Annotated in this window: 46 protein-coding genes and 1 tRNA gene; 23 read left to right on the top strand and 24 right to left on the bottom strand. The window is 60.0% G+C overall.

Annotated features, from left to right (window positions below; all coding sequences use genetic code 11):
• The 7 genes from LHF31_RS14440 to LHF31_RS14410 all read left to right on the top strand — a co-directional run.
• Positions 1–356, top strand: a 356-nt coding sequence (locus tag LHF31_RS14440) for a hypothetical protein (RefSeq protein ID WP_303774469.1), incomplete at its 5' end; no start/stop codon positions are given.
• A gap of 85 nt (positions 357–441) precedes the next feature.
• Positions 442–660 carry a hypothetical protein gene (locus tag LHF31_RS14435; RefSeq protein WP_303774468.1) on the top strand — a complete coding sequence of 73 codons (219 nt, stop codon included), beginning with the start codon at positions 442–444 and terminating at the stop codon, positions 658–660.
• 6 nt (positions 661–666) lie between these two features.
• Positions 667–1,155 carry a hypothetical protein gene (locus tag LHF31_RS14430; RefSeq protein WP_303774466.1) on the top strand — a complete coding sequence of 163 codons (489 nt, stop codon included), beginning with the start codon at positions 667–669 and terminating at the stop codon, positions 1,153–1,155.
• Between the two features lie 12 nt (positions 1,156–1,167).
• Positions 1,168–3,096, top strand: a complete 1,929-nt coding sequence (locus LHF31_RS14425; RefSeq protein WP_303774464.1) for a DUF5671 domain-containing protein — start codon at positions 1,168–1,170, stop codon at positions 3,094–3,096.
• A gap of 19 nt (positions 3,097–3,115) precedes the next feature.
• On the top strand, positions 3,116–3,523 hold the full coding sequence (locus tag LHF31_RS14420; RefSeq protein WP_303774462.1) for a VOC family protein: 408 nt from the start codon (positions 3,116–3,118) through the stop codon (positions 3,521–3,523).
• A complete protein-coding gene (locus LHF31_RS14415) occupies positions 3,520–4,443 on the top strand; it encodes a nucleoside hydrolase (protein ID WP_303774460.1) in 924 nt (307 codons plus the stop codon). The genes LHF31_RS14420 and LHF31_RS14415 overlap by 4 nt, the downstream gene beginning before the upstream one ends.
• 81 nt (positions 4,444–4,524) lie before the next feature.
• A complete protein-coding gene (locus tag LHF31_RS14410; RefSeq protein ID WP_303774458.1) occupies positions 4,525–5,181 on the top strand; it encodes a CBS and ACT domain-containing protein in 657 nt (218 codons plus the stop codon).
• Between the two features lie 58 nt (positions 5,182–5,239).
• Here LHF31_RS14410 and LHF31_RS14405 read toward each other — a convergent pair whose 3' ends face one another.
• Positions 5,240–6,418, bottom strand: a complete 1,179-nt coding sequence (locus LHF31_RS14405) for a cytochrome P450 (protein ID WP_303774456.1) — start codon at positions 6,416–6,418, stop codon at positions 5,240–5,242.
• Positions 6,419–6,577: 159 nt separating this feature from the next.
• Between LHF31_RS14405 and def the strand changes: the two genes are divergently transcribed.
• From def to LHF31_RS14380, 5 genes are all read left to right on the top strand, one after another.
• On the top strand, positions 6,578–7,093 hold the full coding sequence (gene def / locus LHF31_RS14400) for a peptide deformylase (RefSeq protein ID WP_303774455.1): 516 nt from the start codon (positions 6,578–6,580) through the stop codon (positions 7,091–7,093).
• A 10-nt stretch (positions 7,094–7,103) separates the two neighbouring features.
• Positions 7,104–8,327: a DNA replication/repair protein RecF gene (locus LHF31_RS14395; RefSeq protein ID WP_303774453.1), complete on the top strand. Its 1,224-nt coding sequence runs from the start codon at positions 7,104–7,106 to the stop codon at positions 8,325–8,327.
• 76 nt (positions 8,328–8,403) lie between these two features.
• Positions 8,404–10,164: a sensor domain-containing diguanylate cyclase gene (locus tag LHF31_RS14390; protein WP_303774451.1), complete on the top strand. Its 1,761-nt coding sequence runs from the start codon at positions 8,404–8,406 to the stop codon at positions 10,162–10,164.
• 115 nt (positions 10,165–10,279) lie between these two features.
• Positions 10,280–10,723, top strand: coding sequence for a hypothetical protein (locus LHF31_RS14385; RefSeq protein WP_303774449.1), 444 nt, complete (start codon positions 10,280–10,282; stop codon positions 10,721–10,723).
• Between the two features lie 42 nt (positions 10,724–10,765).
• Positions 10,766–11,404, top strand: coding sequence for a hypothetical protein (locus LHF31_RS14380; protein WP_298010552.1), 639 nt, complete (start codon positions 10,766–10,768; stop codon positions 11,402–11,404).
• Between the two features lie 149 nt (positions 11,405–11,553).
• On the opposite strand, the gene heR is transcribed toward LHF31_RS14380, so the two are convergent.
• From heR to LHF31_RS14335, 9 genes are all read right to left on the bottom strand, one after another.
• A complete protein-coding gene (heR, locus tag LHF31_RS14375) occupies positions 11,554–12,348 on the bottom strand; it encodes a heliorhodopsin HeR (RefSeq protein ID WP_298010555.1) in 795 nt (264 codons plus the stop codon).
• 169 nt (positions 12,349–12,517) lie between these two features.
• Positions 12,518–13,918 (bottom strand): oligosaccharide flippase family protein, encoded by a 1,401-nt coding sequence (locus LHF31_RS14370; RefSeq protein ID WP_298010558.1) that lies wholly within the window; start codon positions 13,916–13,918, stop codon positions 12,518–12,520.
• Positions 13,891–14,868, bottom strand: coding sequence for an SDR family NAD(P)-dependent oxidoreductase (locus LHF31_RS14365; protein WP_303774446.1), 978 nt, complete (start codon positions 14,866–14,868; stop codon positions 13,891–13,893). The genes LHF31_RS14370 and LHF31_RS14365 overlap by 28 nt, the downstream gene beginning before the upstream one ends.
• Complete coding sequence (locus LHF31_RS14360; RefSeq protein WP_298007909.1) at positions 14,868–16,184, bottom strand: nucleotide sugar dehydrogenase; 1,317 nt, start codon at positions 16,182–16,184, stop codon at positions 14,868–14,870. Before LHF31_RS14360 ends, LHF31_RS14365 begins: the two co-directional genes overlap by 1 nt.
• A gap of 19 nt (positions 16,185–16,203) precedes the next feature.
• On the bottom strand, positions 16,204–16,863 hold the full coding sequence (locus LHF31_RS14355; RefSeq protein ID WP_298007911.1) for a uracil-DNA glycosylase: 660 nt from the start codon (positions 16,861–16,863) through the stop codon (positions 16,204–16,206).
• Complete coding sequence (rimI, locus tag LHF31_RS14350; protein ID WP_298007913.1) at positions 16,842–17,393, bottom strand: ribosomal protein S18-alanine N-acetyltransferase; 552 nt, start codon at positions 17,391–17,393, stop codon at positions 16,842–16,844. The genes LHF31_RS14355 and rimI overlap by 22 nt, the downstream gene beginning before the upstream one ends.
• A complete protein-coding gene (gene tsaB, locus LHF31_RS14345; protein ID WP_303774443.1) occupies positions 17,390–18,064 on the bottom strand; it encodes a tRNA (adenosine(37)-N6)-threonylcarbamoyltransferase complex dimerization subunit type 1 TsaB in 675 nt (224 codons plus the stop codon). The genes rimI and tsaB overlap by 4 nt, the downstream gene beginning before the upstream one ends.
• Positions 18,061–18,555 (bottom strand): tRNA (adenosine(37)-N6)-threonylcarbamoyltransferase complex ATPase subunit type 1 TsaE, encoded by a 495-nt coding sequence (tsaE, locus tag LHF31_RS14340; protein ID WP_298004423.1) that lies wholly within the window; start codon positions 18,553–18,555, stop codon positions 18,061–18,063. The genes tsaB and tsaE overlap by 4 nt, the downstream gene beginning before the upstream one ends.
• A gap of 117 nt (positions 18,556–18,672) precedes the next feature.
• Positions 18,673–18,763 (bottom strand) — tRNA-Ser (locus LHF31_RS14335).
• A gap of 187 nt (positions 18,764–18,950) precedes the next feature.
• Here LHF31_RS14335 and hutU point away from each other — a divergent pair.
• The 3 genes from hutU to LHF31_RS14320 are packed head-to-tail and all read left to right on the top strand — an operon-like array spanning position 18,951 to position 21,804.
• A complete protein-coding gene (hutU, locus tag LHF31_RS14330) occupies positions 18,951–20,603 on the top strand; it encodes a urocanate hydratase (RefSeq protein WP_369685051.1) in 1,653 nt (550 codons plus the stop codon).
• Between the two features lie 5 nt (positions 20,604–20,608).
• Entirely contained in the window at positions 20,609–20,977 is a 369-nt protein-coding gene (locus tag LHF31_RS14325) for a hypothetical protein (RefSeq protein WP_298007108.1), read from the top strand.
• Positions 20,974–21,804 (top strand): hypothetical protein, encoded by an 831-nt coding sequence (locus LHF31_RS14320; protein ID WP_298007111.1) that lies wholly within the window; start codon positions 20,974–20,976, stop codon positions 21,802–21,804. Before LHF31_RS14325 ends, LHF31_RS14320 begins: the two co-directional genes overlap by 4 nt.
• Positions 21,805–21,865: 61 nt before the next feature.
• Here the strand turns inward: LHF31_RS14320 and LHF31_RS14315 are convergent, their stop codons facing one another.
• From LHF31_RS14315 to LHF31_RS14290, 6 genes are all read right to left on the bottom strand, one after another.
• The gene (locus tag LHF31_RS14315) at positions 21,866–23,695 is read right to left on the bottom strand and encodes an ABC transporter ATP-binding protein (RefSeq protein WP_298007114.1); all 1,830 of its coding nucleotides are present in this window, start codon (positions 23,693–23,695) and stop codon (positions 21,866–21,868) included.
• Between the two features lie 2 nt (positions 23,696–23,697).
• Complete coding sequence (locus LHF31_RS14310) at positions 23,698–25,494, bottom strand: ABC transporter ATP-binding protein (protein ID WP_298007119.1); 1,797 nt, start codon at positions 25,492–25,494, stop codon at positions 23,698–23,700.
• 178 nt (positions 25,495–25,672) lie between these two features.
• A complete protein-coding gene (locus tag LHF31_RS14305) occupies positions 25,673–26,188 on the bottom strand; it encodes a nitroreductase family protein (protein WP_298007122.1) in 516 nt (171 codons plus the stop codon).
• Positions 26,189–26,213: 25 nt separating this feature from the next.
• Complete coding sequence (locus tag LHF31_RS14300) at positions 26,214–28,460, bottom strand: ComEC/Rec2 family competence protein (protein WP_298007125.1); 2,247 nt, start codon at positions 28,458–28,460, stop codon at positions 26,214–26,216.
• A gap of 6 nt (positions 28,461–28,466) precedes the next feature.
• On the bottom strand, positions 28,467–29,414 hold the full coding sequence (locus LHF31_RS14295; RefSeq protein ID WP_303774439.1) for a uroporphyrinogen decarboxylase family protein: 948 nt from the start codon (positions 29,412–29,414) through the stop codon (positions 28,467–28,469).
• A gap of 3 nt (positions 29,415–29,417) precedes the next feature.
• A complete protein-coding gene (locus LHF31_RS14290) occupies positions 29,418–30,380 on the bottom strand; it encodes a M23 family metallopeptidase (protein ID WP_303774437.1) in 963 nt (320 codons plus the stop codon).
• 165 nt (positions 30,381–30,545) lie between these two features.
• Between LHF31_RS14290 and amrS the strand changes: the two genes are divergently transcribed.
• Both amrS and LHF31_RS14280 read left to right on the top strand, forming a co-directional pair.
• Entirely contained in the window at positions 30,546–31,658 is a 1,113-nt protein-coding gene (gene amrS / locus LHF31_RS14285) for an AmmeMemoRadiSam system radical SAM enzyme (protein WP_298004898.1), read from the top strand.
• 206 nt (positions 31,659–31,864) lie between these two features.
• The gene (locus LHF31_RS14280) at positions 31,865–32,638 is read left to right on the top strand and encodes a DUF2202 domain-containing protein (RefSeq protein ID WP_303774434.1); all 774 of its coding nucleotides are present in this window, start codon (positions 31,865–31,867) and stop codon (positions 32,636–32,638) included.
• A gap of 209 nt (positions 32,639–32,847) precedes the next feature.
• On the opposite strand, the gene LHF31_RS14275 is transcribed toward LHF31_RS14280, so the two are convergent.
• From LHF31_RS14275 to LHF31_RS14265, 3 genes are all read right to left on the bottom strand, one after another.
• The gene (locus tag LHF31_RS14275; RefSeq protein WP_298005960.1) at positions 32,848–33,957 is read right to left on the bottom strand and encodes an NAD/NADP-dependent octopine/nopaline dehydrogenase family protein; all 1,110 of its coding nucleotides are present in this window, start codon (positions 33,955–33,957) and stop codon (positions 32,848–32,850) included.
• Positions 33,958–34,029: 72 nt separating this feature from the next.
• Positions 34,030–35,670 (bottom strand): cobalamin B12-binding domain-containing protein, encoded by a 1,641-nt coding sequence (locus LHF31_RS14270; RefSeq protein ID WP_298005963.1) that lies wholly within the window; start codon positions 35,668–35,670, stop codon positions 34,030–34,032.
• A gap of 341 nt (positions 35,671–36,011) precedes the next feature.
• Positions 36,012–36,632 carry a sugar transferase gene (locus LHF31_RS14265; protein WP_298005966.1) on the bottom strand — a complete coding sequence of 207 codons (621 nt, stop codon included), beginning with the start codon at positions 36,630–36,632 and terminating at the stop codon, positions 36,012–36,014.
• A gap of 97 nt (positions 36,633–36,729) precedes the next feature.
• On the opposite strand from LHF31_RS14265, the gene LHF31_RS14260 reads away from it, so the two are divergent.
• From LHF31_RS14260 to LHF31_RS14250, 3 genes are read left to right on the top strand one after another with little or no spacing between them, the layout of a single operon-like run.
• A complete protein-coding gene (locus LHF31_RS14260) occupies positions 36,730–36,978 on the top strand; it encodes a SelT/SelW/SelH family protein (RefSeq protein ID WP_298006000.1) in 249 nt (82 codons plus the stop codon).
• Positions 36,975–37,961: a tryptophan--tRNA ligase gene (trpS, locus tag LHF31_RS14255; protein ID WP_298005968.1), complete on the top strand. Its 987-nt coding sequence runs from the start codon at positions 36,975–36,977 to the stop codon at positions 37,959–37,961. The genes LHF31_RS14260 and trpS overlap by 4 nt, the downstream gene beginning before the upstream one ends.
• 22 nt (positions 37,962–37,983) lie before the next feature.
• Positions 37,984–39,666 (top strand): glutamine--tRNA ligase/YqeY domain fusion protein, encoded by a 1,683-nt coding sequence (locus LHF31_RS14250; RefSeq protein ID WP_298005971.1) that lies wholly within the window; start codon positions 37,984–37,986, stop codon positions 39,664–39,666.
• A gap of 42 nt (positions 39,667–39,708) precedes the next feature.
• On the opposite strand, the gene LHF31_RS14245 is transcribed toward LHF31_RS14250, so the two are convergent.
• The 4 genes from LHF31_RS14245 to LHF31_RS14230 are packed head-to-tail and all read right to left on the bottom strand — an operon-like array spanning position 39,709 to position 45,062.
• Positions 39,709–40,875 (bottom strand): HlyD family secretion protein, encoded by a 1,167-nt coding sequence (locus LHF31_RS14245; protein WP_298005974.1) that lies wholly within the window; start codon positions 40,873–40,875, stop codon positions 39,709–39,711.
• 22 nt (positions 40,876–40,897) lie between these two features.
• Positions 40,898–43,306 carry an ABC transporter permease gene (locus LHF31_RS14240; protein WP_298005979.1) on the bottom strand — a complete coding sequence of 803 codons (2,409 nt, stop codon included), beginning with the start codon at positions 43,304–43,306 and terminating at the stop codon, positions 40,898–40,900.
• Positions 43,303–44,352 (bottom strand): ABC transporter ATP-binding protein, encoded by a 1,050-nt coding sequence (locus LHF31_RS14235; RefSeq protein WP_298005982.1) that lies wholly within the window; start codon positions 44,350–44,352, stop codon positions 43,303–43,305. Before LHF31_RS14235 ends, LHF31_RS14240 begins: the two co-directional genes overlap by 4 nt.
• On the bottom strand, positions 44,349–45,062 hold the full coding sequence (locus LHF31_RS14230) for an ABC transporter ATP-binding protein (RefSeq protein ID WP_303774430.1): 714 nt from the start codon (positions 45,060–45,062) through the stop codon (positions 44,349–44,351). Before LHF31_RS14230 ends, LHF31_RS14235 begins: the two co-directional genes overlap by 4 nt.
• A 119-nt stretch (positions 45,063–45,181) precedes the next feature.
• On the opposite strand from LHF31_RS14230, the gene LHF31_RS14225 reads away from it, so the two are divergent.
• Together LHF31_RS14225 and LHF31_RS14220 are read left to right on the top strand one after the other, a co-directional pair.
• Positions 45,182–45,826 (top strand): TetR/AcrR family transcriptional regulator, encoded by a 645-nt coding sequence (locus tag LHF31_RS14225; RefSeq protein WP_298005988.1) that lies wholly within the window; start codon positions 45,182–45,184, stop codon positions 45,824–45,826.
• A gap of 116 nt (positions 45,827–45,942) precedes the next feature.
• Entirely contained in the window at positions 45,943–46,884 is a 942-nt protein-coding gene (locus LHF31_RS14220) for a sensor domain-containing diguanylate cyclase (RefSeq protein WP_298005991.1), read from the top strand.
• Positions 46,885–47,066: 182 nt separating this feature from the next.
• Here the strand turns inward: LHF31_RS14220 and LHF31_RS14215 are convergent, their stop codons facing one another.
• Positions 47,067–47,222: a hypothetical protein gene (locus LHF31_RS14215; RefSeq protein WP_298005994.1), complete on the bottom strand. Its 156-nt coding sequence runs from the start codon at positions 47,220–47,222 to the stop codon at positions 47,067–47,069.
• 199 nt (positions 47,223–47,421) lie between these two features.
• On the opposite strand from LHF31_RS14215, the gene LHF31_RS14210 reads away from it, so the two are divergent.
• Positions 47,422–48,960 (top strand): hypothetical protein, encoded by a 1,539-nt coding sequence (locus LHF31_RS14210; protein ID WP_298005997.1) that lies wholly within the window; start codon positions 47,422–47,424, stop codon positions 48,958–48,960.
• The last annotated feature ends 130 nt before the right edge of the window (positions 48,961–49,090 follow it).

Below are 49,090 nucleotides of genomic sequence, written 5' to 3'. Positions count from 1 at the left end.
CTGCCCGTGTCGCTTTCCCCGGTTTCTGCATTGATGTCGAACCTTACCCGGTGACGCTGGTGAATTATGATACGGCCATCCGTAATTCCTGTATGGGCACCGCCTCCGGTAGCGATACGGTCAACTTCGCCGGTAAGGGCACGCCCTCTAATCCGCAACCCGGGGATATGCGCAATATTACCTTTACCATTTCGCTTGTCCCCTATGACGGGAACGCATATGTGTGGTTACCCAAGATTCCGCCGCTAAAATTGCCCATGGCAAACCCCAACGGAAGTATGCCTTATATTTTCCGCTGGCAACAGGCTTCACACCCGGATGCCGGTGCAAATGAGTACGCCAGCAGGTGCTTTTGATCTGCGCGCCTTCTCACTTGTAATTCTGCCAGAATCTCGTAGAATGGAAGCAATCCGAGTTGTTTGGGTTCAGGAGGAAAACGGGATGGATGCGCGCAACCTGCTGATTCTGGTTTTGATTACCGGCATGACCATGATGGCTCTGCTGGCGCTGGAGTTTTTGCGCCGCCGCGCCCTGCGCTGGGAGGCGCATCTCTTCCTGGGGTTGCTGGCAATTTTCCTTCCGGTTGCCGGACCGTTTCTGGCACTCCTTCTTGCGCCGGGATGTTTTCTCTCCTCCCGGCAGGTTTCCATGCGGAGGTAATTTTTTATGCGTCAGGATCGTTTCCTCACCGCCATTCTGGCGGGAATTGGCATTTTAATGCTGCTCTCCCTGTCTCTGTACTTCCTTCGGCGTGTGGATTTAACCTACGGCGCGGAGGATACTCCTTCGGGGGTACTGCGCAACTACATCATTGCCCTGCAGAAACGCGATGTTGAGCGCGCCTATACCTATCTGGCGAATCAGGACAACAAGCCCACCCTCGCCGCGTTCCGCGCTCCTCTGGAGAGTTACCTGTACCGCGAATTGAGCACCACGGCTGTGCGCATTGTGGAAGAATCCCTGCAGGGCGATGAAGCCACGGTGACCGTACAACTGGTGCGGGGACAGAATCAGCCCTTCAACACGCCTTTCCGTGAGACGCAAACCGCCACGCTGGTGCGGCAGGGTGGGGCGTGGAAGATTTCGTCCGCCCCTTATCCTTACTGGGCGTATGAGTGGTATGCGCCCGAGCCGGTCAAGCCCGTCACGCCCTGAGAGGGGGACGCCATGCGTACCGTTCGCCGTTTATACTTCTACACGCTGGCGCTGGTAGGGGCGCACGCCCTCATCTGGGGGAGTGTCAGCCTGTTGCGCACTTTGCTGGAAGGCGGATGGCTGGGCGAAGCCGCCCTCACCGCCACGGGCATTGCCATGACGCTGGTGGGCTTGCCCGTCTTCCTGCTCCACTGGCTGACCCTGCAGCGCGATGCCCGCCGTGACCCCGAGGAACGCTACAGCCGCATCCGCGCGGTATTCCTGTATGTTTTCCTGTTCTGGACGCTTCTGCCGATTCTCTACGCCCTGCTGGCGCTGCTCAACCGCTGGACGGCGCAGTTCATGGGACTTTCGCCGCAGGGGGTGTGGTTTGGGGCTTCCCAGTCGGATGTGGACAATCTGGTGGCGCTGGTCATCAACGGGGTTGCCTTTGTCTTCTTTGCCCGCCTGCTGTTTGCCGAAATGCGAGAGGCGCCTGCCGAAAGTTTTCTGCCCGATGCGCGGCGCTTCTACCGGTATCTGTGGATGGTGCTGGGGCTGATCATCACCGTGCTGGCAGTGCAGGGACTGGTGCGCTACCTGCTCTCCCTGCTGGAAGGGGATGCGCTGATCGGGGGCTATCTGCTGGCGAACAGTGTGGCGCTGGCGCTGGTGGGAGCGCCGATCTGGCTGTACTTCCTCTGGCAGATTGACGGCACGCTGGATGACCCGCGCGAGCGCGATTCCATCCTGCGGCTGGTCATGCTCTACCTCATCACCTTTGCGGGGGTGACCGGCACACTGGTGGCGGGAAGCCGGGTGCTCTCTGCCCTGCTGGCGTGGATGCTGGGGCATCCTCAGACGCTGGCGGGCTTCATGGCAGACGAGGGCAGCGCTCTGGCTCTGCTCGTGCCGCTGGCGGTGATGTGGGCGTACTACGGCAACCGCCTCAATACCGAGATGACCCGCATCCCGCTCCAACCGCTGCGCGAGGGCTTGCAGCGCTTCTACCGCTCCTTGCTCTCTGCGCTGGGGCTGGCGGTGACCCTGCTGGGGCTGGTCAGCCTCATCACTGACCTGTTCTCGCGCCTGTTACAGGGCGATCTCCTGCTGACGGGCGCCGACCGTCTGGCGTCCAGTCTGGCAGGGCTGATCATCGGCTTGCCGCTGTGGCTCACTCCGTGGAACGATCTGCAGGGCGAAGCCTTCCTGCTGGATGAGCGCGGTGACCGCGCCCGCCGTTCGGTCATCCGCCGCACCTACCTGTACGTGTTCATCTTCGCGCTAGTGGTGCTGATCATGCTGGCGGGCGGAAATCTGATTTACAACCTCATCACCCACCTGCTGGGTCAACCCGTGGACGATCTGGCGCTTCTGGCGCTCATGCGGGTGGGCATGCTGGGGGTGTTCGCTGCTCTGCTGGCGTATCATCTTGCCGTTCTGCGCGCCGATAGCCGCGCCGCATCGCAGGCGCTGGGCAAGATGCACGCGGGCTTCCTCACCCTCTTCATCGTGGATGGGGAAACCGTGCTGGCAGAACAGGTGATTGCCGCCCTTCATCAGCAGGCGCCGCGTTTGCCGGTGGTGGTGCATTCTCTGGCTAACGGCGTGCCTTCGGATGAGTACCTGCAGGCGCGTTTGCTGGTTCTGCCCGCCGGGCTGGCGCTGGAACCGCCGCCTGCCCTGCGCCTGTGGATGGAAGGCTACCGCGGAAAGCGCCTGCTGTTGCCCACCCTGCCCTCAGGTTGGACATGGGGGGCGTCTCTGCCGGGTGACCTGCGGGAGCGTGTCCGTCAGGTGGTCAATGCCATCCTCTCGCTGGCAGAGGGCGAAGAAGCCCCGCGCGCGGGCGTCTCTGTCAGTCCATGGGCGGTGGCGGGCTACGTGCTGGGTGGGTTGTTTGCCGCGCAGATGCTGGTTGTGCTCATCACCCTGTTTGTGAGCAGTCTGTACGGCGATTAGATTGAACCGGAGCACAGCCATGCCCCAACATCTGGCTCATCTGGCTTTGCTGGTGCGCGACTACGACGAAGCCATCGCCTTCTTTACGGAGAAGATGGGCTTTGTTCTGGTGGAGGATACCCCCTTGACCCCCGAAAAGCGCTGGGTGCGGGTGTGTCCGCCCGGCGGGCAGACCTGCCTGTTGCTGGCGCGCGCCGCCACCCCCGAACAGCAAGCCTTCATCGGCAAACAGGGGGGCGGACGGGTGTTCCTCTTCCTGCACACCGATGACTTCTGGCGCGATTACCGCGCCATGCAGGCGCGCGGGGTGCATTTTGTGGAGGAGCCGCGTCATGAGCCGTATGGTACGGTTGCCGTCTTTGAAGACCTGTACGGCAACCGCTGGGATTTGATTCAACCTGCTGAAGAGGGGAATTCATCGGAATGAAGCAGAAAATCCATCTGGATACCGACATCGGCGGCGACATCGATGACCTGTGCGCGCTGGCGTATTGCCTCAGGCATCCCGACGCCGAGTTGATCGGCGTGACCACCGTGGCGGAACACGGTGGCAGGCGGGCGGGATATGTGCGGCATGTCCTGCATCTGGCAGGCAGGGAAGACATCCCCGTGGCGGCGGGGGTGGAAGCGGGCTGGCAGGGCTTCCGCTTTGAACAGCCTCTGCCCAATGAACAGGACTACTGGCGCCGAGCGATTTCCCCCTCTCCCACGCCTCTGGAACAAGCGCTTGACCTGCTGGAAGCCAGCATCCGTCAGGGGGCGCAGATTGTTGCCATTGGCGCCTACACCCATCTGGCAATGCTGGAAGAGCGCCAGCCGGGCATTCTGGCAACCGCACGCCTCACATTGATGGGCGGATTCGTGTTTCCCCCGCGGGCGGGCTTCCCGGCGTGGGACTTTACCGCCGACTGGAACGCACAGGTGGATTCGGTATCGGCGCGGGTGGTGTTCGAGCGGGCAAATCCCACCCTTGTCCCGCTGGCGGTGACGGCGGAGACAGCCCTGCGTTTTACGCACCTGCCCGCGCTGGAACGGGCGGGCGCGCTGGGAGAGTGTCTTGCCCATCAGGCGCGCGTGTTTGCCCACGCCGAGCAACTGGCAGAGCGCTACCAGCCCGACTGTCCCGCTTTGCCCGCCGATTTCATCAACTTCCAGCACGATCCGTTGGCGTGCGCCGCCGCGCTGGGCTGGTCGGGACTGACCTTTGCCGACCTGCGCCTGCGGGTGGAGATGGAGCAGGGCTGGGTGCGGCTGCACGAAGACCCGCACGGGAAGGTCTTTCGCGTGGCGGTAGGCGTGGATGGCGAGGCTTTCGCGGCGCACTGGCTGGAAACGGTGTGTAGATGAAGGCGCCACAGTCCTGTATAATTCAGGTACAATAAAAGTACATTTTTTACCCCGCCCAAAAGGGCAAGGAGGATCTTCCCCATGCTGGTAAAAGAACGCATGTCTCACCCCGTCCTGACCATCACCCCGGATGTGCCGGTGCAGGAAGCGCTGGCGCGCATGCGCAACGACAAGGTGCGCCGCTATCCGGTGGTGGATAAACGCGGCAAACTCATCGGCATCGTCACCGACAGCGATTTAATGAACGCCTCGCCCTCGGAAGCCACAACGCTGAGCGTTTGGGAAATCAATTACCTGCTCTCGCGCATCACCGTGGAGCGGGTGATGACCCGAAACCCCATTACCGTCAGCGAGGACACCACTGTGGAAGAAGCCGCGCGCATCATGGCAGACAACAAAATCGGCGGTCTGCCCGTCCTGCGCGACAACCGTCTGGTGGGCATCATCACCGAAACCGATTTGTTCAAAATCTTCCTCGAGATGCTCGGAGCGCGCACGGCTGGCGTGCGGGTGACCGTCGAAGTGCCCGATACCCCCGGCAAACTGCACGAAATCACCGGCGCCATTTATCAGTTGGGCGGCAACATTCAGGGCATGGGCGCGGTGCTGGGCGAAACCAGCGAGACCCGCACCCTCACCCTCAAGGTGACCGGTGTTTCGCTGGATGCGTTGAAGTCGGCGCTTGAACCGCTGGTGGAGAAGGTGATCGACATCCGCGAGGAAAAAGGCACGGTCTAGAAGGGTTTACGGAGCAACCTTTGCCGCAGGGAGAATTTCTCCCTGCGGCTTTTTTCGTTTACAGGGCAACGATGAAGCGGCGCAGTTCGTACCCTTCGATGGTCTCGTTGCGTCCCAGCGAGGGTTCGCGCTCGATGTGCACGCCGGGCAGGGCGAGGAAGCGGCTGAGGAACACCTCGGATTCGGTCAGCGCCAGATGTTCGCCGGCACAGCGGTGCGCGCCGAAGCCAAAACTCATCCCCGAGATGGACACCCCCCGTTCGGTCTCGCGTTCGGGGTTATACGCCAGCGGCTCGGCGCCCAGAGCGCGGGCATCGCGGTTGATTTCCATGATGTGCAGGTCAATCAGCGCACCGGCGGGGATGACCACCGTCTGCCCCTCGCTGAGGATTTCCAGATCCTGCTCGGCGCGGCGGTAGAGGTGCCCGACCACCGGCTCGAGGCGCAAAATCTCTTCCAGCATGGCGCGGCGGCGTTCGGAATCGCCCTGCAGGAAGGCTTCTTTCAAATCCGGGTGACGCAGGAAGTGATAGGCGGCGACACACAGGAATTCCTGCGTGGTGACCATGCCCGCCGCGCCGTAGGTGATGCACTCCACGAGGATTTCGCGGTCACGTCTGCCCTGCGCGATGAGGTGGGAGATGAGGTCTTCGCGGGGTTGCGCGCGGCGAACGCGGATGGCAGGGCGCACATCGCGCAGGTAAAAGGAAAGCACCAGCCATTGCACGTTCAGGTAGGCGGGCAGATGGCGCAGGTCCAGCCCGATGTCCAGATTGGCGTGCAGAATGCGGTCGAGGCGGCGGGTCATGCCGGGCAGAGGGCTTTCGGTCAGCCCGACGACTTCGGCAACCACGCTGGTTGCCATCATCCCTGCCATCTGGTTGAGATCGCCGCGGCGTTTCTGCTGAAATTCAGCCAGAATGGCGTCTGCGGTGCGCTCCATCAACGGGATGTAGCGCTGGCGCACGGTGGCGGGGGAGAAGAACTTTGCCGTCAACCGGCGCTGTTCGCGGTGGGGTTCGCCTTCCTGAAACAGGACGGGCTTTTCAATGCGGAACTGCGGGGGGATGCGCTCGAAGGTTTCGGCTTTAAAGCCCGCCTGCCGCACCGCGCCCTGCAAAACGGCGCGCGCCTCGGGGTAGCCGGTGATGTGCCACACGCCGTCCGAATCGCGGTACACCGGCAGGGTGCGGGCGGGGATGTACCAGCGGTTGGTGAGCGTTTCGAATGTATTCATAGATCCTCCAGAAAAGATACCGACCGGTTTGTTTTTTAAATCTTACAGGAGTTTCCCTGCCCTGTCCAGTGGATGTGCAGGGTTTGCGGCGGGCAGTGGAATTTCCGACGCTTTCGGGGTAAAATACCCTCAACGAATTTTTAAAGGCAGGTATGATGTATGGCTGTACGAACGATTGTCACAGTGCCCGATCCGGTACTGCGGCGTAAAGCGAAAAAGATCACCACATTCGACAAAGACTTACAGGTGCTGATTGACGACATGATCGAAACCATGCGCGCCGCCCCCGGCGTGGGTCTGGCGGCGCCGCAGGTGGGCATCTCGCAACGCCTGATTGTGGTGGAATACGGCGAGGGCGAAGAAGAGGACGAGAACGTCCCCAAGAAACTGTATGTGGTCATCAATCCCGAGATTGTGGAAGCCTCGCCGGAGATGGTGACGGGTGTGGAAGGCTGTCTCTCCATTCCCCGCCTGATCGGCGAAGTGGAGCGTCACGAGCGCGTGGTGGTGAAGGGCTTGAACCGCTACGGGAAGCCGGTCAAGTACAAACTTTCGGGCTGGGTGGCGCGCATCTTCCAGCACGAAATTGACCACCTCGACGGCGTGCTTTACACCGACCGTGCCACCACCGTGTGGGTGCCCAAGGAAGAAGAGGAAGTCGAAGATAACGTGTAGGCATGCGCCCATGCACCTGACCCATCTCTCGCTGACTCATTTTCGCCTGTTTGCCCGCCTGGATATGGATTTCCCCAGGCGGACATTATTGCTGGTGGGCGAGAATGCGCAGGGCAAAACCAGTTTGCTGGAAGCCATTTACTATCTGGCGACTTTCACCTCGCTCCATGCCTCGGCAGACCGGCAAATCGTCTCGTTTGCGGCGGCGCGCGAACCGCTGGCGGTGGCGCGGATTGTGGGCGATTTTGAGCGCGAAGGGCGCGCTCATCGTCTGGAAGTGCGCCTGATTCTGGAAGCCAACGGCGGCTTTCCCCCCTCGCGCTTCCGCAAAGAGATTTTGCTCGACGGAGTGAAGCGCACCGCGCAGGAAGCCACCGGCACCCTTATGGCGGTGATGTTCCTGCCCGATATGACCCGCATCCTCGACGGTGCCCCCGAAGAGCGCCGCCGCTATCTCAACCTTGCGCTGGCGCAAGCCGTGCCGGGCTACGCTCAGGCGCTCACCGATTACGCCCGCGCGCTGGAACAGCGCAACGCCCTGCTTAAACTGCTTCAGGAACGCAACGGCGACCCCGCTCAATTATCCTACTGGGATACCCTGCTGGCGGAGAAGGGCGCTTTCATTCTGCATGCCCGCATCGCGGCGATTGCCGAACTGGAGCGCCTTGCCGCGCGCATCCACAACCGCCTGACTGGCGGGATGGAAGTCCTGCAGTTTGTCTATCAGCCTGCTTATGACCCCCTGCCGCGCCCCGAAGGGCAATATGCCCTGCCCATCCTCACCCCCATGGATCGTAGCGGCTTCAGCCTTGCCGACCTGCGCGAGGGCTTCCTGCGGCGCCTTGCCGACCTGCGCTCTGAGGAAATTGCCCGCGGCGTCACCACCATCGGTCCCCATCGGGATGAACTGCGCTTCCTCTCCAACAACGTGGATCTGGGCGATTTCGGTTCGCGCGGGCAACTGCGCACTGCCCTGCTCTCGCTGAAGATGGCGGAAGCCCGCTGGATGAAAGAGCGCACTGGCGAGTTCCCCATCCTTCTGCTGGATGAGATTCTGGCAGAACTGGACGACCGCCGCCGCGCCGACCTCCTGAGTACGCTGGACGATTTTGAACAATCGGTGCTCACCACCACCGATTTAAAACTGTTTGCCCCTTCGTTCCTCTCCCGCTGTACCCTCTGGCATGTCTCGCAGGGGGTGGTGCAGGCAGAGCAACCTTCTACCTCTCCCTGATGGTTTGAGTCGATTGTGCTAGAATCAATCCATCACTTTCTGAGGGAATGCCCTTTGAGAGGGCTTTTTTCTTTTTATGGACTTTACCGACCCGTTTCTGGAGAGCAATTCGCTCTCGGCTGTGTTTTATAACCCGCGCGTGGGAGTTGCCATTCTCAACCCCGACCTGCGCTTTCTGTTCGTTAACGACCGCTTTGCCCACTTAATGGGGCTTTCTCCTTCGGAAATGCTTGAGCGTTCTGAGGGGGAGATGACCGTGGCAGGCGATTTGGAGAACTCGCTGGCGTTATTCCGTCAGTTGTTCAGCGGCGAAATCCTGCACTTTTCCCTGCTCAAACGCTACCAGTCCCAGGGCGGCAGAGTCTTTGTGGTGGAAGTCACTGCCACCCCGCTGAAAGACGGTGCGGGGAAGATCAGCGGCGCGTTGATGGTGATCGTACCGCTTTCGGCGCGCGATCTCCCATCTACCTCTCTTCACCCGGAGGACTGGTACCGCTCCGTGCTGAACGGCTCGCCCGATACCATCGCCATCACCGATTTGAACGGCGTGATCCTGTTTGCTTCGTCGGTTGCGGTAAAGATGTTTGGCTACCCCGACCCGCACTACGCGCTGGGCAAGTCTCTGCTGACCTTCATCGTGCCCGAAGACCGCGAGCGCGCACTGCAGGGGGTGCAAACCATTCTGGCAGGGGGAAACCCCGCCATGCAGGAATACCGTGGGGTGCGTGTGGATGGCTCCCTGTTTTTCTTTGAGGTGCATGGCAGTGTCTTAAGAGATGAACAGGGCGCCCCTCAGCAGATGATGTTTGTGCTGCGTGATGTGACTCAGCGTCGCCGTGCGGAAAACGACCGTCAGCAGCGCATCCGTGAACTGGAAGCCATCAACGCCACCATGGTGGATATGACCACCGAACTGGATTTGCAGCGTCTGCTGGAAGCCATTGTGGAGCGCGTCACGCGTTTGCTGGGGGCATTGGAAGGGGAGGTGGCGCTGTACGATCCCGCCAATCGCTCTTTGCGGGTGGTTGCGGCGTTTCCCAACGAGCACCGCCAGTACGGGGTCATTCCGCTGGGGCAGGGCATCATCGGAAAAGCCGCTCAGTCGAAAAAGACACTGCTGATCGAGGATGTTTCGCTCTGGGATGCCTCATCCAGCCCGGAACCTGCTCCGCGCACTCGGATTGCCGTTCCTCTGCTCCACAAGCACGAACTGCTGGGTGTGGTGATGGTGGGCGCCAACCCGCACGAACGTCGCTTTACCACCGACGATTTGCGCCTGATCGAGATGTTTGCCCAATCGGCGGCAATTGCCATTCAAAACGCCACCCTCTTCAGCGAAATTCAGCGTCTGGCGCGTCTGGATGCGCTCACGGGGGCGCTCAACCGCCGCAGTTTCTACGATGTGGCTCAGCGGGAAATGCTCCGCGCCGAACGCTACCGAAGTCCGCTCAGCCTGATCATGCTGGATGTGGATCACTTCAAGGGCGTCAACGACCGATTCGGTCATCTGGCAGGAGATGACGCGCTCAAAGCCGTGGTGCAGGCGTGCATGGCTCAGGTGCGTCAGGCGGACTGGGTGGGGCGGTTTGGCGGCGAGGAATTTGTGGTTTTGCTTCCCGAAACCAATCTGGAAGGGGCGCTGGCAACTGCCCAGCGGCTGTGTCGTTCGGTGGAAAGCCTGCGTTTTCCCGACAGGGATGAAGCCATGTCCATCACCATCAGCGTGGGGGTGGCGGAGCGCACCCCGAACATGACCCGCGTGGAACATCTGCTCAATGCCGCCGATGAAGCCCTCTACCGCGCCAAGAGCAAGGGGCGCAACTGCGTTTCGGTGTGAGCACAACACAACTGAAACGTTTCTTTCCCGCCGTTTGAGCGTATAATAAAAGAAGTCAAGCCCTTTTGCGGCTGTTCTTTTCCCCTTTTTTTCTCTTTTCCCCAGTGGAGTTTCCATGTCCAGTTTTGAAGATTTATTTTCAGGGGTGAATTTTAAGAACACCGTCACCCGCTACTGTCAGCAGATTGGCTGGAAGGTTGCCGAGGTGGATGATCGGCACGCCATGCTGAAGTTCACCATGGACTCGGGGCGTGAGCAGGTGCTGTGGATTTTGCGCTATGATAAGACGCTGGAGTTTTCCGTGCCCAGCATGGCGCAGTTCGACCGCGAAGAGGACATCCCGCACTTTCTGTCCACGGTGCTGATGCGGCGCAGTTCTCAGAAGAAAATCGGTTTCTGGTGCATTGAAGAAATCGGCGGGCGCTACATTTATTCCTGCATGCACAATGCCGAAATCCAGTTGATGGACATCCCCTACTTCCGCGACGTGGTGGTGTCGCTCATCTCGGAGTGCGACGAGTTCGAGGGCATTCTGCTGGACATGCTTAAACGCCAGTAAACCCCATTCGGATACTCCTCTGGGAGGTTTCAGGAGGATGGTATGAATGTCAAGCGTGATTCTGTACCCGGCGGCGGGTTTTACCTGCTCTGGCTGGTGAGTGGACTTGCCAGCATTTTGCTGGGATGGATCGTCAGTTGGGGGCTGCTTTTGCTGGCGCAGGCGGTGATCGGTGATTATATTTATGTCAACGGGGTGCGCCACATCACCGAGGATTATCTCTTCTCATGGATCTTCTTCCCGCTGATCGGACTGCTTCAGGGCGCAATGCAGGCGCTGATCCTCCGCGAGGTGCGACCCCGAACGGGCATGTGGGTGCTGGTCACTCCTGTGGGATGGATTGTGGCTTTCATCTTCCTGCGGGGGGTGGCGGAGGTGTTCTTCCCGCAAGGAGGCATCCCCGCCGATACCCTGCTTTCTCGCATGCTGATCTTCTCCACGTTGGGGTTGTGCATTGGAGTGGCACAGTGGCTGGTGCTGCGGCGCTGGGTGGATCGCTCCTGGGTGTGGATCCTCTTCAGCATGGTGGGGTGGGCGCTGTTGCCCATTTTCACCGGGCGGAGTTTTACCAGCGTGCTGGAACTGCTGCTGATCGCGTTGCCGCCCGGCGTTGTTTCCCTGCTGGCGTTGTGGTTGTTGTTCGACCGCTGGCAGGCTATACCCCAAGCCTCAACCCCGTGATGGGGGATTGCTCCGGCGCTCCCGAAGGGGCGGGCATCCCCACCGGGAATGGAAAAGAATGAATCAACCCCTCGCCGACTCGGCGAGGGGTTAAGGTTTTGGGAGAAGGCGTTGCCCGCTGAGGGCTGCGCCGCAGGAGTCGATTGCTCTTATACCGGCGCCAGCGTGCCGAACCAGATCAGCCATGCCAGCACGGTCTTGGCAACCAGGCTGAGGACGATGTACACGCGCTCGCCGAAGAGGTAATCGCGCCACCTGCCCACTTTTTTGTACTGCAACACCATGTTGACGGCAAAGATGTTGAACATGACGAACAGCGTGGGGACGATGGCATAGACGAATGCCGGGGGTTTGGCATCGCCCGAGTTGACCGCGCCGACAAAGTACAGGAAGATGACGATCCACGGCACAATGCCCGCCAGACTGCCGTAGATGAACGCCGTCCAGTCGGTTTTGGCGGTGTACTGATTGTGCTCTTCCATCAGGATGCCGAACAGGTTCATCATGGCATTGATGCCGAACATGACGATCAGCGTGCCCAGATCCCAGATGCCCACCAGCATGCCGATCAGCACCACCATCAGCGAGGAACTGAGCGCATACTCGTAGAAGCGGATGGGGTTTTTACCCTTCTTGAGGTTTTCCACGTAGCGGTTGTAGCCAAAAGTAGAGAGGTAGAAGTGCGCTACCGCCGAAATCAGCAGGAAGAGCGCCACGGCGGGACCAAAGGGCAGTTCGTAGAGCAACTGCGGGTTGGGTTTGAGCGAAAAGGTGGTCTGATCAAAGGTGAGGTAGTTGGTGAAGATGGGGTAGGTGCGGTCGTTGCTGACCACCCACATGAAGATGCCCTGAATGAGGTGCAGAAAGCCCATGATCAGGTTGAAGCGGCGCAGTCCGGCAAAGGTGACGGGTTTAACCGCCGTTGCAGTGGATGAGGTTTCCATAAAAATAGTCGTTTCCTTCCCTGTTTGTTGAATGATTCCATACAGAAGAATGCGTATGGTTAGATGAATTATCCAGCAAACCCGAAAGGATGTAAAAGATTTGTATAAGGTTTGTGCTTGTCTTGTGGAAGGCAGGCGGGTTTTGTGAAGAGCGTGGTCTGGCAGGGATTTATCCCGTCTGGGGGGATTCCCCCTGTGCGGCGGCAATCTTCAGGTGGGTCAATCCCAGCGCCACCATCCAGCCGGTGGAGAGGATGAAGTACCCCGAGAGGAACACCGCTTCCATCAGATACCCCGCGCCGGGCAGGAAGAGTACCGCCAGCGCCAGTTTTCCCAGCATTGCCCAGAAACTGATGCGCAGGGCGTGGTCTGCTTTGCCCTGCGAGAGCAGGAGCAGGCGGCTCCAGAAAAAGGTGTTGGCAACCCCGTAGCCCACCAGCAGAATCATCAGCACGGGCATGGCGGGCAGGTACTCGGCTTTGTACAGTTGAAAGGTGCGCCCGAACAGGGGAATGGGACTGAACAGCACGGCTTCGCCAAACAGTCCCAGCCCCACCCCGGCAAGCACGCTCCAGCCCCCGGCGATCATGCTGACGCGGCGCAGGAGATTTTTCAGGCGCGTCCACTCCCGCCCCGCCCAGGCGCGGGTGATTTCCGGGTAGGTGGTGCCGATGAAGGGATTGATGGGCATGATCAGCAGGTTGATCACCTGCAGGGCAATTTTGTAGTACCCGGCAATCTGCGGACCAAAGAAGAAGCCCACCAGCGGAACCTCGCTGTCGCGGGCAATCAGGTTGATCGTTCCGCTGAAGTTGGTGCTGATGCCAAAGCGCAGAAGTTCCTTCCACGGCGGCAGAAGGGCAAAGGACGCCCGCCACCATCCCGCGCCCAGCACCCGCTTTGCCCAGTACAGCGCCACCGCCACCGGACCCAGCCCCAGGATGACTTTGCCGAGCAGGTACGCCCACAGCACCTCCATCAATCCGCCGCCGGTCAGCGCGGCATGGACGATGATGCCCGCCACCAGCACGCTCTGCGCCAGATTGATGAGCGCTTGACTGCGGAAATGCCCCGTCACCTGCAGGACGCCGGTAGAAGTCTCGTTAACCACATTGGCGAGGATGGAGCCGCCATAGAGGAGGAAAAGCGGCGTGAGGCTGGCATCTTTGGCAAAGTAGCGCGCCCCGATGGGCGCCAGCAGGACCAGCGCGAGGAAGGCAAACACCGAGGCTGCCCCCTCGACCAGCGCGGCGGCTTTGACCACGGCAGAGGCGCGGGCTTTGTCGTGCTGTGCCAGCGCCTCGCCCATGTAGCGCACCACCACATCGTTCATGCGGAAGGAAAACAGGCGGTTGATGTCGGTGACAAAGCCGGTGAGGATGCCCAGCGTGCCGAATACGCTGGCGCCCAGCAGGTTGGCGGTGACGATGCCCAGCACCGCGGCAATGACGTTGCTGATGAACAGATACGCCGAGTTGCGCACCACCCGCCGGAGCAGGCGATCTTCGGTAAAGGCGCGCGCCCGCTCCCACAGGCGGGCGATCAATCGGTGAGAATGTCCTTCGCCCACGAACGCTCCGCCATGTACCAGTCCACCAGACGGCGCATACCCTCATCCAGCCCCACCTGCGGCTCCCAGCCCAGCAGGGCGCGGGCTTTGCTCACATCGGCTTGATTGGCAAGCATATCGGCGCGGTGTGCCGGGTGATGCACCACTTGCGCCTTTCGCCCGATGTACTGCTCCAGTCGGGCAATCATCTGGTTGATGGTGATGACCTCATGCCCGCCCAGATTGATGATCTCGTACCCCAGCGGCTTCAAGCCCAGAATGGTGCCGCGGGCGATGTCGTCCACGTAGGTAAAGCCGCGCGACTGCTCGCCATCGCCGTTGAGATGCACGGGGCGCCCTTCGGCAATCCACTGGGTGAAGCGGAACATGACCATGTCGGGGCGTCCTGCCGGTCCGTACACGGTGAAATAGCGGAAGATGGTCACGTCCAGCCCGTACAGGAAGTGGTAGGCGTGACACATGGCTTCGGCGCCTTTCTTGCTGGCGGAATAGGGCTGGAGCGGACGGTCGCTGGGGGCGTCTTCGGGGGTGGGCAGGGGGGCGTTTTCGCCGTAAATGCTGGATGTGGATGCCAGGATGAATTTGCTCACCCCATGACGGCGCGCCGCTTCCAGCAGATTGAGCGTGCCGGTGACGTTGGTCTCCACGAACACCCACGGGTCTTCCACCGAAGCGCGCACCCCCGCCCGCGCCGCCAGATTGATGATGCCGTCCAGCGGCGCACAGGCGCCCACCAGCGCATCCACGCCGCGGCGGTCGCTGATGTCCATGCCGTGGAAGGTAAAGTTCTCGTGGGGGAGCAGACGGTTGAGCCGGTAGTGCTTCAGGCGCACATCGTAGGCGGTGCAGAGATTGTCCACCCCAATCACCTCATCGCCCTGTTCCAGCAGCATTTCGCACACGCGGGCGGCGATGAACCCCGCCGCGCCGGTGACCAGATAGCGTGCCATTACAACCTCACCACCCTGGGATGGTTCTTGCCCGCCGCGCCCAGCGCGTTGCGCGTGTCCACGATCAACTGCGCCGCTTCCAGAATGGCGGGGTAGTCGTACACCTTGTGGTTGGTGACGATGACCACCGCATCCGCCCAGCGCACCGCCTCCATCAGGTCAGGCTCGGAGTGCATCTCCCAGCCGTCGTGGTGGAAGTGGGGAATGTAGGGGTCGTGGTAGCGCACCTCGGCGCCCTTTTGCTGGAGCAGGTGGATGACATCCAGCGCCGGGCTTTCGCGCATGTCGTCAATATCGGGTTTGTACGCCACCCCCAGAATGAGGATGCGACTGCCTTTGACCGGCTTGCCGCGGTCGTTGAGGGCATCCTGCACCTTGCCCACGGCAAAGCGCGGCATGTTGGTGTTGATTTCCGACGCCAGTTCGATGAAGCGCGCGTTGTAATTGAGCGCCTTCATCTTCCACGAGAGGTACAGCGGGTCAATGGGGATGCAGTGTCCGCCCAGACCGGGTCCGGGGGTGAACTTCATGAAGCCAAAGGGCTTGGTGGCGGCGGCGTCGATGACTTCCCACACATCCACGCCCAGCCGGTCGCACATGATGGCAAGTTCGTTGACCAGCCCGATGTTGATCATGCGGAAGGTGTTTTCCAGCAGTTTTGCCAGTTCGGCAACCTCGGTGGAGGAGACGCGCACCACCGTATCCAGCGCCTGTGCGTACCATGCCGCGGCAACGTCGGAGCAGTTTTCGGTGATGCCCCCTACCACCTTGGGGGTGTTCTTGGTGGTCCAGTCCTTGCGTCCGGGGTCCACCCGTTCCGGAGAGAAGGCGATGAAGATGTCCTCGCCCGCTTTCAGGTGAGAGGCGCCTGTCAGGCGCGGCAGGACCATCTCCCGGGTAGTGCCGGGGTAGGTGGACGATTCCAGCACTACCACCATGCCGGGGTGCACGTAGGGCGCCAGCCCCTCGGTGGCGGAGACGATGTACGACAGGTCGGGGTCGCCGGTCTTGCGCAGGGGGGTGGGCACGCAGATGCTCACCGCGTCGGCATCGCGGCAGACGGAAAAGTCGGTGGTGGCGTCCAGTTTCCCTGCCTGAACCAGCGCGGCGACTGTCTCGGAGGGCACATCCAGCACGTAACTTTCGCCGCGGCGGATTTTCTCCACCTTTTCGGCGATGGGGTCCACGCCGATCACCTGAAAGCCGGCTTCGGCAAAGACGGTTGCCAGGGGCAGTCCCACATAGCCCAGCCCCAGCACGGCGACCCGGGCTGTGCGGTTGCGGAATTTCTCCATCAATTGCTCTTTAATGCTCATGGAAAAGGAAATCCCCCTTCTAGAATAATGAGAGTTGGGTGGGTTGATCTTTCGCCGGGGAGTCCCCGGTTGTTTCTTCTTTTTCTTCCAAAACGGGCTTTTCTGCCGCCTGCCCGCGCTGTCGGGCGGTCTGCACATACTCGCTCAGGCGGGCAAAATCGCGCTCCACGCTGGCTTTGAGCGAAGGCTGGTGCAGGGCGGCGGCAGGGTGGTACATGGGCACAATCAGCCGACCGTTGCGCCAGAAAGATTGCCCGTGCACTTCGCTGATCTTCACCCCCGGCAGAAATTTCGCCATGGAGAAGCGTCCCAGGGTGACGATGACTCTGGGGTTGATGGCTTCAATCTGCCGGTCGAGGTAGTCGCTGCAGGCTTCCAGTTCTTCGGGCTGTGGGTCGCGGTTGCCCGGCGGACGGCATTTGACCACGTTGGTGATGAAGACATCCTTGCGGGCGATGCCGCATGTTTCCAGCAATTCGTCCAGAAATTTGCCCGCCGCGCCTACAAAAGGACGTCCCTGCTCGTTTTCGTAAAAGCCGGGTCCTTCGCCAATCATCATGATCTCTGCCTGTGCGGGACCTTCGCCGGGGACGGCTTTCTTGCGCGAGTAGTGCAGGGGACAGCGCTTGCACTCGCTGACCTGCCGGGCAATGGTACTCAGGATTTGATCGGGTTGCACCTCTCACCTCCGGTTGAATTTTGCTCTGAGGGATCCGCCAGGTGTTGCAGGGTCGTTTCATCCAGCGGGTTCAGGGTCATCAGCAAAGCATCTTCCTGATTGTCCTGATAATACTTCGGGCGGACGCCTTCCACCCGAAAGCCAAAGGATTCGTACAGTTTTTGCGCGGCGGTGTTGCTGCGGCGCACTTCCAGAAACGCCATACGCGCGCCCCGTTCAAATGCCTCCCGCAGACCTTTGTCCAGCAGGAGGCGGGCAATGCCCATCCGCCGGTAGTCGGGATGCACGGCAATGGTGGCAATGTGGACTTCATCGAGGATGATCCAGTTGACCATCATGCCGACGATACGGCGCGAGCCATCGGTGAAGTGCGCTTCGGCAACCCACGGCGAGGAGGCGGTGTTTTCGGTCACTTCAAAGCGGTAACTGCGCTCGGACCACGGCAGACTGAACGAGAGCACGTCAATGGCATGCACCTCGGGGATGTCCTCCACCTGCATCGGACGAACGCAAATCTCCGCCGGAATCACGACGGAATGACCTCCCCCACATGAAGGTAAATGGGCGCCAGGCTGACAGGGTCATCTACCCTGCCCGCCTGAAAGCGCTCCCAGGCAAGTTCTGCCAGAAACGAAGGGCGGCGGGTGGAGAGCGCCGGTGAAGCCAGCAGGAGATTGCCGCGTTTGCGCTGAAGCAGTTCGCGTTCTTCGGGGGTCAGTTCGCCTGCCACCAGGGTGGGTTCCTGAATCTGCTCCGCCAGTGCCGCCGCAGTGATGATTTGCGGCTCACCCTGCGCCTTCCAGCGCCCCTTCACGGCGCGGTACCACACCAGTGCCAGCCTGCCGCGCCCGGCTTGCAGAACCGCGGCAAGGGGAAATTCCTGCACCGGCAGGGCTTCGGCGAGGAAGTCCAGGGTGGGAATGCCGATGACAGGTTTACGCAGGGTAAGCGCCATGCCCTTGACCAGCGCCAGCCCAATGCGCAGGCTGGTGAACGAGCCCGGTCCCAGTGCGGCGGCAAAGCAGTCAATCTGCTCCATGCGTGCCCCCGATTGTTCCAGCAGGCGCTGGATGGCGGGGGCGGTCTCCACGGTGTGATGTCCGCGGGTCATCCAGGTCATCTCGCCCAGCACGCGCGCGCCGTCGTAGAGCGCCAGCCCGGTCCACTGGGTTGAAGTATCCACTGCCAGCAACAGGCTCATACCCTGACCACCTTCTGGCGAAATTCGTTCAGCAGGCTGTCGTAGCGCCCGCCGCGGCTCTGAAAGAGCAGATGCCGCTGTTCCTCTTCCACGTAGCGCAGTGAAATCCACAGACACTCAGCCGGAAGGACGGCTTGGATGTGCTCGGGCCACTCGATCACCAGCGCGCCGCATTCCAGCATGCGCTCAAAGTCCAGTTCTTCCGCCTCTTCCACGTGAGTCAGGCGGTAGGCGTCCAGATGAAACAGGCAGGCGCCGTCGGCACGGCGGTATTCGTTGACGAGGATGAAGGTGGGGCTGGAGACGGGGTCGAGTGAGCCCCATCCCTGCGCCATGCCCTGCACCAGCGTGGTTTTGCCACTGCCCAGGTCGCCCGAAAGGCAAACCAGGTCGCCCACATTTAAAAGCCTCCCCAGACGCCCGCCCAGACGGCGGGTCTGCTCGGCGCTCCGGCTGAAGAATTCAAAGGTGTGCGCGTCCAGAATCGGCATGGTCAAATTATAGCACGGGGAGCGGGGAATCTTGGTCGGACAATCTGTTCGTTCGTGAAGAGAAGCGGGGTTTGCGGGGACCGGGGAAACAAAAAAGGGCGCGCACGGCGCCCCAACTGGCGGAGAGGGTGGGATTCGAACCCACGGTGGCCCAAAGGACCACAACGGTTTTCGAGACCGCCCCGATCGGCCGCTCCGGCACCTCTCCGTTTGAGCACCCCCATTATACCAAAATTGAGGGGAGAAGAGGAAAACTGGCGGGAGTTTGGGGGCAATTTCTTTGCAAAGCGGGAACAGGACCCTCCCGCTCTTTGCAAGTGCGAGACAGCGCAACCTGTAGTCCCCTTCTCCTGTTTGCGGTTATAATGAAAACACAATCCCAGATGGAGGTGTGCATGTCATCCCCTCGAACCGTTCGTGCCCCACGCGGGACGCAGTTATCCTGTAAATCCTGGCTGACTGAAGCCGCTTACCGCATGATTCAAAACAACCTTGACCCCGAGGTTGCTGAAAAACCCGAAGATCTCATCGTTTACGGGGGACGGGGACAGGCCGCCCGCTCATGGGAAGCCTTTGACGCCATCCTTGAGAGCCTGCGCAACCTGGAAAACGACGAGACCCTGCTGGTGCAGTCGGGCAAGCCGGTTGCCATCTTCAAAACACACCCTGATGCTCCGCGGGTGCTGATTGCCAACAGCAATCTGGTGCCGCACTGGGCAACTCAGGAACACTTCGATCAACTGGCGGCAAAGGGACTGATCATGTACGGGCAGATGACCGCCGGTTCGTGGATTTACATCGGCACGCAGGGCATCCTGCAGGGTACGTATGAGACCCTCGGCTCGCTGGCACGCCAGCGCGGCTGGGGCAGTCTGCGTGGCAGATTCGTCCTCACCGCCGGACTGGGCGGCATGGGTGGCGCTCAGCCGCTTGCCATCACCATGAACGAGGGCGTGGGCTTGATTGTCGAGGTGGACCCCGCCCGCGCCAGACGCCGTCAGGAAATTGGTTATGTGGACGTGGTGGTGGATACCCTCGAGGAAGCCATGACGCTGGTGGAAGAAGCCAAAGCCCGCCACCAGCCCCGCTCCATCGGGCTGATTGGCAACGCCGCCGAAGTGTACCCCGAACTGGTCATCCGCGGGGTGGTGCCCGATGTGGTTACCGATCAGACCCCCGCACATGATGTGCTTTCCTACATCCCCGCAGGTTTGAGCGTGGAAGAAGCCGCCGATCTGCGCCGTCGGGACCCGCAGGAATACGAACGCCGTTCGCTGCAGTCCATGGCGCGGCACGTGCAAGCCATGCTGGAATTCCAGAAGCGCGGTAGTGAGGTGTTCGACTACGGCAACAACCTGCGTCAGCGCGCCTACGATCAGGGCGTCAGAGACGCCTTTGCCTTCCCCGGCTTTGTCCCTGCCTACATCCGCCCGCTCTTCTGCGAAGGCAAGGGCCCCTTCCGCTGGGTAGCCCTCTCCGGAGACCCCGAGGACATCTACCGCACCGATGAAGCCGTCATGGAACTCTTCCCTGAGGATGAACATCTGCACCGCTGGCTGAAGATGGCGCGCGAGAAAGTGCCTTTCCAGGGTTTACCGGCGCGCATCTGCTGGCTGGGATACGGCGAGCGCGCCCTTGCCGGGTTGAAGTTTAACGAGATGGTGGCAAAGGGCATTCTCAAAGCGCCCATCGTCATCGGGCGCGATCATCTGGATGCGGGCAGTGTGGCATCGCCCAACCGCGAGACCGAAGGCATGCGCGACGGCAGTGACGCCATCAGCGACTGGCCCATCCTCAACGCTCTCATCAATGCCGTGGGTGGGGCAACGTGGGTCTCCTTCCATCACGGCGGGGGTGTGGGCATTGGCTACAGTCAACATGCCGGCATGGTCATTGTCGCCGACGGCACTCCCGAAGCCGCCAGACGGCTGGAGCGCGTCCTCACCACCGACCCGGGAATGGGGGTGGTGCGCCACGCCGATGCCGGTTACCCCGAAGCCATCGCCGCCGCCAGACGGCACGGCATTAAAATCCCCATGCTGAAGTGATGCCCATGCGCACGGTCCGCTTTCTCTTCTTCCTGTTGAGTATCGCCGCCGGAATCGGGCTGGGGCTGGTGTATGGCTGGCTTATCAAGACGCCCGACCCCGGTCAACTCACCCCGCAGGTCCTGCGCGCCGATTTCAAAGCCGATTACGTACTCATGGTGGCGCAGGTGTATCAGCGCGACCAGAATCTGGCGCAGGCGGTACAGCGTCTCTCGCGGCTTGATCCGGCATCTCCTGCCCGCACCGTTGCCCAGGCGCTGCTCACCGCCCGCGATTTGCAGTACGACCCCGCCGACCTGCAGGTGATGAGCGATCTGTCGCGCGCCCTGCAGTCGCTGGAGACCCCTGCCGCAACGGGAGAACCTGCGCCATGAACGACAACGAATCCCGCGGCAACCTTTACCTGTTTACCGGTTTGATTCTGGGACTGGCGGTGGGACTGCTCATTTCGCTGGTGATCAGTCCGGTGGAGTTTGTGGACATTGATCCCTCTGCCATGGGCGAAGCCTACCGCAATGAGTACCGCCTGCTGATTGCACAGGCGTTCCAGAGCGATGGCAATCTTCAGCGGGCGCGGGAACGGCTGGCGCTTCTGCGTGAGGCAGACCCCGCCCGTTCGCTGGCAATGCAAGCCCAGCAACTGGTGGGCGAAGGTGCCTCTCCTGCCGATGCCCGCGCGCTGGCTCTGCTGGCGGCGGCGTTGACCAACCCGCAGGGCATCGCTTTCACCCCTCAGCCCTCGCCCACCCTTCCTCCGGGAGAGGAAGCCCAGACCACCCGGGAAGTGGGACAGGCGATCTTCACCCCCACGCCGCCACTGCCCACCCGCACCCCCGTGCCCACCTTCACCCCGCGTCCCACAGCAACGCCCATGCGTGCGCTGGATGCTCCCTTTGTGCTCGAGAGCCGTCAGGACGTATGCGATGGTTCTCTGCCTGCCGGACGGCTCGTCATCGAGGTCTTCGACCGCGACGGCAATCCCATGGCGGGTGTGCCGGTGCAGGTGGTGTGGGGACAAAACCAGACTTCACTGTTCTATACCGGTCTGGCGCCGGAAATCAGCCCCGGTTATGCCGATTTTCAGATGGAAGCGGGCGTGGTGTACACCTTACGGGTGGGTGCGGTCAGTGATACGCTCAATGACCTTTCCGTTCCTGCCTGTGGCGGTGGAGTGCGCGTCGTCTTCCGTGAAGGGCGCTAGAAAATCTTCTTTCCACACTCTGGACGACTCGGCAGGCTGATCCTGCGAGGCGCCCGGCGGTTTACCCCAGACGGAATTGCTTCTCATACAGTGTGCGGTACAGACCCGGCTGAGCAATCAACTCGCCGTGCGTGCCGCGCTGGACGATTTCCCCGTCCTGAATCACCAGAATCAGGTCGGCGTTGTGGATGGTGGACAGGCGGTGAGCGATGATCAGCGCGGTGCGCCCTTCCATCAGGCGCTCCAGCGCTTCCTGAATCAGCGCCTCGCTGACGGTGTCAATGTTGGCGGTGGCTTCGTCCAGAATGAGGATGCGCGGATTGGTGAGAATGGCGCGGGCGATGCAAATCAACTGGCGCTGTCCCACTGAGAGGTTGGCGGCGTTTTCCAGCACCGGCGTCTGGTAGCCCTCGGGCAGGTTGAGGATGAATTCGTGGGCATTTGCCAGCCGCGCCGCCTGTTCTACCTCGGCATCGCTGGCATCGGGCTTGCCAAAGCGGATGTTCTCGGCAATCGTCCCGGCAAAGAGGAACGAATCCTGCGGCACAATGCCAATTTGTCGGCGCAGACTGTCCTGCCGCACCCGCCGCACATCTATGCCGTCAATCAACACGGCGCCTTCGGTGACCTCGTAGAAGCGCGCCGTCAGGTTGGCAATGGTGGTCTTGCCCGCACCGGTCGGTCCCACCAGCGCCACCCGCTGACCGGGCTGGATGTGCAGGTTGACGCGGTGCAGGACTTCGGGCGTATCCGGACGGTAGCGGAAAGAGACATCCTGAAAGAGGATCTCGCCGCGGATGGGCGGCATTTCGACGGCGTCGGGAGCGTCGCGCACGTCGGGCTGAGTGTCCAGCAGATGGAGCACCTGCTCACCACCTGCCATGGCGGCTTGCAGGGTGGTGTACAGGCGCGCCAGTTCCTGAATGGGCTGGAAGAAGCGCGAAACGTAAGAAAGGAACGCCACCAGCAACCCCACGGTGACCGTCCCGTCCAGCGCCATCTGTCCGCCAAACCACAGCACCACCGCCGTTGCCAGAGTGCTGAGGAACTCGATGGCGGGCATGTAGAGGAACGAGAGCGACATGGCGCTGATGTTGGCGTCACGGTTGGCAACATTGACCTCGCGGAAGCGTTCCTGGGTGGCTTCCTCGCGGGCAAAGGCTTGAATCACCCGCATGCCGGCGATTTCTTCCGCCAGATTGCCCACCACTGCCGCCACCCGCGTGCGGGTTTCGCGGAAGGCAGACTGCGCCGCGCGGGCAAACCAGCGCGTTGCCAGCACCATCAACGGCAGAACCAGAAATGCCAGCAGTGCCAGGCGGGCGTTCATCGAAACCATGATGACGATGATGCCGGTCAGGATGAACAGGTCGCTGAAGAAGGCAATCCAGCCCTGCGAAAGCAGTTCGTTGATTACCGCCACATCGTTCATCACCCGCGAGACGGTCACCCCGACGATGTGGGTGTCGTGGTAACTCAGCGAGAGTTCCTGCAAATGGCGGAAGAGGCGGGCGCGCAGGTCACCCAGCACTCGCTGACCCACACGGGAGAGCAGGTACTGCTGTCCGGCTGAGGTGATGTACAGTCCCACATACGCCGCGCCGGTGAGCAGAGCCACCTGTCCCAGCCCCTGAGCGTTTCCCGAGGCAATGTGCACGTCAATGGCAATCTTGAGCAGGTAGGGAATCCACAGGGTCAAACCGGTAGCGCCCAGCATGGCGATGAACGCTACCAGCAGGATGCGCCAGTAGGGCTTGAGGAATGCCAGCAGGCGCACCACCACGCGGGGATTGAAGGCTTCGCCCTTGCGTTCGCCCGCCGCGCCGAAGGTGTCCAGCAGTGCGCCGGGACCCATCCCCATGCCTGTGCCGCCGCCGATGCCGAATCCCATGCTCAAGCCTTCCTTTCGTGGGTGGGTTTCAACTGCCGCCGGTAGATTTCCGCGTACAACGGCGAAGACGTCAGCAATTCCTCATGTTTGCCGCGCGCCACGATGCGTCCCCTGTCCAGCACCAGAATCTGGTCGGCGCGCATCACCGTGCTGAGCCGGTGGGCAATCACAAAGGTGGTGCGCCCCTGCATCAGCCGGTCGAGGGCTTGCTGGATGGCGAGTTCGGTCTCCGAATCCACGCTGGAAGTGGCGTCATCCAGAACCAGCAGGCGCGGATTGGTGAGAATGGCGCGGGCAATGGCAATGCGCTGTTTCTGCCCGCCGGAGAGGGTGATGCCGCGTTCGCCTACCAGCGTATCGTAACCGCGCGGCATCTGCATGATGAACTCGTGCGCCTGTGCGGCTTTAGCGGCTTCCACAATCTCCTCTTCGCTGGCATCGTCGCGCCCAAAGGCAATGTTCTCGCGGATGGTGGCGGCAAACAGGGTGGTTTCCTGCAGGACAATGCCGATTTGACTGCGCAGGGAACGCAGGGAGACACTGCGGATGTCCACCCCGTCAATGGTGATCTGTCCCTCGGTGGGGTCGTAAAAGCGTGGGATGAGATGAATGATGGTGGACTTGCCGGAGCCGGTCGGTCCCACCAGCGCCACAATTTCGCCGGGACGGGCTTCCAGAGAGATATCTTTGAGCACCTCGCGGCGTTTGCCATAGGAAAAACTGACCTTTTCGAAGCGTACATACCCCTGGAAGGGCGGCATGGCGGGCGCGCCGGGGGTTTCCTGCACCTCAGGGATGGCATCCAGAATCTCGAACACGCGCTCTGCCGCCGCGCCTGCCATGGCAATGGCAGGGATGAACATGCCCAGCAGGCGCATGGGGTTGAGCAACTGCCCCAGATAGGTGGTGAACGCCACCAGGGCGCCCAGAGTCAGTTCGCCGCGGATGACCATACTCCCGCCGTACCACAGAATGAACACCGAAGCCAGATTTGCCATCAACTGAAGCATGGATGTGCCGGTTGCCTGCACCCGTGAGGACTGGCGGGTGAGTTCGTACCATTTCTCATTTTCCCGCTCAAAGTCCTGAATTTCGCGCTCTTCCTGAGCAAAGGCTTTCACCACCCGCGCCCCGCGCAGGTTTTGCTCCACCCGCGTGGTCAGCACCGACAACTGCTTTTGAATCTGTGCCGAAAGAGGGCGGTAGCGCACGCCAAAATCAATGGCGCGCCATGCCAGCAGAGGCATGACCGCAATGGCAACCAGCGCCAGCGATGGGTTCATGAACAGCAGGATGATTGCCGTGCCCAGCATCATCACCACCGCGTCAATGATGCGCAGGGTGGCTCTGCCCGTTAAAAAGCGGATGCGATCCACATCCTGAATGGCGCGGGAGAGGATATCGCCTGCCTGACTGCGGTCGTGGTAGGAAAAGGACAGGACGGTGAGTTTTTTCTGGATTTCGGCGCGCAGGTCGGCGGCAACATTCTGTGAAGCCGTCTCGCTCCAGCGCCCCTGCAAAAAGGTGAACACCCCCCGCACCAGCGAAAGCCCCAGCAAACCCAGCACGCTCCAGCGCAGGAGGGGCAGGTTCCCGGCGCGAATACCCTGGTCAATGATGGTGCGAATCAACTGCGGGGTGACCAGATTGAGCAGGGTGATGCCCAGCATGCACAGGTAGGCGCCCAGCGAAAGATACCAGTAAGGGCGCAGGTACCCGTAGCAACGCCAGAACACTCCCGGACTTCCGCCGGTGCGTTCGCGTTTTAACTGAGCACGGAGCAGTTCAAGTGTGGTCATGGCGCAAAGACTCACCACTCCCGGCATAACCGGCGGGAGCCATTGGGAGGATCACATGTCAGGGCAGAGGGGAGCGTTTAACCACGCGCCGCCGGGACTGCCGGGCAGGGTCGAATGCAGGTAAAGGCGCCACCGGCACGGGAAAGGCGAACTTTCAGGGGTAAGTATAGCACAAAATTCACCATGTCTCCCAGTGCACGCGGTCTTCGCGGAAGCGCGTCTGGGGCGGTTTTTCCTCATCCGGGTAGCCCACCAGAATCACATTGAGCGGTACGGCAAAGGGAGGAATGTTCATGACCTTCTGAACGGCTTCTACCCGCGCACGGATGGGATACACCCCCACCCACACTGTGCCCAGCCCCAGCCCTGCCGCGGCAAGCAGAAGATTCTCGGTAGCGGCGGAACAGTCCTGCACCCAGTAGGAGCCGTCTGGTTCGGTTTGAGCCAGGTCGAGCCTGCCGCACACCACAATCGCCGCCGGGCAGGGGTATTTGCCGTAGGGCAGAACGTCCTGAAGCGCCGCCAGCCGCTCTGGCTGTGTGACGACGATGAAATCCCAGGGCTGTTTGTTCACCGCCGAGGGCGCCGCCATGGCAGCGCGCAAGAGGTCCAGCAGGGTTTCACGGGGAATCGGGTCGGGTTTGTACTTGCGAATACTGCGACGCTGATAGATGTGTTCCAGAATGTTGCCCATAGCCTTCCTCTTCAAGATGAAATTGTCAGGGGGAGCGCTCGAGATACGCCGTGCGTCCATCGCTGGACAGGTGCACAAAGCCGTCCGGCGGGGCAGAGATGGCTTGGAAACCCGCCTGCCGCCACAACTCCCCGACCATATTCGAGTTTACCACAATCAAATCGTTTTGCAGGTCTTCCGGGTGGAAGATTTGCGCCGGGGAAATTTCCCCCGTCAGCACAAGGCTCACCCGTTCGTGTTGAATCCGCAGCAGGCAGGCGCCCTCGAGGGTGGCGGGGAGCACTTCCAGACGGAAAGTGCCCTGCCGGAGCGTTGTGCCAGCGCTCCACATCTGCAGGCTCGTACCTGCCTCTCTCAGGCGGGACTCCAGGGTGCGGGCGGTTCGCCCGGCAGGCAATCCCCCGCACAGTGCCACCTGACGAACGGGAAACCGCTCCAGCGCGTCCAGCCCGCCCTGCACCTCGCCGGTAGTGGGGTTTGCCAGAATCCACCCTGCCAGCGGCGGGGTGAATGGCGGAAGCACTCTCCCCAGAAAGGCTTGCGTTTCGCGTGCCTGTCCCAAGCCGTTGATCCACAGCGCCTCGCCCTGCGGGGTTTGGAGGAATACCAGAGCATTGCCCTGCTGAACGGTCATCCACAGATGCAGTCTGCCGTCCCCGCCTGTCAGTGCCTGCCGCCACAGAACGGCGGCAACCCCGAACAGTCCCAGCAGAATCCAGACGGGACGCAGAGAAGCGGCAAGGCGCGGCGCCCCCATCTGACGCAGGGCAACTGCGCCAAACCACAGGTAAAACAGGCACACCGCCCACAGCGGTGGAGCGGGCACGGCAAACTCGCCCAGCGGCAGGCGCGCTGTCAGCGCTACCCCGTTGAGCGTGTAGGAAGCCAGCGTCCATGCCGGAAATGCCAGCACTTTACCCGGCAGTTCCCATATCAGTCCCAGGGCGACCGATGCCTCACCGAACAGCAGGAGCGGAGCCTGAGCGGGCAAAATCAGCGGGTTTGCCAGCAGGGCGCTCAGCGAAAGCCTGCCGAAATGACTGAGGATGACCGGCAGGGTGGCAATCTGTGCTGCCAGCGTGAAGAGGAAATACTCGCCCAGCGCCTCTGCCACCGCCGGAGCCAGCCGGGCAGGCAGAAGACGCGCCGCCGCGCGCCTTGCCCAGCCTTCCATGCGGCTGGCGTAGAGCAGTAACCCCAGCGTTGCCGCAAAAGACAGTTGAAAACCCACGTCCCACAGCAGATGAGGGTTGAACAGGCTCATCCCTGCGGTGGCAAAGAGCAGGGCGTTCAACCCACCGGTGGAGCGGCGAATGGAGTGGGCAATCAATGCCAGGGCACTCATCAGCGCGGCGCGGGTGACCGGCGCTTCGGCGCCTACCAGTAGCGTGTACAGCGCCATGGCAATCAGCGCTGCCAGCAGAGCACCCCATTCGGAGAACATCCGCCGGAACAGGCTGAAGAACACCCCCGCCAGCACCGCCATGTTAAACCCCGAAATGGCGATGATGTGGCTGGTTCCGGTAGCGCGGAAAGCATCCTGCACCCCGGCGGGCAGAGCATCGTCCCAGCCCAGCAAAATCCCGCTGATCAGGGCTGATTCCGGAGCGGGGTAGAGGCGTTGAATCAGGTGGTAAGCGCTCCGCCGCAGAGAATCCAGAGCGCGCAAGAGCGGCGAACCGCTCCAGCCGGGCAGGACGGTCACACGGGGGTAGTTGATCTCCGCATACACGCCCTGACGTGCCAGGTATTGGCGGTATGAGAAACTGCCGCTGTCGGCGGGGGAGCGCAGTTCCCCGTTCAGGCGCAGGCGGTCGCCGTACCGGAATGTCTGTCCGGAGGGCAGAACTACCAGCACCGTCCCGCGCGCCGTTTGCGGGGGGGCTCCGGGTGGGTTCAGCCGTTCTACCCGCAGATACAGGCGGTTGGAAGGGCTGTCGGGCTGGGGGGCTCTGGCAACCCATCCGACAATTTCCAGAGAGCCGGAGTTTTTGTAAAAGGCGGCGTCGAGCGGGGTGAGGGGCGTTTGTGCCAGCGCATAGCGGGCAAACCCTGCCAGCAAAGCAAGGACAAGTACCAGCGGCGCCACCCGCAGAAAAGACTGTCGTTTAAGGACAAACCTCAGCGCAGGCGCACGCCGCAAGCCCAGTCCCAGCAGGCTCAGCGCGGCGGCGCTTCCCAGCGCCGCCCAGCCCCAGACTATCCCTGCATGGGTTCCATCTGCCAGCAGGATGCCCAGAAGGAAGGCAAGGCTGAGCCACAGCAGGGGCATGGACGTTTATCTGCGGCGGAAGGCGTGAGCCGTTTCAATGGCGATGCGCAGGTTCTCCCACGGCGTTTCAGAGGGTACGGTGCAGTCCGCACCCAGCATGAAGCGTTCGGGGGCATTCTGACATACGGCTTTCACCGCGGCGCGAATTTCCTCCGGCGTGCCGTGGGCAATCACCCCGTGGCGGTTCATGCCTCCCAGAATGGGGCGCCGGAAGATCTCCCAGGCTTCGGCAGGGGTGAGGGTGCGGTGGGTCAGTTCCATCCCCAGGCTGACCACCTGACCGGGGTAGTCCACAAAGGGCTCTACCCGCTCGTAGGGCAGGTGGTAGTCGCAAATGTGCAGGATGTTGAAGGGGGTCAGGCGGTTGATCTCGTCCATCAGCAGGCGGTCGAAGGGACGGATGACCTCATCGAACAGCGCCGGATGGGAGAAGCGCCCGGCTTCGCCGCCCTGCGTGGAGGCGTAAAATCCGTCCAGCCCGAGTGCGGCGCAGGCGCGCACAAACTCCAGCAGACTTTCGGTGATGATGTGCAAGCCTTTCTTCACTGCCTCGGGGTCTTCCTCGATGTGACGGGAGAGAGCGCGATCACTGCCGAGGGTGTGCCCGGCGCACATGAAGGGGGAGTACAGCGTCAGCACCACCACGGCTTCGGGCTTTGCCGCCTGCACCAGGCCTTTGACCACTGCCAGAGGCTCGGCGTAAAAGTCGAGGTCGTAAAAGGGCATTTTTGCCCAGTCGGCGGGGCGCTGGATGAAGGGTAACTGCGGGAAGACGTGTTCGTACTGAATCTTGACCAGATCCATGCCGGTGGCGCGGAAAAATTCCAGATGCTTCTGCACGGCGGCTTCCCCGCGGTGAAAGGCGGGGTCAAAATGCAGGAAAAACGCCGCAGGGATGTACGGGGGCGTTTGATTCTCATCCAGCAGGCTGAAGAGGACATCGCGTTTGTTCATGGGTTACCTCACATAAAAATCGTTACGGGCGCGGTGGGAAAAAGCGAACAGTGTCTCGAAGAGGATGGGCGCGGGTTGAACCGTGCCGGTGTATCCGCCGGTGGTGACGTGCATGTGCAGGTGTGGGAAGGTGTGCGCCATGGAGTTGCCCACCCGTCCCAGCGGTGCGCCCGCGGCGACAATCTCCCCTTTCTGCACGGTGATGGAGTGAGCGCGCAAATTTGCCAGCGTCACGTAGAACTGCGCGCACCTCAGGACGATGAAATTGCCCACCGACGAGCCGGAATCGCCAAAGGGCTGAACGTCGGCGATGCTGTCCTCAAGAGCCACTACCTCACCCAAACAGGGGCTGTACACCTGCTCGTCATAGGTGTGGTACCGGTGCAGGTCGCGCGGCAGGATACCCCGGCTCATCGCACCGCCGGCAGAGAGTTTGACCAGATCCACGCCGTAAGCCGCGGCGGGATTGCCGCCGGTTTGCCTGCCCAGCCAGTCGCGGATGGCATTGTTCATTCCCCATCCGTCCAGCCCATTGCCGCCGTTGATGAATACATGCCAGCCACCTTTCAGGGGTGGGAGGGCGACCATGGATGGACCGGCGCTTTCGGGATAGCGGTAAGATTGCAGGGCTCTGGCATTCAGAAAGGCGAGCGGCGCCACCAGCACCAGCAGGATCATGATCAGTGCCCGGCTCCGTCTTTCCTGCGGGATGAGAGGCTGGCGACGGCTGGCGAGAATCACGCGCGCCATCACCGCCAGGGCAAGCAGGAAGGGCAAAGCGCGCAGATAGTAATTCACCACCGCCCACGGGGCTGTACTGGCAAAGTACAGGTTGAGTAGCAGCGTGTCGAGGGCAAGTAGAGAAGCGGACAGTTTATCCGCTGGTGGCTTGAGGATTGCCCGGACGCCCGGCGGAATACATATCAACGCCCAGACGACAACGGGGACGGGGGTATCCCACGGCATGGCACGGTTCCTTTCTCGTTCAAATGCCCGAAAACATCCTTCCAGAAGCGGCGGGCTTCTGCTCCTTCAATTATAGACTCGATCATGCCATGTTTTCTCCACGCGCGGGGGATTACGGGACAAATTCATCTTGATTCTTGCCATTATTGTCCATACAATAAAATTATGACCGCTTTAGCCGATATTCTCGACCGTTTGACCGCTCCGGGAGAACTGTACCAGCCGGAGCCGGACGGCGCGGTGCGCTGTGTGGCGTGTGCTCACCGCTGTCTGATTAAACCCGGCAGGCGCGGCATCTGTCAGGTGCGTTTCAACCGCGAAGGCGAACTGCGCGTACCCTGGGGATATGTGGCGGCGCTTCAGGTGGACCCCATTGAGAAGAAACCCTTCTCGCACTTCCTGCCCGGCACCGACGCCCTGACCTTTGGTATGCTGGGTTGTGACTTTCACTGCCCTTACTGCCAGAACTGGGTCACTTCTCAGGCTTTGCGCGATCCTCTCTCCGACTCCAGCATTGGCTACATCGAGGAAATCACCCCTGAACAGATGGTGCAGATTGCCGTCTCCCATCGCTGTGCCTCGATTGTTTCCTCTTATAACGAGCCGCTCATCACTTCCGAGTGGTCGGTGAGTATCTTCAAACTGGCAAAGCAAGCCGGACTGGCGTGCGCTTACGTTTCCAACGGCAACGCCACCCCGGAAGCGCTGGACTACCTTGCCCCTTATCTGGATGCCTACAAAGTGGATTTGAAGTGCATGCGCGATCAGAATTACCGCAAACTGGGCGGCGTGCTTCAGCATGTGCTGGATACCATTCAAATGGCGCATCAGCGCAATCTGTGGGTGGAGGTGGTGACCCTGCTGGTGCCGGGCTTCAACGACAGCACTGAGGAACTCTGGGATGCGGCGCGTTTTCTGGTCTCAGTATCGCCGGATATTCCCTGGCACATCACCGCCTACCATCCCGATTACAAAATGGATGCCCCGCCCACTACCGCGCAGATGCTCCGCACCGCCGCAGAAATCGGACAGGAAGCAGGCTTGCGCTATGTGTATGCCGGAAACCTGCCCGGCAGGGTGGGTAGTCTGGAAGACACGCACTGTCCGCACTGTCAGCGCGCGTTGATTCGCCGCCGCGGGTATGTGATTCTGGAGTACGCCATCACTGCCGACGGCAAATGCCCCGACTGCGGTACGCCCATCGCCGGGCGCTGGCACACCAGCCCGCAAGCCGTCCGTCTGCACGGACCGGGCTTCCCCAAACCGGTGCGTTTCTAACCCCCCGTTGTGCTTTTCTCTGCGGAGCCGCTTTTCCTGACGGGAAAGCGCTCGAGGGCAAAGGATGACCCGCGAAGGGCATCCTTGTTTTTTTCACATTTTCTACACATTCTCTTCTCCATCTCTTCACTTCTCTGGGTTATCCTTCAATGCAGATGACCCTTGAGAACCAGGGTCAACGATGAAAAATTTTTTGGAGGAAACCAATGTTTAAGAAGATATGGGTACTTTTGACCTTTTCGGTGGCAATGCTTGCAGGGTGTGCCCCGGTGCTTTCGGCTTCAGCCATGCCGGTTGTACAGCAGTCTGTGGAAGAAGTTTCACAGGCAGAAGAGGTGGCTTCTCAGACGCCGGTTGAGATTCCGGCAAACGTTCCCGCAGTCACCCCGAAAGCAACCGTCTCGGGTGTCTCTGATAGCCTGCTTACCTCCGCAGAACAGGAAGCGCTCCTGTACATGCGTGAGGAAGAAAAACTGGCGCACGATGTGTACATCACGCTGTACTCCCTCTGGCAACTTCCCCTGTTCAACAACATTGCCAGCAGTGAACAGACGCATACCCAGATGGTGAAATCCTTGCTGGATCGCTATGGCATTGCCGATCCCGCCTCTGCAGAAGTCGGAGTGTTTACCAACGCTGATCTACAGCAGTTGTACGACACCCTGATCGAACAGGGAAGCCAATCTCTGGGTGATGCTCTCAAGGTTGGTGCGTTAATTGAAGAAGTGGATATTCAGGATCTGGATCAGGCGCTGGCAACAGTTCAGCAGGCGGATATCCGCTTAGCCTTTGAGAACCTCAAAGCAGGTTCCGAAAATCACCTGCGCGCCTTTACCTCCACGCTTCAGCAGCAGACGGGCGAAGTGTATCAGCCGCAGGTGCTGAGCGCCGAAACTGTGAACGCCATTCTCAACAGCGCCTCAACAAATGGCATGTCTGATATGGGGAACGGCAGGGGGTATCGCGGCGGACGCCCGTAATCCCTCCCGGAAGATCCTGAAGAGCCATCTTTCTTCCTGTAGAAGGAATGAGAACCTCCCCGACAGCAGTTAAGCCTGGCGGGGAGGTTGTTTGATTCCGGGCAGAAGGAGCCTTTTTTTCTGAAAGAAGCCCTTTTAGAGGGAACAGTCAGTGGTGTATGGTGAGCCTGCCGTGCTGTCCCTCGAAGCCCTCTACGGAGACAGCGCGGTTATACCGCCAGTTCGCCCTCCATGACGAAGTGGGTCAGTTCCTCTACCGAGAGACCGCGTAATCCCAGGTTCTCCACCGTTCTGCCGCGCCGCCAGTAGTCGGTGTTGTGTACGATGCACGCCAGGCGGATGATGCTGTCCATGCCGCGCACCGAGACGCCGTACTGCATCCCCAGTGAGGCAATTGGCACCAGACTCATGGGCACATCCTCGAAGATGTAGCGGTGGTTGAGCGTGGTGGGGGCTTTGATGCCGTAGTAGCCCGGCTGGTTGTGGATGGCTTCGCGCAGGTCATTGCCTACAGCATCATATGCCATTTTCAGCCACTCCAGCGCGCTGCGGGCGCGGATACCCAGCGACGCCGCCACGGTAATGCGTTCGCGATCGAGCGCTTCCAGGACGCGCGCCACCGAGGGCGTCACCCCGTCAATGTAGAACTGGTAATCGCCGTGCGTGGCTTCAATCCACCCGGCATTGAGCAGGGTCAGGGCGGGGTGGAAAATTGCTCCCATATTGTTCAAGCCAGTTTGCAGGACGTTGCCGCCATCTATGAACTGCGGATAGACGATATTGATCAGTTCCAGCGCCTCGCGGGTGCGTCTGGCGGGGAGCGCCGCCAGCGGCACGGCTTCTTTGATGCGGAAGATGCGCGCCTGCGCCGGTCCGTCGGAGCGCGAGGCGTAGATGAAGGTCTCCGCTTCAGCAACAATGACATCTGCCTGACACCCCGAGCGCCGCATCACCATGGTGAATTCAATGGCGCCGCAGGTGCGACCCGGGTGCAGGACGACCACCTGTCCATCCTGTAGATAAGGCGCGGCGGCGCGGGCAATATCGGCGTGCGCCGAGGACGGCACCACCACCATGATGAGTTGTGACCCTTTCAGGGCTTCCTCCATGTTGGAGGTGGCGCATTCCAGTTTGCCAAAGCCCCGTGGACCGAACTCCTGGCTTTCCAGATCAATGCCCCCGCGTTGTTGAATGGCGTAGATGCGCTCTGCGGTGCGGTTATACAGTTTGACGCGGTGCCCCATCAGGGCTAAATGCGCTGCCATGGCTTTCCCCCCGTGTCCGGCGCCGATGACAGTAATCGAAAGTGTCTGGGTCATGTGTGCCTCCCTGAACGAAATACAATCAATGAAAATGAACGGGCAAAAGGATTTTTCCGGAGAACAAACATCCTATTCACGAACAGCAGACAGCGCCTGATCCACGCGCTCCCGTTCGCTGATGGGCTTGCCCTGCTCATCCACGGCAAGGCATTTGCCCTCGACGATGCGGGTGTTCACCCTGCCGGGAGCAAAGTGGTTGTTGCGCAGATGCGGCGCATCCAGAATGCCCACTGCCACTGCCTTTGCCAGGGTGGGCGCATGCACCAGCGGATCGGGCACGCCTGCGGGCGCCAGCGCGCGGATGGCGTCCAGAGTAATTTCCAGATCTGCCAGCAGTTCTTCCTTACGCGCCTGCACGCGCGGGTCGGCGCTCATATCGGGCGCGCCGGCAATGGCATTCTCGATGGCTTTGCGGGCAATCTTGCTGGCTTCGATGACATCCTCCGCCGTGGCGGCATGATGCGCTTCAGTATGCCCGACGATATGCACAATGTGCGGTTTGATTGCCATTTGCAGGTAGATGCTTGCCGCCAGATGCCCGCGCGCAGCCGCCGGGTCAAGCGGGTAACTGAGCAAGCCGGTGCGGGTTTGCCGCCAGATGCGGAAGTCCTCGCTGGCAAGGGTTTCGATGGCTTCCAGCACCGCCAGCATGCGCGCCAGATCCATGGCATCCGAAAGCCCCGGCGGGCTGTTGAACATTAACTGAGCGATGTAGTCGTGTACGCCAAAGGCGCGGGCATTATATGCCGAGAGGTACGCCGAGGCGACAAAGACGGTATCGGGCGCATCGCGCATGCCCCAGTGATGCGGCTCGTTCAGTTCCACGGGGATGTTGCGCGCTCCGTACCATGCCATTACTTCCTGATGCTCGACAATGGAGCCTTCCAGATCCCACGGTCCACGTCCGTCCATCTGATTGAACCAGAAGAGCGGAATGGCGCACCAGGCATTGTGAATGGTCTCCATGTACATCTCCGCCAGGCGGATGAAATCGTCGGTGCCGGAGTAGGTGCGCAGAAGCGGGTAGTTGCCGCGGCGGCTTGCCTGATAGAGGGCGCGGTAATCGTCAGGGGTGCGCACCGGCACGCCGCCGGCACCGCGGCGGCGGGGATCCTGCTTTTCGGGTTTGAAGAAGTTTTCCTGTGCGTCCTGATCCACGCCCAGACTGATCACGTCCAGCGCGCCCACTTCGGCAATCTGCTCGATGCCGCGCAGGGTGTCTTCCATGGTGGGCAAGCCGAAGTGGTGGCGCAGGAGCGGGTAGGGTGCCTTCCAGCGGATGCGCTCCACGGTGGTTTGCGGCGGGATGGGCTGGTTGTTCGGATCGCCGCCCTCGCCGCGCAGGTAGGTCAACACGGCATCGGGGGTCTCACTGCCGTCAAAGATGCGCTCAAAGAAGCCCAGTTTGCGGGCGCGTTCGGCAACCGGCGGGGTACCCGCAAAGGCAAAACGCACCCCGGCGGCGTGCAGATCGTCGGCGGCTTCGGCAAACTGCGCCAGTAACATCTCTCCCGTTTCCGGGGTGAGCCGGTATGAGACGCCGACCAGATCGGCGCCTTCTTTGCGGGCTGCCTCAATGACCTTTTCAATGGGCACGGCGGGCCCGAGAAAGACGGTGCGCCAGCCTGCCAGTTCCGCCAGACGCAGAAAGTTCATCACTCCGGCAACATGGACGCATTCGCCCAGTGCGGCGGCTACAACAGTTTTCATACCATAACCTCCTCTTCGCTCAATCTGGCTGATACCGGTAAGAACCTTTCAGCCATCCTGGGTGGGTGTTGGAACGTCAGTAGCGGGGGAAATCAAAACCGCTCCAGAAGCACGATTGTGGCGAGATTTACGGGGGATCGGGTATCCAGCGCCAGCGACAGAGCCGGTGCGGGTGCTGGACCATAAAAGGAAAATTCTGCCACACTACCCGTTTAATCACTGGCTTTACCTCATCAGGTAAATCGGGATATTCGACATTGACCGGCTGGCTGGGGGTGCAGGCAGGAACACACCGGTTATATCAGATACAGGGTGATTCTATTGTACCTGATTTTTTGCCGTTAATTGGTGCCGTCAAATTCGCTGGCAGTGACTTGACCGGGCTGGTTGATGCCCTCGCGGCGCAGGACCTTCCACACTGTGAGCAAAAGAATCTTCACGTCCAGCCACAGCGACCAGTGATCCACATACCACACATCCAGACGGAATTTTTCCTGCCAGGTGAGGGCGTTGCGTCCGTTGATCTGCGCCCAGCCGGTGATGCCCGGCAGGACGTCATGGCGGCGCATCTGTTCGGGCGTGTACAGCGGCAGGTATTTCACCAGCAGGGGGCGCGGTCCCACCAGACTCATCTCGCCGCGCAGAACGTTGATCAGTTCGGGCAGTTCATCCAGACTGGTCGCGCGCAGAAAGCGCCCTAACGCCGTCAGGCGGTGTTCATCCGGCAGGGGGGTGCCGTCGGGCGCATGGGCTTCCCGCATGGTGCGGAACTTGTAGAGGGTGAAAATGCGTCCTCTGTAACCCGGGCGCGGCTGGCGAAACAGCACGGGCTTGCCCAGTCCCAGCCGCACCGCCAGCGCGGTGAGAAGCAGAAGCGGAGAAAGCACAATCAGCGCCAGCGACGCCACAATCAGGTCGAAGAGGCGTTTGGAAAGAGGCACTCCCTGTGGAAAAAGCGGCATGGGTTGGGAAATCCTGTCGTCAAACCGGGCGGCAGATTCCGCCTTTTTCTATATTATAATATGCCCGACATCTGAACTCTGAGGTTTCATCATGTTGTTGAACATTACCATCACCTACTGCGCTGTCTGACGCTATACCGATCGCGCTGTCGGTCTGGCAGCAGAATTGTTGAAGACCTACGAACCCGAAATTGAACGGCTGACGCTCATCCCCTCGGATGGCGGACGTTTCGAGGTTGAGGTAAACGGGACGCTCCTGTACTCTAAAAAAGCCACCGGTCGCCATGCCGAACCCGGCGAGGTGTCAGCCGCGGTTCGAACCTTCTTGGAGAAAGGACAGATATGAGCAAAAAAGGACGTGTTTTCTCGGGCGCGCGCCCAACCGGACGCCAGCATCTGGGCAACTATCTGGGAGCGATTAAAAATTATGTGGCGCTCCAGAAGGATTACGACTGCATTTACTGCATTGTGGATTTACATGCCCTCACCACGCTTGAGACCACCCGCGATCTCAAGCAAAACACTTTTGAGATGGCGCTGGACTGGCTGGCGGCGGGCATTGATCCGCGCGAGAGCATCGTCTTCATCCAGTCTCATGTCCCGCAGGTGACTGAGTTAAGCCTCATTCTCTCCATGGTCTCTCCGCTGGGCAAACTCACCGATCTGCCCACCTTCAAAGAGAAGGTGCGCATGCAACCCAATAATGTCAACCTGGGGCTGGTATCTTACCCGGTGCTGATGACCGCTGATATCGTCCTGTACGAGACGGACATCGTGCCGGTGGGTATTGACCAGGCTTCACACATTGAGTTTGCCCGCGAGACGGTGCGTTCCTTCCATTACCGCTACAACACCACTGTGCTGAAAGAGCCGGAAATCAAACTGACCGAAGTGCCCAAGGTGCTGGGCACCGATGGACAGCAGAAGATGAGCAAGAGCCTCAACAATCACATCGAACTGGCGCTCACTCCCGAGGAGACCACCAAAGTGGTCATGACCATGGTGACCGACCCGGCTCGCCAGCGCCGCACCGACCCCGGCAACCCCGACGTGTGCAACGTCTTTTCCATGCACAGGGTCTTCTCCAGCCCGGAAGAGGTGGAGATGATCAACACCGAGTGCCGCCGCGCGGGCATTGGCTGTGTGGATTGCAAGAAACGCTTTGCCGCCAACCTCAACACTGCCCTGGCGCCCTTCCGCGAGAAACGCGCCGCGCTGGCACAAAACCCCGATGAAATCTGGGACATCCTGCACGATGGCGCCAGCCGCGCCCGCGTCATCGCTGAACAGACTATGGTGAAGGTGCGCGAGGCAGTGGGACTGCCATAAATCCGTTTGGGAGGGTGAAAGCATGACAGAAAGTCCGGCACCCAGCCATTTTATCAAAGAAGCCATTGAAGAAGATTTACGCAGCGGGCGCTTTACCTACGTGCGCACCCGCTTCCCCCCGGAACCCAATGGCTACCTGCACATCGGGCACGCCAAAGCCATCTGCATTGACTTCGGCATGGCAGAAGCCTTTGGCGGTGAGTGCAACCTGCGCTTTGACGACACCAACCCCACCAAGGAAGATACCGAGTACGTCGAAGCCATTAAAGAAGATATCCGCTGGCTCGGCTTTGACTGGGGCGACCGCGAGTACTATGCCTCAGATTACTTTGAGCAACTGTACGAGTGGGCGGTTGAACTGATCAAGAAAGGGCTGGCGTACGTGGACGACCTCAGCCCGGAAGAGATCCGCGAATACCGCGGTACGCTCACCGAGCCGGGGCGCGAAAGCCCTTACCGCAACCGCTCAGTTGAGGAAAACCTGGATCTCTTCCGCCGCATGCGCGACGGTGAATTCCCCGAGGGCTCGCGCACCCTGCGCGCCAAGATTGACATGGCGTCGGGCAATATTAACCTGCGCGACCCGGTGATGTACCGCATCCTGCACACCCCGCATCACCGCACTGGCGACCGGTGGCACATTTACCCCATGTACGACTTTGCCCACGGGCAGAGCGACTCGATTGAGGGCATTACCCATTCCCTGTGTGATCTTGCCTACGAGGATCACCGCCCGCTGTACGACTGGTTCCTCGACGCGCTGGGCATTTTCCACCCCCGACAGATCGAGTTTGCCCGCCTGAATCTCTCTTACACCATTTTGAGCAAGCGCTACCTGAAACAGATGGTGGAAAAAGGCGTGGTGCGCGGCTGGGACGATCCGCGCATGCCAACCCTGCGCGGCATGCGGCGGCGCGGCTATCCGCCCGAAGCCATCCGGGATTTCATTGACCGCATTGGCGTGTCCAAGAACGAATCGCTGGTGGATGTGGCGCTTCTGGAACACTGCGTGCGTGAGAACCTCAATAAGACCGCCCTGCGGGTAATGGGTGTGCTGGATCCGCTTAAGGTGGTTATCACCAACTACCCCGAAGGGCAGGTGGAGTACCTCGAAGCGGTCAACAATCCCGAAGATCCCTCGGCAGGCACGCGGCAAATCCCCTTCTCACGGGAACTGTACATCGAGCGCGAGGATTTCCGCGAAGTGCCACCGCCCAAGTACTACCGTCTGGCGCCGGGGCGCGAGGTGCGCCTGCGCTACGGCTACTTCATCAAGTGTGAGGAAGTGGTCAAAGACGAACAGGGAAATGTGGTAGAACTGCACTGCACCTATGACCCTGCCACGCGCGGCGGTTACGCCCCCGATGGACGCAAGGTGCAGGGTACCCTTCACTGGGTCTCGGCGGCGCATGCGGTGGATGCCGAGGTGCGCTGGTATGACCGCCTCTTCACCCATCCCACTCCCGATGATGTGGAAGAGGGCAAGTCCTTCCTGGATTACCTCAACCCGGACTCGCTGAAGATCATCACCGGCTGTAAGGTTGAGCCTTCGCTGGCAAATGCGCCGGTTGGCGCACGCTACCAGTTTGAGCGCAAGGGCTACTTCTGCGTGGATCCCGACTCCACGCCCGGCAAGCCGGTGTTCAACCTCACCGTGGAACTGCGCGACGCCTGGAGCAAGATCGAGCAGTCGCTGAAGAAGTAAAAAAAACTCCCGCAGGGATTTGAACTGCGGGAGTTTTTTGTTTTATTCTACCGGGAAGCGCACATCCACCGTCATACCCCAGCGGAGGCGTTCGTCGCTCTCCAGCAAACGTACGCGCACACGGTACACCACATCGCCGCCGCGCTCCAGCGGGTAGAGGGCAATGCGTTCCACCTCGCCCTTCAGCGTCACCTCAGGCAGGGCGTCGGGGGTAATCTCTACCGTCTGCCCAACCTTCACCCTCACCACGTCTTTTTCGTTCAGATCCACCGTCTCGGCGTACCAGGTGGAGAAATCTGCCACCACCAGCGCGGTGGTGTTGGGGAAGACCATCTCGCCTGCCGAGATGCGTACCTCGGTCACCACGCCGTCAAAGGGGGCGCGAAGGGTCAGCCGATCCAGCGCCGCCTGCGCCGAGCGCACCTGCGCCTGCGCCGCCGTCAGGCGGGCTTGCGCCAGCGCCAGATCGTCGGGGTCGGGTTTGCCTTCGGTGCGTTGTTCGTAGGTGCGGCGGGCGTCCTCAAGACGTTCCTTTGCCAGCGCAAACGCGGCGCGGGCGTTTTCCAGTTCGTTGATCAGGCGGTCGCGCTTGCGCACGGCTTCATCGTAGCGGCGCTGAGCGTCATCCACTTTGTCCTGGGCATTTTTACGGGTGGCGTTATCCTCGCTCAGGTTGAGGTACTTGTCCAGTTCCTCTCTGGCATCCTTTAATTCTTTCTCCCGATCGGCAACTTCTTTTCTGGCATCGTCAATGCGATCCTGAGTGTCATCGGTGTCAATTTTGTCGAGGGCTTCCCAGGCATCCAGATAGGCACGTTCTGCTTCCAGCAAAGCGGTGTGTGCCTGTTCGGAGGTCAGGCGGGCTTTCTCGTTCAGGGTATCCAGTGCCTGCCGGGCGGCAAGTTCTTCCGCTTTTGCCGCCGCCAGGGCTGCCTCGGTTTGCTCCACGTCGCTCAGGCGTGCCAGTACGTCACCTTTCCTGACCGTGTCGCCCTCCTTGACCAGCACCTCGGCAACCGTGCCGCTGGTCTGGAAGAATACGCTGGCGCTGTCATTGGGCGCCAGTTTGGCTTCAGCCACCACACCGCCATTTTCTTTCACTGTGGGGATGGGGGTAGGTTGCGGGGTGGCTTGCGTCCACGGCAGGGCGGAGCACCCTGCCAGATACAGGATGAGCACTGCGCTCAAAATGCTCTTTTTCCACGACATACACAGCCTCCTTGGGGATGCGTTATTCATACGAAAGGACTTCCCGAATGGTCAGCCGCGCCGCCGACCGTGCGGGGACGGCGCTGGCGATGACCGAAAGCACCAGAACCACGCCCAGCCACAGCACCACACTCATCGGAGTAAAGGTGAGCGTGGATGGGGCTTCAAACAGGGCGTAACTGATGGAATCGGCGAGGATTTTGCTGATGGGCAGGGCGGAAATCACGCTCAACACCCAGGAGATCAACCCGATGAGCATGCCCTCACCCAGAACGATGTTCAGCACATGGCGGTCATCCGCGCCGATAGCGCGCATGACGCCAATTTCGCGGGTGCGTTCCAGTACGTTCATGCTCATGGTGCCCATTAAGCCGATACTGCCCACCGCGGCGATGAGGGTTGAAATCAACAACAGCACAGCGGTGAGGATGTTCAAACCGTTGGCGGAAATCTCCTTGAGTTGTAAGCCGGCAGTCACCTCATCCACGCGGTACCCGCGCGCTTCCAGCAGTTGTTCCACCCGCCTGCCAAAGGCTTTTTGCTCTTCCAGCGTCAGATTGGGATGGGTGGAAAGCACGCGCACATTGGTAAAGCGCCCACCCAGGGGAATTTCCGTACTGAGGGCTTCGCCGTTGGCGTAGGTGAGGAAACCTGCGCTCTTGCCCACCAGTTGGAAGATACCCACCACTGTCCAGTCGCGCTCGCGGTCGTTAATGCGCAGGCGGATGGTGTCTCCCGGCTTCAGGTCGGGGAACAGGTCGAGGAAGCGCTCGCTGACGGCAATGGCGTAGCGGTCGCCCGGTTGAATCCAGCGCCCGCTGAGCAGAATGGGACGCACCATCTCACTGCCCTCAGGTGGCGCAATCACGGTGATGCTTTCGCCGGTGCCGTTGGGCAGGCGCACTTCGGCGCTGGTGCCGTTCCAGCCTTCCACAGCCGCCACATCGGGCAGGGTCATCAGGTCGTTGCGCACCTCGCTCAGGCGGTAAGGCTGGTGAAAGGTGATGCTGACATCTGCCAGGAAGTAGTACCGCAGGCGCTCAATGTAGTTCTGCAGGGAAACGCGCGTGTTCAACGTGGCGATGAAAATCGCTCCGCCCAGCGTCAGGGTGATGAGGGTGAGAATCAGGCGCAGGCGTTTACGGAAGGTGTTGCGCAGTGAGATGAGCAGGGGGCGCGAAAGTCCGCGAATCTGTTGCAGGCGGCGCATCAGCCGTCCCTCGCGGAGCGCCGCGCTTTGCGGCGAGATGCCGCTGAGGGCTTCCCGCACGCTGATGCTGGCGGCGTGCAGGATGGGGGTGACGCCCGCCATGGCGGGCACTGCCAGCGCCAGAATGCCCATCCACAGGCGCGTTTCGGGCAGGAGTTGCGGCTCTGCCATCGGGGTGTTGATGCCGCTGTGGAGCAGGTTGAGAAGCACCCCGGTCATCCAGCGGGTGGGCGCCAGCGAGATGGCATAGGCAATCAAACCGTACAGTTCGATCAGGCTCAGGTACAGCAGGGCAATCTGCCCGCTGGTAGCACCGACCGATTTCATCACCCCGATTTGCTGAACCTGCTGTGCCAGCAGGGCTTGCAGGGTGTTGGTGATGAGGAATCCGCTCAGGAACAGCACCAGCAGACTGAGCAGGATGAGGATGCTGGAGAGGGCTTCGGTGTAGTTGCTGTTGGGATGGTCGTGGCGTCCATTGACGGCGTAACTGACCACCACATGCCCGTTTTGCTCCAGTTCGTCGGCAACCTGCCGTCCCAGCAGGCGTAGGAAGTCGAGGTTGTCGGCATCGCGACTGGCGGTGACGTACACCCGATTGATAAAAGGCGAAATTTCCAGCCACTCCAGCGTCTCCCAGGTGGTGAAGGCTTGCGCAGGTGCGAGGAAGAAGCCGCCATCGGAGCGCGAGGCGCCAATGGTCTGATCCTGCACAATGGCGCTCACGGGGATGCGGCGTATCCTGCCGGAGGACAACTGGACTTCCACAGTGCCATCGGGGAAAATGGCTAACTCCTTCGCCTTATACTGGTCAATGGCAAAGGTACGCTCGGCGGGCGGAAAACTGCCTTCCATCACCAGCACCTGATTGATGTGTTTCTCCGCGTAATCGGGCGGGGCAATCACGGTCAGGCGCACCCAGTCTCCCTCGTTGTTGCGGACGCGCAGGGTGGCAGTACGCACCCCTTCCGCCTGTGCCACGCCATCCATATGACGCAGGGGTTCCAGATCCACTTCCTGCAGGGGAGAGGTTTGCAGGATGACGTTGGCGGGGTTGATGGCGGCATAATTGTTTGCCATCAACTGAGCGGCTTGCAGGCGGGTGTTGTTGATGGAGCCCATGGCGAACAGCCCCACCGCAATGGAGAGAATGACCAGCACCGAACGGGTGGGGTTGCCGATGAAGTCGGAGAGAATCTTCTGCCAGCGGGGGGGAATCATACTCGCTTCTCCGTCGGGATAAGGGATGCGCGCGCACCGCTTTGAGCCAGCCAGGATTCCCATGCCTCAGCGGGGATTTCCAGCCAGGCGCTGTCTTCGAGGGCTTGCAGGCGCAGGGGGAGATGCGCGGCAATTTCCTGCGCGGTGAGTGCCTGCGCAGGGTGCAGTTCCATCCACAGCGTCTCACCGCGGCGAGCGGGCTTCCACAGCGCCAGTTTGCCCTGCGTCAGCACCAGCAAACCCGGGGCGTAGGGGGGCAGGGTGAGGCTTTCACCCCGGACGAGGGGGCGCGGGCGGGCAAGGTGCGTCAACTGAAGCATCTGGGGATGGGAAAGACGGGGGAAGGCGCGCGCGATCATCGGATGGATGATTTCGCCATCTGAGAGCAGGATGGTGCGCTGCGTGCGCCTGACCAGCGCCGGGTCGTGGGTGACGATGACCACCGTCTTGCCGCGCGCCACCAGTTCATCAAATAATGCCAGCACGCCTTCAGCGGTGCGTTCATCGAGGTTGCCGGTGGGTTCATCGGCAACGATGAGCGGCGGGTCGTTTGCCAGTGCGCGGGCAATGGCTGCCGCCTGTTGTTGTCCGCCGGAGACCGCGCCCGGGAGTTTGTTCACCATATCGCCCAGCCCCACCTGTTCCAGCAGGGCGCGGGCGCGTCCCTCCCGTTCGGCGGCGGGGTAACGGTTGCAGAAATCCATGGGAAGCATGACATTTTCCAGCAGGGAGAGCATGGGCAGTAACTGGAAGAACTGAAAGACGATGCCGATGGTCACCCCTCGCCATGCCGCCAGTTGACTCTCCGAGAGGCGGTGCGGTTGTGTGCCTGCCACCGTCACCGTGCCTGAGGTGGGATGGTCAATGCCGGTGATCATGTTGAGCAGGGTGGATTTGCCGCTTCCCGATTTGCCCACAATGCTGACGTACTCGCCGGGCTGAATATCGAGGTGAATGTGTTTGAGCACCGCCACCTCTCCGCCCGGGGCGGGGAAGGTCTTGACCACATCCTGCAGGGAAATGTAGGGAGCGTCAGCCGCGTTCATGGGACAGGTGTCCTTTCTTCCACGGGGCAGGCATGCACCAGTCCGCCTTCCAGACGGAAACAACGCGACGCCAGCGGCATTAAACTCAGGTCGTGGGTGACCATCAGGATGGTCTTGCCCTGCCGCGCCAGATTGAGGAAAATCTCCAGAATGGTGGCGGCGGTGACGGAATCCAGCCTGCCGGTGGGTTCGTCGGCAATGATGAGCGGCGGGTCGTTTGCCAGCGCGCGGGCAATGGCAACCCGCTGTTGCTGTCCGCCGGAGATGGCAGAAGGCAGTTTGTGGGCGTGTTCTTCCAGTTCCACCATGCGCAGCAGTTCCAGCGCCCGCTGAGGACTGCGCCGCGGATGGTACAGTCCGCACACATCCATGGGGAGCATGACGTTGTGCAGCAGGCTGAGGGTGGGCATGAGGTAAAAAGACTGATAGACGATGCCCACATTGCGTCCGCGCCAGCGCGCGCGCTGATTTTCGTTGAGACGGTGCACGTTGACGCCGTCAAACCACACCTCGCCGGAGGTGAGCGGGTCAATCCCGGCAATCATGTTGATGAGGGTGGTCTTGCCCGATCCCGATTTGCCGTAAATGAGCACGAACTCTCCGGCGTTTACCTCCAGATCAATGCCTTTAAGCACTTCCAGCGGCTGATTGCCGGAAAGGTAAGTCTTGCGCACCTGCTTCAACGTGAGGATAGGTCTGGTATTCATCATGAACACTGAGTATAATAATGAACAGAATGTTTATGATTATAAAATCAAAAGCCGGGCTGTCAAGGAAAGAGGGTGTACAAGCCGGGTAAGAACAGACAGATGAAAGGATGCACAACGGGATGACCGAAACCCAAAGCGCTCTTCCGCGTCAGGACAGGCGCATCTCGCGCACCCGCCGCCAGTTGCGCGAAGCCCTGATGGCGCTCATCCTCGAAAAGGGCTACGATGCCGTCACGGTTGAGGACATTACCGCCCGCGCGGATGTGGGGCGCACCACCTTTTACCTGCATTACCGCGACAAGGAACACCTCTTTCTGGAAAGCATTACCCAGATTGCCGATGAACTTGCCGCGCAGATGGTTGCCCTGTTTCCGCAGGCGCTCTCGGAAGACCAGATGGGGGATCATGCCATGCGTCCCATCCTGCTGGTGTTTCGGCACGCCGCCGAAAATGCTGACCTGTACCGCGCCATGATGCGCGGGGAGGGCGGGCTGATTGCCACCAACCGCCTGCGCGAACTCACCGCGGGCTATGCGCTCCAGTTTATGGAATTGTTCCTCAGGGGAGCCCGGACGGCGCTTCCGCTGGAGGTTGTTGCCAGTTACTTTGCCGCCAGTCTGCTGGGCACGTTGACCTGGTGGCTGGAAGCCGGGATGCCCTACCCGCCGGACGAGATGGCGGTCATGTTCCGTCGGCTTGCCATGCGCGGCGTGTGGGAAGCCCTGGGGGGCGCTCCGCCGCCCTCTGCCCTGGAGACCCGGTAAGCGGATTTTTCTGTTTGCCTTCTCCCTTGCAATCCTGTCATTTTGCGAATCTGTAAGATCCTGTGGCCTTTAACCAGGGTAATATGGATTTAAATCTCTCAAAAGGAATACTGGAAATGGAAGCAACATGGGATGAACAGGCGCAGGGCATTTATAAACGCTGGCTGGATCACCTCTTTGACGGAGTGTACGTGGTGAACTTACAGCAACGCATCGTGTACTGGAATACCGCCGCTGAGGAACTGACCGGTTTTCCGGCGGAGCAGGTATGCGGTAAGCGGTGTTCCGATAACATTCTCGAACATGTGGATTTTTCCGGAAAAGCCCTGTGTAAAGCAGGTTGTCCTCTTCACGCCACCCTGCAAGACGGCGAGCGCCGGGAAGCGCTGGTCTTCCTGCATCACCGCGATGGTCACCGGCTGCCAGTGCACATTCGCGTTTCCCCCATACGAGATGAAGAAGGCAGGATCATGGGCGCCATTGAGGTCTTCAGCGACCACTCCCAGCATTTGACCCTTGCCCGGGAACTGGAATACTTCAAACAGGAAAGTATGCTTGATCCGCTGTTGCGCATTGGCAACCGTCGCTACGCTGAGATGATCTTTCAGGTGCGGCAGTATGAGTACGGCATCAGTCGAATACCCTTTGGGGTGCTGATGATGGATCTGGATTCGTTCAAACGCGTCAATGACGAACTCGGTCACAATGTGGGTGATCAGGTACTGAAGATGACGGCGCAAACCATCGTCCGTGTTCTGCGCGGGACGGATGCACTCTTTCGCTGGGGCGGGGATGAGTTTCTGGCTTTTCTTCCCGGAATTTCCCTGGAGGGATTGGTGGTAGTTTCCGAGCGCATCCGCGTCATGGTGGAAAACAGTTTCCTGACGGTGGAGGGAAAACGCGTCCAGACTGCCATTTCCATTGGCGCCACCCTTGCCCGTCCGGATGACACCCTGGAGAGCCTGGTGGAACGCGCCGATGCCCTTCTGTACCAGAGTAAGCGGGCAGGGGGCAATCGGTGCACCATAGACGAACACCTGCCTGATACGGGAGGTTAAAGAAGGATAAAAAAAACCAGGGCTTTCTTAAAGTAGCCCCAAGGGTAGAAAAAAAGACCTTTCTCGTGTAATCTTTTGTTGCTCAAACAAAAAAACATACACAGAGGAAGGTCAAGATGGAGTCTACCACAAAACAGGGTTTTGTTTTCGATGCAGGCAGTTTGTATGCATATTTTCAAACCCTAAAAGATAGCCGTAAGCCCAAAGGGCTGCGCTATCGTCTGGCGGGTGCGTGCCGAAAATTCATCGGAAAAGGGAAATCCGCTGGCGTGCATGGGCAGGCGGCGGATGCCTTGCAGGTGCGGGTTTTCCCAGTCGGGCGGAAGGAGTTGGGTCATGGGGAACTAAACCTCAGAGGGAATATCGGAAGGCGTTTACCATCGCCAAAACTGTCCAATTATAAAAGCAAAGCTGGTCTTATCGTGATGTAGCAATTATAATTTCGAAAAAAACACTGCCTGCATAATTTTCCTATTTATCATGGATTTTATAACCATTTTCCGCTCCAGATTATTTTTTATCATCAGGAAGAATTGGATGATATGGTTTTTTGCGGCTGCCATTTTGTTCGCAATAGCGGGCGACTTTGCAAAAATCATGACATCCCTTGACCATAATGAACACATGTACATCACTGCCGGGGTACTGGTTTCCCAAAATAAAGTCCTTTACAGAGATTTTGCGTACTTGCAAATGCCATACCTGCCACTCCTGTATGGAGGATTGTATCAGCTGCTGGGGATCACCTCCTATTATTTACTGTGGGGAAAACTGGTCAGTTTTTTGGCTTTGATATCTTCCGCCTCGGTACTATTTTTGATCGCCCGTCATGCTTGGGGAGAACCAACCATAGCGATTGGTTTGGCTGCGCTTTTCCTGTTGAACATGAGCATTGTCCACCCGGCTCGAGAGGCATCCAATTACATTATTCCGGTTTTTCTTTCATTTCTGGCGGTTTATTCCTTTGAAATTGCTCAACGCAATCCCACACGCAAATGGTTGCTTATGGCCATCACCGGTTTGATGTCAGCCTTAGCCGTCGGGGTCAAGTTGACCTATGCCCCCATTCTTATCCCCTTTATGGCGGTGATTATACTTTTTCCCCTTTACAGTAAGGAATCATTTCTGGCAGGTATTACTCACCAATTCTTACCTTTCCTTGCCGGGTTATTGATTGGATTTCTGCCAATGGCAGGGTTTATTGTGCAAGATCCGGCTGGGTTTATGTTCAACAACCTGGGTTATCACACCATCAATACTCAATGGCGTATCTTGACCGGCTACACAGACAACATGTCGTTGCCTTCAAAGTTCGTTTTTGCCGGCGAAACCTTTTTGAAAGCCGAAAATCTGACGCTCCTTTTCGGCATCCTGTTTGGGGCAGGTCTAACGATCCTCAATTTTCGGCAAGCAAAGCAATTTTCAACAGGAGGAGTATTGGCGTTATTCTTATTTCTTTCCGGCTTGATCTCCGCTCTCGCTCCAACACCTTCTTTTTATCAATACTATGCTGTTCCCATCAGTTTTCTTTTCATTCTATTCATTTATTTATGGGCTGTAAATTTGGACAAAACATTTCTCTCTCGGCGAATGATACTCACCATCCTGGTGCTATCTTCCCTCCTGTTTCAGGGTTCATCGCTGCTTGATTCGATTTCAAAATTGAGGCACAGGCATAACTGGACTCCACTGCACGTACGGGACGTTTCTATCAAAGTGCGGGAAGTGCTACAGGAAAATCAACTTCAGGCCAACGGTAAGGTGGCCACGCTTTCGCCTCTGTTCGCAGTAGAGGCCGGCCTTCCCATTTATCCCGAATTGGCAAGCGGGCCATTTTTATATCGTGTGGGCGATTTGCTGAACGCCGAACAAAGAAATTATTTTGTCGGCACTTCACCTGCCACAATTCACGATCTTTTTGAAAAAGCTCCCCCTGCTGCAATTTTAACCGGTTTTGAGGGGAAACTGGATCAGCCGTTGGTTGAATTTGCCCTGGCGAAGGGTTACAAAAAAATTGACCTGTCGAATTTTGAAGGAAAACTGTATCTGTATCAGGCGGCAACAACCAATCCTTAAACCCAGCGGCCTGTTGCTGCTGCTGCAGGTCTGGAACAAGAGTCGGAGAGACTACTTGTAACTGTCCTAAATCTGGTAACTGTCCCAAAGCTGGTGGGATTTGAAAAAAGAGCAAGCCCGGAGTAATATG

The organism is Anaerolinea thermophila (assembly GCF_020723905.1).
GTDB classification, from domain to species: domain Bacteria; phylum Chloroflexota; class Anaerolineae; order Anaerolineales; family Anaerolineaceae; genus Anaerolinea; species Anaerolinea thermophila_A.
The sequence above is the reverse complement of the archived record's forward strand: the minus strand, read 5'-3'. Positions and strand labels throughout refer to the sequence as shown.

Bases quoted from the DNA above. Each gene is read 5' to 3' on its own strand.
- LHF31_RS14435 (WP_303774468.1), top strand. From the start codon at position 442: ATGGATGCGCGCAACCTGCTGATTCTGGTTTTGATTACCGGCATGACC.
- LHF31_RS14430 (WP_303774466.1), top strand. From the start codon at position 667: ATGCGTCAGGATCGTTTCCTCACCGCCATTCTGGCGGGAATTGGCATT.
- LHF31_RS14425 (WP_303774464.1), top strand. From the start codon at position 1,168: ATGCGTACCGTTCGCCGTTTATACTTCTACACGCTGGCGCTGGTAGGG.
- LHF31_RS14420 (WP_303774462.1), top strand. From the start codon at position 3,116: ATGCCCCAACATCTGGCTCATCTGGCTTTGCTGGTGCGCGACTACGAC.
- LHF31_RS14415 (WP_303774460.1), top strand. From the start codon at position 3,520: ATGAAGCAGAAAATCCATCTGGATACCGACATCGGCGGCGACATCGAT.
- LHF31_RS14410 (WP_303774458.1), top strand. From the start codon at position 4,525: ATGCTGGTAAAAGAACGCATGTCTCACCCCGTCCTGACCATCACCCCG.
- LHF31_RS14405 (WP_303774456.1), bottom strand. From the start codon at position 6,418: ATGAATACATTCGAAACGCTCACCAACCGCTGGTACATCCCCGCCCGC.
- def (WP_303774455.1), top strand. From the start codon at position 6,578: ATGGCTGTACGAACGATTGTCACAGTGCCCGATCCGGTACTGCGGCGT.
- LHF31_RS14395 (WP_303774453.1), top strand. From the start codon at position 7,104: ATGCACCTGACCCATCTCTCGCTGACTCATTTTCGCCTGTTTGCCCGC.
- LHF31_RS14390 (WP_303774451.1), top strand. From the start codon at position 8,404: ATGGACTTTACCGACCCGTTTCTGGAGAGCAATTCGCTCTCGGCTGTG.
- LHF31_RS14385 (WP_303774449.1), top strand. From the start codon at position 10,280: ATGTCCAGTTTTGAAGATTTATTTTCAGGGGTGAATTTTAAGAACACC.
- LHF31_RS14380 (WP_298010552.1), top strand. From the start codon at position 10,766: ATGAATGTCAAGCGTGATTCTGTACCCGGCGGCGGGTTTTACCTGCTC.
- heR (WP_298010555.1), bottom strand. From the start codon at position 12,348: ATGGAAACCTCATCCACTGCAACGGCGGTTAAACCCGTCACCTTTGCC.
- LHF31_RS14365 (WP_303774446.1), bottom strand. From the start codon at position 14,868: ATGGCACGCTATCTGGTCACCGGCGCGGCGGGGTTCATCGCCGCCCGC.
- LHF31_RS14360 (WP_298007909.1), bottom strand. From the start codon at position 16,184: ATGAGCATTAAAGAGCAATTGATGGAGAAATTCCGCAACCGCACAGCC.
- tsaB (WP_303774443.1), bottom strand. From the start codon at position 18,064: ATGAGCCTGTTGCTGGCAGTGGATACTTCAACCCAGTGGACCGGGCTG.
- tsaE (WP_298004423.1), bottom strand. From the start codon at position 18,555: ATGCCGATTCTGGACGCGCACACCTTTGAATTCTTCAGCCGGAGCGCC.
- hutU (WP_369685051.1), top strand. From the start codon at position 18,951: ATGTCATCCCCTCGAACCGTTCGTGCCCCACGCGGGACGCAGTTATCC.
- LHF31_RS14325 (WP_298007108.1), top strand. From the start codon at position 20,609: ATGCGCACGGTCCGCTTTCTCTTCTTCCTGTTGAGTATCGCCGCCGGA.
- LHF31_RS14320 (WP_298007111.1), top strand. From the start codon at position 20,974: ATGAACGACAACGAATCCCGCGGCAACCTTTACCTGTTTACCGGTTTG.
- LHF31_RS14315 (WP_298007114.1), bottom strand. From the start codon at position 23,695: ATGGGATTCGGCATCGGCGGCGGCACAGGCATGGGGATGGGTCCCGGC.
- LHF31_RS14310 (WP_298007119.1), bottom strand. From the start codon at position 25,494: ATGACCACACTTGAACTGCTCCGTGCTCAGTTAAAACGCGAACGCACC.
- LHF31_RS14305 (WP_298007122.1), bottom strand. From the start codon at position 26,188: ATGGGCAACATTCTGGAACACATCTATCAGCGTCGCAGTATTCGCAAG.
- LHF31_RS14300 (WP_298007125.1), bottom strand. From the start codon at position 28,460: ATGCCCCTGCTGTGGCTCAGCCTTGCCTTCCTTCTGGGCATCCTGCTG.
- LHF31_RS14295 (WP_303774439.1), bottom strand. From the start codon at position 29,414: ATGAACAAACGCGATGTCCTCTTCAGCCTGCTGGATGAGAATCAAACG.
- LHF31_RS14290 (WP_303774437.1), bottom strand. From the start codon at position 30,380: ATGCCGTGGGATACCCCCGTCCCCGTTGTCGTCTGGGCGTTGATATGT.
- amrS (WP_298004898.1), top strand. From the start codon at position 30,546: ATGACCGCTTTAGCCGATATTCTCGACCGTTTGACCGCTCCGGGAGAA.
- LHF31_RS14280 (WP_303774434.1), top strand. From the start codon at position 31,865: ATGTTTAAGAAGATATGGGTACTTTTGACCTTTTCGGTGGCAATGCTT.
- LHF31_RS14275 (WP_298005960.1), bottom strand. From the start codon at position 33,957: ATGACCCAGACACTTTCGATTACTGTCATCGGCGCCGGACACGGGGGG.
- LHF31_RS14270 (WP_298005963.1), bottom strand. From the start codon at position 35,670: ATGAAAACTGTTGTAGCCGCCGCACTGGGCGAATGCGTCCATGTTGCC.
- LHF31_RS14265 (WP_298005966.1), bottom strand. From the start codon at position 36,632: ATGCCGCTTTTTCCACAGGGAGTGCCTCTTTCCAAACGCCTCTTCGAC.
- trpS (WP_298005968.1), top strand. From the start codon at position 36,975: ATGAGCAAAAAAGGACGTGTTTTCTCGGGCGCGCGCCCAACCGGACGC.
- LHF31_RS14250 (WP_298005971.1), top strand. From the start codon at position 37,984: ATGACAGAAAGTCCGGCACCCAGCCATTTTATCAAAGAAGCCATTGAA.
- LHF31_RS14245 (WP_298005974.1), bottom strand. From the start codon at position 40,875: ATGTCGTGGAAAAAGAGCATTTTGAGCGCAGTGCTCATCCTGTATCTG.
- LHF31_RS14240 (WP_298005979.1), bottom strand. From the start codon at position 43,306: ATGATTCCCCCCCGCTGGCAGAAGATTCTCTCCGACTTCATCGGCAAC.
- LHF31_RS14235 (WP_298005982.1), bottom strand. From the start codon at position 44,352: ATGAACGCGGCTGACGCTCCCTACATTTCCCTGCAGGATGTGGTCAAG.
- LHF31_RS14230 (WP_303774430.1), bottom strand. From the start codon at position 45,062: ATGATGAATACCAGACCTATCCTCACGTTGAAGCAGGTGCGCAAGACT.
- LHF31_RS14225 (WP_298005988.1), top strand. From the start codon at position 45,182: ATGACCGAAACCCAAAGCGCTCTTCCGCGTCAGGACAGGCGCATCTCG.
- LHF31_RS14220 (WP_298005991.1), top strand. From the start codon at position 45,943: ATGGAAGCAACATGGGATGAACAGGCGCAGGGCATTTATAAACGCTGG.
- LHF31_RS14215 (WP_298005994.1), bottom strand. From the start codon at position 47,222: ATGACCCAACTCCTTCCGCCCGACTGGGAAAACCCGCACCTGCAAGGC.
- LHF31_RS14210 (WP_298005997.1), top strand. From the start codon at position 47,422: ATGATATGGTTTTTTGCGGCTGCCATTTTGTTCGCAATAGCGGGCGAC.